Annotated in this window: 53 protein-coding genes, 2 tRNA genes and 8 pseudogenes (2 of these 63 running past the window's edge); 34 read left to right on the plus strand and 29 right to left on the minus strand. The window is 68.0% G+C overall.

The annotated features are described in order from the left end of the window. From QUE33_RS00625 to QUE33_RS00640, 4 genes and pseudogenes are all read right to left on the minus strand, one after another. Positions 1-384: the 5' portion of a phosphate ABC transporter substrate-binding protein PstS gene (locus QUE33_RS00625; RefSeq protein WP_286301311.1), read on the minus strand. 726 nt of this gene lie to the left of the window's left edge; only the first 384 of its 1,110 coding nucleotides appear in the window; its start codon is at positions 382-384; its stop codon lies beyond the left edge, outside the window. Between the two features lie 171 nt (positions 385-555). Further along, positions 556-1,494, minus strand: coding sequence for an NUDIX hydrolase (locus tag QUE33_RS00630; RefSeq protein ID WP_286301313.1), 939 nt, complete (start codon positions 1,492-1,494; stop codon positions 556-558). After that, a pseudogene (locus QUE33_RS00635) lies at positions 1,491-3,652 on the minus strand (RNA degradosome polyphosphate kinase). The gene QUE33_RS00630 and the pseudogene QUE33_RS00635 overlap by 4 nt, the downstream one beginning before the upstream one ends. A gap of 40 nt (positions 3,653-3,692) precedes the next feature. After that, positions 3,693-4,370 (minus strand): response regulator transcription factor, encoded by a 678-nt coding sequence (locus QUE33_RS00640; RefSeq protein WP_286301316.1) that lies wholly within the window; start codon positions 4,368-4,370, stop codon positions 3,693-3,695. 68 nt (positions 4,371-4,438) lie between these two features. Here QUE33_RS00640 and QUE33_RS00645 point away from each other — a divergent pair, with 68 nt between their 5' ends. From QUE33_RS00645 to QUE33_RS00660, 4 genes are all read left to right on the plus strand, one after another. Beyond that, positions 4,439-4,732 (plus strand): hypothetical protein, encoded by a 294-nt coding sequence (locus tag QUE33_RS00645; protein ID WP_286301318.1) that lies wholly within the window; start codon positions 4,439-4,441, stop codon positions 4,730-4,732. A gap of 152 nt (positions 4,733-4,884) precedes the next feature. Continuing rightward, positions 4,885-5,487 (plus strand): heme-binding beta-barrel domain-containing protein, encoded by a 603-nt coding sequence (locus QUE33_RS00650; RefSeq protein WP_286301319.1) that lies wholly within the window; start codon positions 4,885-4,887, stop codon positions 5,485-5,487. A 1-nt stretch (position 5,488) separates the two neighbouring features. Continuing rightward, positions 5,489-6,583, plus strand: a complete 1,095-nt coding sequence (gene ygfZ, locus QUE33_RS00655) for a CAF17-like 4Fe-4S cluster assembly/insertion protein YgfZ (protein WP_286301320.1) — start codon at positions 5,489-5,491, stop codon at positions 6,581-6,583. A gap of 76 nt (positions 6,584-6,659) precedes the next feature. Continuing rightward, positions 6,660-7,403: a phosphoglyceromutase gene (locus QUE33_RS00660; protein ID WP_286301322.1), complete on the plus strand. Its 744-nt coding sequence runs from the start codon at positions 6,660-6,662 to the stop codon at positions 7,401-7,403. Between the two features lie 71 nt (positions 7,404-7,474). Here QUE33_RS00660 and phoU read toward each other — a convergent pair whose 3' ends face one another. After that, on the minus strand, positions 7,475-8,227 hold the full coding sequence (gene phoU, locus QUE33_RS00665) for a phosphate signaling complex protein PhoU (RefSeq protein ID WP_286302966.1): 753 nt from the start codon (positions 8,225-8,227) through the stop codon (positions 7,475-7,477). A gap of 629 nt (positions 8,228-8,856) precedes the next feature. Here phoU and QUE33_RS00670 point away from each other — a divergent pair. Next, a pseudogene (locus QUE33_RS00670) lies at positions 8,857-9,647 on the plus strand (sensor histidine kinase). After that, the gene (locus tag QUE33_RS00675; protein ID WP_286301324.1) at positions 9,644-10,327 is read left to right on the plus strand and encodes a response regulator transcription factor; all 684 of its coding nucleotides are present in this window, start codon (positions 9,644-9,646) and stop codon (positions 10,325-10,327) included. The pseudogene QUE33_RS00670 and the gene QUE33_RS00675 overlap by 4 nt, the downstream one beginning before the upstream one ends. A 67-nt stretch (positions 10,328-10,394) precedes the next feature. Here QUE33_RS00675 and QUE33_RS00680 read toward each other — a convergent pair whose 3' ends face one another. Continuing rightward, positions 10,395-10,889, minus strand: a complete 495-nt coding sequence (locus QUE33_RS00680; protein ID WP_286301325.1) for a DNA modification methylase — start codon at positions 10,887-10,889, stop codon at positions 10,395-10,397. Positions 10,890-11,042: 153 nt separating this feature from the next. Between QUE33_RS00680 and QUE33_RS00685 the strand changes: the two are divergent. The 5 genes and pseudogenes from QUE33_RS00685 (at position 11,043) to QUE33_RS00705 (ending at position 16,261) form a co-directional block, all read left to right on the plus strand. Beyond that, positions 11,043-11,524 (plus strand): annotated as a pseudogene (locus tag QUE33_RS00685) (CarD family transcriptional regulator). 94 nt (positions 11,525-11,618) lie between these two features. After that, on the plus strand, positions 11,619-12,800 hold the full coding sequence (ispD, locus tag QUE33_RS00690) for a 2-C-methyl-D-erythritol 4-phosphate cytidylyltransferase (RefSeq protein WP_286301326.1): 1,182 nt from the start codon (positions 11,619-11,621) through the stop codon (positions 12,798-12,800). A 348-nt stretch (positions 12,801-13,148) separates the two neighbouring features. Further along, positions 13,149-14,627, plus strand: coding sequence for a cysteine--tRNA ligase (gene cysS / locus QUE33_RS00695; protein ID WP_286301327.1), 1,479 nt, complete (start codon positions 13,149-13,151; stop codon positions 14,625-14,627). Further along, entirely contained in the window at positions 14,620-15,618 is a 999-nt protein-coding gene (gene rlmB, locus QUE33_RS00700; RefSeq protein WP_286301328.1) for a 23S rRNA (guanosine(2251)-2'-O)-methyltransferase RlmB, read from the plus strand. Before cysS ends, rlmB begins: the two co-directional genes overlap by 8 nt. Positions 15,619-15,676: 58 nt before the next feature. Beyond that, positions 15,677-16,261, plus strand: a complete 585-nt coding sequence (locus QUE33_RS00705) for an NAD(P)-dependent oxidoreductase (RefSeq protein ID WP_350226482.1) — start codon at positions 15,677-15,679, stop codon at positions 16,259-16,261. Between the two features lie 96 nt (positions 16,262-16,357). Here the strand turns inward: QUE33_RS00705 and QUE33_RS00710 are convergent. The 3 genes and pseudogenes from QUE33_RS00710 to QUE33_RS15925 form a co-directional block, all read right to left on the minus strand. Beyond that, positions 16,358-19,370: pseudogene (locus QUE33_RS00710) on the minus strand (glycoside hydrolase family 32 protein). 222 nt (positions 19,371-19,592) lie between these two features. Beyond that, positions 19,593-20,084 carry a substrate-binding domain-containing protein gene (locus QUE33_RS15920; RefSeq protein WP_350226539.1) on the minus strand — a complete coding sequence of 164 codons (492 nt, stop codon included), beginning with the start codon at positions 20,082-20,084 and terminating at the stop codon, positions 19,593-19,595. Continuing rightward, positions 20,081-20,647 carry a LacI family DNA-binding transcriptional regulator gene (locus QUE33_RS15925; RefSeq protein WP_350226483.1) on the minus strand — a complete coding sequence of 189 codons (567 nt, stop codon included), beginning with the start codon at positions 20,645-20,647 and terminating at the stop codon, positions 20,081-20,083. Before QUE33_RS15925 ends, QUE33_RS15920 begins: the two co-directional genes overlap by 4 nt. Before the next feature lie 107 nt (positions 20,648-20,754). Here QUE33_RS15925 and QUE33_RS00720 point away from each other — a divergent pair, with 107 nt between their 5' ends. From QUE33_RS00720 to QUE33_RS00740, 5 genes and pseudogenes are all read left to right on the plus strand, one after another. Further along, entirely contained in the window at positions 20,755-21,867 is a 1,113-nt protein-coding gene (locus QUE33_RS00720; RefSeq protein ID WP_286301329.1) for a substrate-binding domain-containing protein, read from the plus strand. Between the two features lie 72 nt (positions 21,868-21,939). Further along, positions 21,940-22,973 (plus strand): annotated as a pseudogene (locus QUE33_RS00725) (ABC transporter permease). Next, positions 22,970-23,770, plus strand: a complete 801-nt coding sequence (locus tag QUE33_RS00730; RefSeq protein WP_286301330.1) for an ATP-binding cassette domain-containing protein — start codon at positions 22,970-22,972, stop codon at positions 23,768-23,770. The pseudogene QUE33_RS00725 and the gene QUE33_RS00730 overlap by 4 nt, the downstream one beginning before the upstream one ends. Beyond that, complete coding sequence (locus tag QUE33_RS00735) at positions 23,767-24,075, plus strand: putative quinol monooxygenase (protein ID WP_286301331.1); 309 nt, start codon at positions 23,767-23,769, stop codon at positions 24,073-24,075. The genes QUE33_RS00730 and QUE33_RS00735 overlap by 4 nt, the downstream gene beginning before the upstream one ends. Beyond that, positions 24,072-25,007, plus strand: coding sequence for a carbohydrate kinase family protein (locus QUE33_RS00740; protein WP_286301332.1), 936 nt, complete (start codon positions 24,072-24,074; stop codon positions 25,005-25,007). The genes QUE33_RS00735 and QUE33_RS00740 overlap by 4 nt, the downstream gene beginning before the upstream one ends. Here QUE33_RS00740 and QUE33_RS00745 read toward each other — a convergent pair. Both QUE33_RS00745 and QUE33_RS00750 read right to left on the minus strand, forming a co-directional pair. After that, a pseudogene (locus tag QUE33_RS00745) lies at positions 25,004-26,310 on the minus strand (DUF4032 domain-containing protein). The gene QUE33_RS00740 and the pseudogene QUE33_RS00745 overlap by 4 nt on opposite strands. 109 nt (positions 26,311-26,419) lie before the next feature. Beyond that, a complete protein-coding gene (locus tag QUE33_RS00750; protein WP_286301333.1) occupies positions 26,420-27,523 on the minus strand; it encodes an ABC transporter ATP-binding protein in 1,104 nt (367 codons plus the stop codon). Positions 27,524-27,755: 232 nt separating this feature from the next. Here QUE33_RS00750 and QUE33_RS00755 point away from each other — a divergent pair, with 232 nt between their 5' ends. After that, positions 27,756-28,739, plus strand: a complete 984-nt coding sequence (locus QUE33_RS00755; protein ID WP_286301334.1) for a DsbA family protein — start codon at positions 27,756-27,758, stop codon at positions 28,737-28,739. A 59-nt stretch (positions 28,740-28,798) separates the two neighbouring features. Beyond that, a tRNA-Thr gene (locus QUE33_RS00760) sits at positions 28,799-28,871 on the plus strand. A 25-nt stretch (positions 28,872-28,896) separates the two neighbouring features. On the opposite strand, the gene QUE33_RS00765 is transcribed toward QUE33_RS00760, so the two are convergent. Genes QUE33_RS00765 through msrB form a run of 3 tightly spaced genes read right to left on the minus strand, consistent with a single transcriptional unit; the run spans position 28,897 to position 30,558 of the window. Then, positions 28,897-29,550, minus strand: a complete 654-nt coding sequence (locus tag QUE33_RS00765) for an SOS response-associated peptidase family protein (RefSeq protein WP_286301335.1) — start codon at positions 29,548-29,550, stop codon at positions 28,897-28,899. A gap of 49 nt (positions 29,551-29,599) precedes the next feature. After that, the gene (locus QUE33_RS00770; protein WP_286301336.1) at positions 29,600-30,157 is read right to left on the minus strand and encodes a nitroreductase family protein; all 558 of its coding nucleotides are present in this window, start codon (positions 30,155-30,157) and stop codon (positions 29,600-29,602) included. Further along, positions 30,154-30,558: a peptide-methionine (R)-S-oxide reductase MsrB gene (gene msrB, locus QUE33_RS00775; RefSeq protein WP_286301337.1), complete on the minus strand. Its 405-nt coding sequence runs from the start codon at positions 30,556-30,558 to the stop codon at positions 30,154-30,156. The genes QUE33_RS00770 and msrB overlap by 4 nt, the downstream gene beginning before the upstream one ends. On the opposite strand from msrB, the gene QUE33_RS00780 reads away from it, so the two are divergent. From QUE33_RS00780 to groL, 4 genes and pseudogenes are all read left to right on the plus strand, one after another. Further along, positions 30,557-31,582 (plus strand): DUF2332 domain-containing protein, encoded by a 1,026-nt coding sequence (locus QUE33_RS00780; protein ID WP_286301338.1) that lies wholly within the window; start codon positions 30,557-30,559, stop codon positions 31,580-31,582. The two genes, msrB and QUE33_RS00780, sit on opposite strands and share 2 nt — an antisense overlap. A 9-nt stretch (positions 31,583-31,591) precedes the next feature. Beyond that, positions 31,592-31,848 (plus strand): annotated as a pseudogene (locus tag QUE33_RS00785) (DUF3263 domain-containing protein). After that, the gene (locus QUE33_RS00790; RefSeq protein WP_286301339.1) at positions 31,849-32,487 is read left to right on the plus strand and encodes a LytR C-terminal domain-containing protein; all 639 of its coding nucleotides are present in this window, start codon (positions 31,849-31,851) and stop codon (positions 32,485-32,487) included. A 128-nt stretch (positions 32,488-32,615) separates the two neighbouring features. Then, on the plus strand, positions 32,616-34,232 hold the full coding sequence (gene groL / locus QUE33_RS00795) for a chaperonin GroEL (RefSeq protein ID WP_286301340.1): 1,617 nt from the start codon (positions 32,616-32,618) through the stop codon (positions 34,230-34,232). 85 nt (positions 34,233-34,317) lie between these two features. On the opposite strand, the gene QUE33_RS00800 is transcribed toward groL, so the two are convergent. The 3 genes from QUE33_RS00800 to QUE33_RS00810 all read right to left on the minus strand — a co-directional run bounded on the left by QUE33_RS00800 (position 34,318) and on the right by QUE33_RS00810 (position 37,144). Further along, positions 34,318-34,605, minus strand: coding sequence for a WXG100 family type VII secretion target (locus QUE33_RS00800; RefSeq protein WP_286301341.1), 288 nt, complete (start codon positions 34,603-34,605; stop codon positions 34,318-34,320). A 116-nt stretch (positions 34,606-34,721) separates the two neighbouring features. Next, complete coding sequence (locus QUE33_RS00805; RefSeq protein WP_286301342.1) at positions 34,722-36,431, minus strand: sensor histidine kinase; 1,710 nt, start codon at positions 36,429-36,431, stop codon at positions 34,722-34,724. Positions 36,432-36,451: 20 nt separating this feature from the next. Then, positions 36,452-37,144, minus strand: coding sequence for a response regulator transcription factor (locus tag QUE33_RS00810; RefSeq protein WP_193596653.1), 693 nt, complete (start codon positions 37,142-37,144; stop codon positions 36,452-36,454). Positions 37,145-37,251: 107 nt separating this feature from the next. Between QUE33_RS00810 and QUE33_RS00815 the strand changes: the two genes are divergently transcribed. Beyond that, positions 37,252-37,440: a hypothetical protein gene (locus QUE33_RS00815; protein WP_286301345.1), complete on the plus strand. Its 189-nt coding sequence runs from the start codon at positions 37,252-37,254 to the stop codon at positions 37,438-37,440. Here QUE33_RS00815 and QUE33_RS00820 read toward each other — a convergent pair. The 3 genes from QUE33_RS00820 to QUE33_RS00830 are packed head-to-tail and all read right to left on the minus strand — an operon-like array spanning position 37,409 to position 41,048. Beyond that, positions 37,409-39,052 carry a DNA repair helicase XPB gene (locus QUE33_RS00820; protein ID WP_286301347.1) on the minus strand — a complete coding sequence of 548 codons (1,644 nt, stop codon included), beginning with the start codon at positions 39,050-39,052 and terminating at the stop codon, positions 37,409-37,411. The two genes, QUE33_RS00815 and QUE33_RS00820, sit on opposite strands and share 32 nt — an antisense overlap. A 30-nt stretch (positions 39,053-39,082) precedes the next feature. Then, the gene (locus QUE33_RS00825; protein ID WP_286301350.1) at positions 39,083-40,768 is read right to left on the minus strand and encodes a helicase-associated domain-containing protein; all 1,686 of its coding nucleotides are present in this window, start codon (positions 40,766-40,768) and stop codon (positions 39,083-39,085) included. Between the two features lie 4 nt (positions 40,769-40,772). After that, the gene (locus QUE33_RS00830) at positions 40,773-41,048 is read right to left on the minus strand and encodes a multidrug ABC transporter ATPase (protein WP_286301352.1); all 276 of its coding nucleotides are present in this window, start codon (positions 41,046-41,048) and stop codon (positions 40,773-40,775) included. 132 nt (positions 41,049-41,180) lie between these two features. On the opposite strand from QUE33_RS00830, the gene QUE33_RS00835 reads away from it, so the two are divergent. Beyond that, positions 41,181-41,561 carry a cold-shock protein gene (locus tag QUE33_RS00835; RefSeq protein ID WP_286301354.1) on the plus strand — a complete coding sequence of 127 codons (381 nt, stop codon included), beginning with the start codon at positions 41,181-41,183 and terminating at the stop codon, positions 41,559-41,561. Further along, on the plus strand, positions 41,545-42,060 hold the full coding sequence (locus QUE33_RS00840) for a DUF3027 domain-containing protein (protein WP_286301356.1): 516 nt from the start codon (positions 41,545-41,547) through the stop codon (positions 42,058-42,060). Before QUE33_RS00835 ends, QUE33_RS00840 begins: the two co-directional genes overlap by 17 nt. A 105-nt stretch (positions 42,061-42,165) precedes the next feature. Here the strand turns inward: QUE33_RS00840 and serC are convergent. Next, positions 42,166-43,271: pseudogene (gene serC, locus QUE33_RS00845) on the minus strand (phosphoserine transaminase). A gap of 98 nt (positions 43,272-43,369) precedes the next feature. Between serC and QUE33_RS00850 the strand changes: the two are divergent. From QUE33_RS00850 to QUE33_RS00865, 4 genes are all read left to right on the plus strand, one after another. Next, the gene (locus tag QUE33_RS00850) at positions 43,370-44,071 is read left to right on the plus strand and encodes an iron-dependent transcriptional repressor DtxR (protein ID WP_286301357.1); all 702 of its coding nucleotides are present in this window, start codon (positions 43,370-43,372) and stop codon (positions 44,069-44,071) included. A gap of 251 nt (positions 44,072-44,322) precedes the next feature. Further along, positions 44,323-44,973 (plus strand): M23 family metallopeptidase, encoded by a 651-nt coding sequence (locus QUE33_RS00855; protein ID WP_286301358.1) that lies wholly within the window; start codon positions 44,323-44,325, stop codon positions 44,971-44,973. Continuing rightward, the gene (locus tag QUE33_RS00860; RefSeq protein WP_286301359.1) at positions 44,970-45,140 is read left to right on the plus strand and encodes a M23 family metallopeptidase; all 171 of its coding nucleotides are present in this window, start codon (positions 44,970-44,972) and stop codon (positions 45,138-45,140) included. Before QUE33_RS00855 ends, QUE33_RS00860 begins: the two co-directional genes overlap by 4 nt. A 308-nt stretch (positions 45,141-45,448) precedes the next feature. Then, positions 45,449-45,946: an HNH endonuclease gene (locus QUE33_RS00865; protein ID WP_286301361.1), complete on the plus strand. Its 498-nt coding sequence runs from the start codon at positions 45,449-45,451 to the stop codon at positions 45,944-45,946. Positions 45,947-46,001: 55 nt separating this feature from the next. Here QUE33_RS00865 and QUE33_RS00870 read toward each other — a convergent pair. The 5 genes from QUE33_RS00870 to QUE33_RS00890 form a co-directional block, all read right to left on the minus strand. Continuing rightward, positions 46,002-46,075 (minus strand) — tRNA-Arg (locus QUE33_RS00870). 60 nt (positions 46,076-46,135) lie between these two features. Beyond that, the gene (locus QUE33_RS00875; protein ID WP_350226485.1) at positions 46,136-46,462 is read right to left on the minus strand and encodes a histone-like nucleoid-structuring protein Lsr2; all 327 of its coding nucleotides are present in this window, start codon (positions 46,460-46,462) and stop codon (positions 46,136-46,138) included. 4 nt (positions 46,463-46,466) lie between these two features. Beyond that, entirely contained in the window at positions 46,467-46,916 is a 450-nt protein-coding gene (locus QUE33_RS00880; protein WP_286301363.1) for a LuxR C-terminal-related transcriptional regulator, read from the minus strand. After that, a complete protein-coding gene (locus QUE33_RS00885; protein ID WP_286301364.1) occupies positions 46,847-47,416 on the minus strand; it encodes a GAF domain-containing protein in 570 nt (189 codons plus the stop codon). Before QUE33_RS00885 ends, QUE33_RS00880 begins: the two co-directional genes overlap by 70 nt. Positions 47,417-47,560: 144 nt before the next feature. Further along, entirely contained in the window at positions 47,561-48,088 is a 528-nt protein-coding gene (locus QUE33_RS00890; RefSeq protein ID WP_286301365.1) for a methylated-DNA--[protein]-cysteine S-methyltransferase, read from the minus strand. A 250-nt stretch (positions 48,089-48,338) separates the two neighbouring features. On the opposite strand from QUE33_RS00890, the gene QUE33_RS00895 reads away from it, so the two are divergent. Both QUE33_RS00895 and QUE33_RS00900 read left to right on the plus strand, forming a co-directional pair. Beyond that, positions 48,339-51,995 (plus strand): AAA family ATPase, encoded by a 3,657-nt coding sequence (locus QUE33_RS00895; RefSeq protein WP_286302967.1) that lies wholly within the window; start codon positions 48,339-48,341, stop codon positions 51,993-51,995. Then, entirely contained in the window at positions 51,988-52,176 is a 189-nt protein-coding gene (locus QUE33_RS00900) for a hypothetical protein (protein WP_286301366.1), read from the plus strand. Before QUE33_RS00895 ends, QUE33_RS00900 begins: the two co-directional genes overlap by 8 nt. An 82-nt stretch (positions 52,177-52,258) precedes the next feature. Here the strand turns inward: QUE33_RS00900 and mscL are convergent, their stop codons facing one another. From mscL to QUE33_RS00915, 3 genes are read right to left on the minus strand one after another with little or no spacing between them, the layout of a single operon-like run. Next, positions 52,259-52,651: a large conductance mechanosensitive channel protein MscL gene (gene mscL, locus QUE33_RS00905; protein WP_286302968.1), complete on the minus strand. Its 393-nt coding sequence runs from the start codon at positions 52,649-52,651 to the stop codon at positions 52,259-52,261. Between the two features lie 26 nt (positions 52,652-52,677). Continuing rightward, positions 52,678-52,950, minus strand: a complete 273-nt coding sequence (locus QUE33_RS00910; protein WP_286301367.1) for an FmdB family zinc ribbon protein — start codon at positions 52,948-52,950, stop codon at positions 52,678-52,680. A gap of 12 nt (positions 52,951-52,962) precedes the next feature. After that, entirely contained in the window at positions 52,963-53,556 is a 594-nt protein-coding gene (locus QUE33_RS00915; RefSeq protein ID WP_286301370.1) for a 5-formyltetrahydrofolate cyclo-ligase, read from the minus strand. A 65-nt stretch (positions 53,557-53,621) separates the two neighbouring features. Here QUE33_RS00915 and galU point away from each other — a divergent pair, with 65 nt between their 5' ends. From galU to QUE33_RS00930, 3 genes are all read left to right on the plus strand, one after another. Beyond that, the gene (gene galU / locus QUE33_RS00920; protein WP_286301372.1) at positions 53,622-54,503 is read left to right on the plus strand and encodes a UTP--glucose-1-phosphate uridylyltransferase GalU; all 882 of its coding nucleotides are present in this window, start codon (positions 53,622-53,624) and stop codon (positions 54,501-54,503) included. A 37-nt stretch (positions 54,504-54,540) separates the two neighbouring features. Further along, the gene (locus QUE33_RS00925; protein ID WP_286302969.1) at positions 54,541-55,140 is read left to right on the plus strand and encodes a GNAT family N-acetyltransferase; all 600 of its coding nucleotides are present in this window, start codon (positions 54,541-54,543) and stop codon (positions 55,138-55,140) included. Between the two features lie 96 nt (positions 55,141-55,236). Beyond that, a protein-coding gene (locus QUE33_RS00930) for a hypothetical protein (RefSeq protein WP_286301374.1) crosses the window boundary here: on the plus strand, positions 55,237-55,325 show its beginning. It continues 754 nt past the right edge of the window; the window shows 89 of its 843 coding nt (coding positions 1-89); its start codon is at positions 55,237-55,239; its stop codon lies beyond the right edge, outside the window.

Consider the following 55,325-nt stretch of genomic DNA (forward strand, 5'->3'; position numbering starts at 1 on the left):
GTAGGCGGGGATCTCGACGATTCCCGAGTCTGCGGCGCAGCCGGTGAACTCCATCGAGGACAGCTCGTCGGTCTTGAAAGCGCGGTCGGAGCCGGCGAAGGCGAACCCGCCGGCGGCGAACGACTCTCGGCCGGCGCCCGAGCCCTGCGGGTCGTAGTCGACGGTCACACCGGAGTTGGCGGTCTGGAAGGCCTTGGTCCAGGCGGAGATGGCGACCTCCTGCGAGGTGGCGCCGCCTCCGATGAGGTTGCCGCTCAGCTCGGCACCGGAGGAGGGCTGCTCCGGGTCGGTGGGGGTGCTGGGCTCGTTCGCGGCGCAGCCGGTGAGGGCGAGTGCGGCGATGGCGCCGATGGCGCTGATGCGAGCGGTGCGGGTGATCTTCACTGTGGATCCGTTCGATCGGGGAAATGTGTCATGCCCGGTGCAGGGCACACAGTGAGGCTAGGAGGGCCGGTTAACGAGACTTGCCCCCGCGGGTGAACGGAAGGTGAACGGATGGCGGCGCACCAGCGCCGGGACGAAGGAGCAGGGTGGATCGCAGTGGCCAGCGCGGAGTCAGACCTTGGGTTCGTGGGTCTCGATCGAGATGATCCCGGACCCGGGGTTCGTGGCCGACAGATGCACCACCGAGAAGCCCGCCGTCTCCAGACTGCTGGCGCTGTCGATGTAGGACCCGTGCATCGTCCCGGTCGCCAGGGCGAGTTCGGAGAGGATGCCGGGCAGCACCGGTCCGTGGCTGCACAGCACAGCGGGCTTGCGGGAGCGCACGCGCCGTCCCACGACCGATCGGATGTCTGCGGAGCCGTCCTCCCAGGCATCCTGACTGATCTTCGACGTGACCCGTGCCGTGCGCCCGAGCTTGTGCTCCAACGGCGCGACGGTCTGCAGGCAGCGCACCGCGTCGCTGGAGACGATGCGGCGCACACCGAAGGCCCGCAAGGGGGCGACGATCGCCTTCGCCTGGCGCTGACCGCGCTCGGTGAGCGGGCGCTCGGCATCCGCGCCCTCCCAGCCGGAGCGCGCGACGGCCTTGGCGTGACGCAGGGCGATCAGCGGAAAGGTGTGCAGCACGCCGTCGTCGACGAGCTGCGCGAAGCTGTCGAGGATCTCGACATCCACCGGATAGCTCAGGCGTGCGCGCGCCTTCTTCAGGCTCACCCACTCCAGGCCCGAGATCTCGCCGTTGGGCACGAACGTGGAGGCCCGGATCGCGGCATCCGTCGCCTCGGCGGCCCAGTAGTGCACGACCTTCTGCCGCTTCGGGCGCATCCAGTACCTGCTCACGCCCACCGGCACACCCAGGGCGACCTTGATGCCGGTCTCCTCCCGCACCTCGCGCACGGCGGTCTGCGCCAGCATCTCGCCGGGGTCGACCTTGCCCTTGGGCAGGGTGACGTCGCGATACTTCGTGCGGTGGATCAGCAGGATGCGCAGCTTGTCCTCGACCAGACGCCACACCACGGCGCCGGCGGCGAAGACCGCAGTGTCGGTCATCGGACCGTTCTCTTGCGTCGGCGGCCCTGCACGGCGGTCATCGTGTGATCCTGCAGGTCCAGCAGCGGATGGTCGTCAGAGCCGGCCGCGCGGGTCCAGACCCCGCCCGCACCGAGATGCCACGAGTTGGTGCCCTCGTCCATCGCCAGGTCGAACAGGTCGTTCAGCTCCTGGATGTGCTCGGGGGCGGAGAGCCGCACCAGCGCCTCCACGCGCCGGTCGAGGTTGCGGTGCATCATGTCGGCGCTGCCGATGTAGACGATCGGGTTGCCGTTGTTCTCGAACGCGAAGATGCGGGAGTGCTCGAGGTAGCGGCCCAGGATGCTGCGCACCGTGATGTTGTCGCTGACACCGGGCAGGTCCACGCGCAGGCTGCAGATGCCGCGCACCCAGACTTCCACGATCACCCCCGCGATGCTCGCCCGGTACAGCGAGTCGATGATCTGCTCGTCGACCATCGAGTTCACCTTGATGCGGATGCGGGCGGGCTTGCCCGCCAGAGCGTTCTTGCGCTCGTGCTCGATGTGCCGCAGCAGACCCTTGCGCAGGTGCAGCGGAGCGACCAGCAGGCGCTTGAACTTCTTCTCGATCGCGTAGCCGCTGAGCTCGTTGAACAGCCGGGTGAGGTCCTTGCCGATCTGCGGGTCGGTGGTGAACAGTCCGAAGTCCTCGTAGATGCGGCTCGTCTTCGGGTTGTAGTTGCCGGTGCCCACGTGCGAGTAGTGCCGCAGCCCGCCGTCCTCCTCGCGGATCACCAGCGCCAGCTTGCAGTGCGTCTTCAGGCCCACCAGACCGTACACCACGTGCACGCCGGCCTTCTCGAGCTTGCGCGCCCAGACGATGTTGTTCGCCTCGTCGAAGCGCGCCTTCACCTCGACCAGGGCCAGCACCGACTTGCCCGCCTCAGCCGCGTCGATCAGCGCCTGCACGATGGGGCTGTCGCCCGAGGTGCGGTACAGGGTCTGCTTGATGGCCAGCACGTGCGGGTCGCGGGCGGCCTGCTCCAGGAAAGCCTGCACGCTGGTCGCGAACGACTCGTACGGGTGGTGCACGAGCACGTTGCCCTTGCCGATCGCCTTGAACACGTCGGGACGCTCATTGCTGTCGCCGGGCTGGAAAGCCACCGCCGTGGTGGGCAGATGCGGGGGTAGCGCAGATCGGGGCGGTCGATGCGGGAGAGGTCGAACAGGCCGCGCAGATCCAGCGGGCCGGGCAGCCGGTACACCTCCTGGTCGGTGATGTCGAGCTCCTTGATGAGCAGCTCGAGCGTCACGTCGTCCATGTCGTCGGTGATCTCCAGGCGGATGGGCGGTCCGAACCGGCGTCGGAGCAGCTCGGCCTCCAGCGCCTGGATGAGGTTCTCGCTCTCGTCCTCCTCGATCTCCACGTCTTCGTTGCGGGTCAGCCGGAAGGCGTGGTGGTCGAGCACCTCCATGCCGGGGAAGAGATCGCCGAGATGGTTCGCGATCAGCTCCTCGAGCCGGATGAAGCGCATGATCTCTCCGCCGCCGGGCACCTCGACGAAGCGGGGCAGCATCGGCGGCACCTTCAGCCGGGCGAAGTCCTGCCGTCCGGTGCGCGCATTGCGGATGCGGATCGCCAGGTTCAGCGAGAGCCCGGAGATGTAGGGGAACGGATGCGCGGGGTCGACGGCGAGCGGCATCAGCACGGGGAACACCTGCGACTGGAAGTACTCGCTCAGCGCGGCCCGCTGCTCGTCGGTGATCTCGTCCCATTCGGTGATCTCGATGCCGGCATCCGCCAGCGCCGGCCGGATGGAGTTGGTCCACACGGCGGCGTGGCGCAGCTGCAGGGCGTGCGCCTCGGCGGAGATGTCGCCGAGCACGTCGCTCGCGGCCCGTCCGACGTTGGTCGGCAGGGCAAGACCGGTGAGGATGCGGCGTTTCAGCCCCGCCACCCGCACCATGAAGAACTCGTCGAGGTTGCTCGCGAAGATCGCCAGGAAGTTCGCCCGCTCCAGCTCCGGCAGCGAGGTGTCCTCGGCCAGTTCCAGCACCCGCCGATTGAACGCCAGCCAGCTCAGCTCGCGGTCGTGATAGCGGTGATCGGGCAGCTCGGCATCCGGCACCTCGTGCGCATCGAAGTCGTCGTCCTCGGCATCCCCGAGCCCGGCGTCGGAAAGTACGGGTTCCATCATGGGGTACATCTTCGCACCCGGAGGTGTCCGGTGCGTGAACTCACTCGTGGTCGGGATCATCCTCGTCATGAAGATTGAAACGGTAGCCCACGTTGCGCACCGTGCCGATGATCTGCTCGGCGTCGCCGAGCTTGGCGCGCAGCCGGCGTACATGCACATCGACTGTGCGCGTGCCACCGAAGTAGTCGTAGCCCCAGACGTCGCTGAGCAGCTGCTCGCGAGTGAACACGCGGGCGGGGTGCGTAGCGAGGAAGTGCAGCAGCTGGAACTCCTTGTAGGTCAGATCCAGCGGGCGGCCGTGCAATCTGGCCGAGTACGACTGCTCGTCGATCGTGATGCCGGATGCCTGCACTCTGGCGGGCTCGTCGTCTGCGGCGCGAGTGAGTGCCAGGCGTATACGCGCGTCCGCCTCTGCGGGGCCAGCGTCGTTCAGGATGACGTCATCGAAGCCCCAGTCGGCGGTGACCGCGCTGAGCCCGCCTTCCGTGACGACCAGCAGCACCGGTGCGTCGACGGCCGCCGTGCGCAGCAGGCGGCAGGCGGTCCGTGCGGCGACGAGGTCGGTGGTGGCGTCGACCAGGAGGGCGTCCGCCTCAGGCAGGGACATCAGATGGGAGGGGTCGAGCGGATGCCGGCGGATGCTGTGCGAGAGCAGTGCGAGCGCGGGGAGCAGCCTCTCCTCGTCGGGAGCGGGGCTGAGCGCAAGCAACAGGGCCACGGGAAGATCCTAGTTCGCGATGGGCCGTCTGCCGACGGCATGTCGCCGTCGGCAAGTACCATGGCCTCATGTCCGAACCCGCACTCGCGCCCCGCAACGCGTTCCACGGCGTCATCGCCGTGTGGATCGTCTCGCTCGTCGCCGGGCTGACGCTGGGCATCGTGCTCCCCGAGCAGGACCGTGTCACCTGGCTGATGATCGCCTTCGGAGGCATCGTGCTGTTGTCCTTCGCCGTGCAGCTCGCCTACGGCCGCGCCCGCGGGTTCATCGTGCGGGTCGCCGCGAGCACGGTGGGTGCGCTGGTGGTGATGGGGCTGATCTCGGCGGTGTTCGGGCTGTCGGCGCTGGCCGCCGCGCTGTGACCCGCGCGAGCGACTAGACTGGGCGCATGGATCCCGTCGCGCTCGAATTCTTCTTCCTCGGTCTGCTGGGACTGGCGAGCCTCGCGATCGCCTTCGTTGCCGGCGTCGTGCTCGTCAACCTGTTCCGCGGCCAGCGCTGATCCGACTCCGTCGTGATCGAGCTGCCCACCGATCTTCCCGCCGACCTCGCGCCGCTGTCGTGGCTGCTGGGCGTCTGGGAGGGCACCGGCGTCATCGAGTACACCGCGGGCGCGCAGCGCTTCCAGGGTGAGTTCTCGCACCGCGTGAGCTTCAGCCATGACGGCGGACCGTTCCTGAACTACGCGGCGACGGCATCCTTCCTCGGCGCCGAGGGCGAGGATGAACCGGTGCCGCTGCTGGCCGAGACCGGCTTCTGGCGCCTCGCGCGACCGCGCACCGAGTCCGACCCGGGCCCGGCGCTGCTGCCGCCGACCGCGTCGGCACCGGCGCGCACCGTGCACGACGTCGAGAGGCTGCGCACGGACGACGGCTTCCCGATCGAGGTGTCGGTCACGCACTCCGACGGCACCCTCGAGCTGTACCTGGGTCGTATCGCCGGCCCGCGGATCGACATCGCCACGGATGCCGTGGTGCGCCCGGCCGGAGCGAAGGACTACACCGCGGCCACCCGCATGTACGGCCTCGTCGACGCCCACCTGCTGTGGGCCTGGGACATCACCGCGCTGGGCGAGCCGCTGAAGTCGCACGCCTCCGCCCGACTGGCCAAGGTCTGAGATGGTCGCCTTCGATGCTCTTCCCGGGGCCGTCCGCGACGGCGGGGTCATCACGCACTTCGGCAACCCCCTCATCGAGCAGCGCTCGCTCGCGACCGGCCTCGCACTGGCGCCGCTGACCGACCGAACACTCATCGAGGTGGCGGGGGAGGATCGGCTGAGCTGGCTGGACTCGATCACCTCGCAGTCCCTCGTGCGGCTGCAGCCCGGCGACAGCACGGAGCTGCTGGTGCTCGACCCCCAGGGACGGGTGGAGCACGCCGCCGGCGTCTTCGACGACGGCGCCTCGACCTGGCTGATCGCCGATGACGGCGACGCCGACACACTCGCGACCTGGCTGCAGCGGATGGTGTTCCGCGCGCGTGTCGTCGTGACGGTGCGAGAGGATGCCGCCCTGGTCGGGTTCTTCGCCGGAGGCGAGGCCGAGGCGCGCCTCACAGCATCCGCTCCGAACGGCGTCCCGGTGATCTGGCGCGATCCCTGGCACGAGGTGCAGCCGGGCGGGCACCAGTACGCGCTCGTCGAGGGCCATCCGGCCGCTGGCTACGCGTGGAGCGTGGCCGTGGCGGCGGAGGCCGCCGACCTGACCGGCCCGTTCGCCGGTGCGCTCGCCGCCGAGGCGCTGCGCATCGCGGCCTGGCGTCCACGCTGGTCGCACGAGGTCGACGAACGCAGCATCCCGCACGAATCTGACTGGATCCGCAGCGCCGTGCACCTGAACAAGGGCTGCTACCGCGGGCAGGAGACGGTCGCGAAGGTGCACAACCTCGGGCATCCGCCGCGCCGTCTGACCGCGCTGCATCTGGACGGCAGTGACGTCGTGCTGCCGGTCGCCGGCGACCCGGTGCTGGCCGGCACCGACGAGGTGGGGCACATCACCTCGGCCGCACTGCATTACGAGGACGGCCCGATCGCCCTCGCGCTCCTGTCTCGCAGGGCTCCGATCGGTGAGCTGGTGGTGCACTCCGACGGCGTCGACATCGCCGCCGCGCAGCAGGTGATCGTACCCGCGGATGCCGGGGCCACGGCCGGCGTGCCGCGCCTGACGCGCCTGTCTCGCCGCCCCGTGGGCGAGGACCCCCGCGCCGCCCGCTGAGGTCGGACGATCGGAGCGACGGTGCGCCGAGGTCACGAAGCCCGGAACCCGGCGTCGGAAAAGATAAGCTGAATCCATGACGCGCACCCTGATTCTCCTCCGCCACGGCCAGAGCGAATGGAACCAGCTGAACCTCTTCACGGGCTGGGTCGATGTCCGTCTGACAGAGCAGGGCAAGGAAGAGGCCCGCCGCGGCGGCGAACTGCTCGCCGAGTCGGGGCTTCTGCCCGACGCGCTGCACACCTCGCTGCTGAGCCGCGCTATCCAGACGGCGAACATCGCACTGGATGCCGCCGATCGACTGTGGATCCCGGTGACCCGCTCCTGGCGGCTCAATGAGCGCCACTACGGCGCGCTGCAGGGCAAGGACAAGGCCCAGACGCTCGAGGAGTTCGGTCAGGAGCAGTTCATGCTGTGGCGTCGCTCCTTCGACGTGCCGCCGCCGCTGCTGGACGACGACAGTGAGTTCAGCCAGGTGAACGACCCGCGTTACGCCGGCATCGACGGCGAGGTGCCGCGTACCGAGTCGCTCAAGCTGGTCATCGACCGTCTGCTCCCTTACTGGGAGGGCGCGATCGTTCCCGACCTGGAGGCCGGGAAGACGGTGCTGGTCACCGCGCACGGCAACTCGCTGCGCGGCCTGGTCAAGCACCTCGAGGGCATCAGCGACGACGACATCGCCGAGCTGAACATCCCCACCGGCATTCCGCTGGTGTACGAGCTCGACGAGAACAACGTCCCCACCGCTCCCGGTCGCTACCTCGACCCCGAGGCCGCCGCCGCGGGCGCTGCCGCCGTCGCCTCCCAGGGCAAGAAGTAACCTCTCGCCGAGACCCCTCACCAGCGCCCAGACCCCCTCTGAATCACGCGATTCAGAGGGGGTCTCGACGTTCAGGAGGGGTCTCGGCGAGGTGGGGCTGCGGGGTGGGGCTCCGGGGCGGCGGACTCCTGCGGGGCGGCGGACTCCTGCGCCTCGGCGGCGAGGGGGATGTCCTCCTCGTCCACGGCCCAGTCGCCGGTGGCGAGGTAGACCATCTTCTTCGCGACAGCCACGGCATGGTCCGCGAAGCGCTCGTGATAGCGGCTGGCGAGTGTCGCATCGACCGTGGCCGTCGCCTCGCCCTTCCAGTTGTCGCTGAGCACCTTCTCGAACACGCTGGCGTGCAGCTCGTCGACGTCGTCGTCGGCATTGCGGATGTCGTCGGCGAAGCGCAGATCCTGGGTGCGCAGCAGCTGGGCCAGGGTGCGCGAGATCTCGGCATCCAGCTCGCCCATGCGGCGGAACGTGCTCTTCAGTCCCTTCGGGATCGCCCGCTCCGGGAAGCGCAGCCGTGCCAGCTGGGCGATGTGCTCGGCCATGTCGCCCATCCGCTCCAGCGAGGCGCTCACGCGCAGCGCCGTGATGACGATGCGCAGGTCGCGTGCGACCGGCTGCTGGCGCGCGAGGATCTCGATGGCCTGCTCGTCGAGGGCGACGGCCAGCTCGTCGATCTGCGCGTCGTTCGCGATGACCTCCTCGGCCAGGGCGACGTCGCTGGTGGCGAAGGCCGTAGTGGCCTTCTCGATTGCGACGGTCACGAGATCGGCGATCTCCGCCAGGCGCGACTGGAGCTCTTCGAGGGACTGGTGGAAGACTTCGCGCATGTCGGTGCACCCTTTCGTCGTGGGGTCGGCACGGATGCCGAACGGGCCCGCGCGGACGCGGCCGAGGTCGATTGTCCCCATCGAAGGTTAACGAATGGTGCCGGGCTCGTGAACACTCGACCCTCATGCACGTGACGACGGGCTGAACGACGGATCGGCGCCGGACCTGCCCCTACTCTGGATGCATGCCCTCGCCTCAGCTCGCGCTGTTCGCACTCGCCATCGGCATTGCCATCGGCGCCGGAGTGGTGCTGTTGGTGACCTGGGCGTACCGCATGCGGATGCAGACGATCCAGGACAACTCCTCGTCCATCCCGGCGGGCATCACCGGCATGCTCGCGGGCATGGACGATGCGGCGTGCGTGCTGGATGCATCCGGACTGGCCGTTGCGACCACCAGGTCGGCCGCGCTGTTCGGCATCCGTGTCGGTGCCGTGCTCGAGAACGACGAGTTGCGCCGACTCGTGCGCGGGGTGCGCAGCAGCGGCATCAGCCGCTCTGAGACACTGCGCCTGACCACGGCTCGATCGCTGGATCCTCGCGTGGTGTCGGCGCGCGCCAGCGTCGTGGAACCTCGACTGACGCTGCTCATCATCCGCGACGTCACCGAGCGCGAGCGACTGGATCAGATGCGCACCGACTTCGTATCCAACACCAGCCATGAGCTGAAGACGCCGGTCGCCTCGGTGAGCCTGCTGGCAGAGGCGATCGGCTCCGCAGCCGACGACCCCGAGCAGGTGCGTCGCTTCGCCGAGCGGATCACGGCCGAGGCCAGGCGGCTCGATCAGCTCACAGGACGCATCATGAGCCTGTCGCGCCTGCAGTCCGCCGAGAGCCTGTCGCAGGTCGAGCCGGTCTCGATCGACGAGGTCGTGCACGCCGCCATCGAGGCGCACGCCGTGCAGGCCGCATCCGCAGGTGTTGAGCTCATCCGCGGCGGCGATCGCGGTGCGTGGGTGCGCGGGGACGCCCAGGTGCTCGTCGAGGCGGTCGGGAATCTGCTGGCCAACGCCATCGTGTACTCGCCACACGGAACCGATGTGGGCGTCGGGGTCAAGATCGATGGCGACGTCGTCGAGATCGCCGTCGCGGACCGCGGAATCGGCATCTCCGACTCCGAGCGTGAGCGGATCTTCGAGCGTTTCTACCGGGCCGACGACGCGCGATCCCGTCGCACAGGGGAACCGGCCTCGGCCTGTCGATCGTGAAGCATGCGACCCAGCGTCACGGCGGTGAGGTGCGGCTGTGGTCGCGCCCGGGCCGGGGCTCGACGTTCACTCTGCGGCTGCCACGCATCGATGCGCCGGATGCCGATGACGCGAAGAAGTCCAAGAAGAAGCGCAAGAAGAAGACCGGCGGAAAGCGCGCACGCACGGGCGAAGCGCTGTCCCGCACCGCACCGAACGGAGAGAACGCATGACCCGCATCCTGCTGGTCGAGGACGAGCCAGACCTCGCCGACCCGCTCGCCTACCTGCTGCGGCGCGAGGGCTACGAGGTCGAGATCAGTGAGGACGGGCCGGGCGCGCTGATCGCATTCCGCGAACGGGGCGCCGATATCATCCTGCTCGACCTGATGCTGCCGGGCATCTCCGGCACCGAGGTCTGCCGGCGCGTGCGACAGACGTCCACTGTGCCGATCATCATGCTCACCGCGAAGGACTCCGAGGTGGACATCGTCGTCGGGCTCGAACTCGGCGCCGATGACTACATCACCAAGCCGTACTCGTCGCGCGAGCTGCTGGCGCGCATGCGCGCCGTGCTGCGCCGCATCGCCCAGGCTGAGACCGAGCTCGACGAGCGCGTGCTCGAGGGTGGCCGTGTCACGCTGGACATCGACCGGCACACGGTCGCCGTGGACGGCGGCGAGATCAGCATGCCGCTGAAGGAGTTCGAGCTGCTGGAGGTGCTGATGCGCAATGCGGGGCGCGTGCTCACGCGGGGCCAGCTGATCGATCGGGTGTGGGGGAGCGACTACTTCGGCGACACCAAGACACTGGACGTGCACATCAAGCGCATCCGCTCGCGCATCGAGCAGAACCCGAGCGAACCAGTCATGCTCGTCACTGTCCGGGGGCTCGGGTACCGTTTCGAGGGCTGATCGCGTGCAGAACGAGAAGGAGGCCGGCCCTGTGCGGGCCGGCCTCCTTCATCAGGTCACTGCGGGATCATCCCTGGTCGGGGACGAGGTCGCGGTAGTAGGGAAGCGTTCCGTCGAGCACGGGCACCTGCAGCGGGTCGGCCTCGTCGGCTCCGGAACGGAACAGCACCTCGACCGTCGCGCCGGGCTTGACGTCGAGGTTCTCGATCAGCAGTGGCTCCTCATTGGCGCCCAGGCTGACGGTCTCACCGGCGGGCACACGCACCTGCAGCTGCTTGCCCTCGACGGTCACGCTCAGCGATGTGGTCTTGTCGCTCTCGTTGATCAGCGCGGCCACGAGGTTGCCGGCCGAGCCGTCGTCGGTGGCGATGATCAGTGCGTTGCGCACGACCACGGGGCCGCCGGTGGACTCGACATTGACCCCGTCGGATGCCGGGTACACGTTCGTCGTCGCCTGATGGGTGATGAAGGTGCAGCCGGTGGTGCCGAGTGCGATCGCGGCGCCGAGAGCGACAGCGGCGACGAGGCGCGGAGCGATGGGCGCAGCGGAGCGCAGGTTCACGGATCCTCCTGAGATGCGACGGATGTCGTGCCTCAGTCTAGTGGATTCGACGTCGTCGTCCTGGACTCGTCGAGGCGTTCCGAGAGGCACCGGCGCGAACCTTAGCGCATAACGGCTGTGGTATGCTGGAGATTGCCGAAAGGACACGTCTTTATGCTTTTTGAGGTTGGCGAAACCGTCGTCTATCCGCACCACGGAGCCGCAACGATCATCGAGGTCAAGGATCGCGTGATCAAGGGGAGACGAAGAAGTATCTCAAGCTGAACGTCACCCAGGGCGACCTGATCATCGAGGTGCCCGCCGAGAACGTCGACCTGGTCGGCGTCCGCGACGTCATCGGCCAGGAGGGCCTCGACCACGTCTTCGAGGTGCTGCGCGCGCCCTTCACCGAGGAGCCGACCAACTGGTCGCGTCGTTACAAGGCGAACCTCGAGAAGCTCGCTTCGGGCGATGTCATCAAGGTGAGCGAGGTCGTGCGCGACCTGTGGCGCCGTGACCAGGACCGCGGCCTGTCGGCGGGTGAGAAGCGGATGCTGGCCAAGGCCCGGCAGATCCTCATCTCCGAGCTCGCTCTCGCCGAGAAGATCGACGAGGACAAGGCCGGAGAGCTGCTCGACGAGGTGCTCGCCTCCTGAGCGCCATCGACCGGAATGCGAAAAGGAGCGGATGCCACGGCATCCGCTCCTTTCGCGTCTGCGCCGCAGCGGCTCCGCACGGTAGCGTGTCAGCGTGACCGAGTACCACGTCCCGACCACCGCGATCATCGTCGTCGCCGCCGGCTCGGGAACTCGCCTCGGCGCCGGGGCGCCGAAGGCGCTCGTCGACCTCGACGGACGTACGGTGCTGCGCCACGCACTGGACGGCGTGTTCGCCGCTGCGCCGATGCAGGTGATCGTCGTCGCGCCCGCCGGACATGAGCAGACAGTTGCGGACGAGCTGACAGAAGCCAACCGCGACCGGGGATGGCGGTCGGCCGTCGTCACCGGCGGCGAGACACGGCAGCAGTCGGTGGCTGCGGGTCTCGAAGCGCTCGGAGAGGGCATCGAGACCGTGCTCGTGCACGACGCCGCACGGGCGCTGACGCCCGCCACGCAGATCGACGCGGTCGCTGCAGCGGTGACCCCGGATGCCGGTGCGATCCCGGCGCTCGCGGTGGTCGACACCCTCAAGCGAGTCGACGGCGACGCGGTGGTCGAGGCGGTGGATCGTGCAGTGCTCGCCGCGGCGCAGACGCCGCAGGGCTTTCCTCGGGCCGTGCTGGAGGCGGCGTACGCGCGGGCGACGGCGGCCGGCGAGGAGCACACCGACGATGCGGCACTGTTCGCCGCAGCCGGAGGGTTCGTTCGCCGAATCCCGGGTTCTGAACGGGCGTTCAAGATCACCACTCCGGCCGACCTGGAGCGGGCGCGGATGCTGCTGCATCCGCCTACCGCACGGATGCCGCGGATCGGCGTCGGCACCGACGTGCACGCCTTCGGAGGCGAGGGCAGTCTCTGGCTCGCGGGCCTGGAATGGCCGGGGGAGCAGCCGTTGTCGGGGCACTCCGATGGCGATGCCGTCGCGCACGCCATCGTCGACGCCCTGCTGGGTGCGGCGGGGCTGGGCGATATCGGCCAGCATTTCGGCACCGCGCACCCCGAGTACGCTGGTGCGCACGCCGATGTGTTCCTCGCGCGCACGGCACGGATGCTGACGGATGCCGGCTTCGCAATCGGCAACGTCTCCGTGCAGTTCCAGGGGAATCGGCCGCGGTTCAGTGCCCGTCGTGCCGAGGCGGAGGCGGTGCTCTCGGCCGCCCTGGGCGGAGCATCCGTGTCGGTGTCGGCGACCACGACCGACGGACTCGGCTTCCCCGGCCGCGGCGAGGGCATCGCCGTCACAGCCGTGGCCCTCGTCATCCCCCGCCGCTGACGCCCACCCGCTCGACTTCCCTCCCAGCGCGAGACTTCTTTCCCAGCCTGAGACTTCCCTTCCAGCCTGAGACTTCTCTCCCAGACTGAGACTTCTCTCCCAGACTGAGACTTCCCTTCCCGCCTGAGGCTTCTTTCCCAGCGCGAGACTTCTCTTCCAGCACGAAACAGCACCCAACACGCCCTGTTTCGTGCTGGAGAGGAAGTCTCGGGGGCTGGAGAGGAAGTCTCGGGGCCTGGAGAGGAAGTCTCGGGGCCCGGAGAGGAAGTCTCGGGGGCTGGAGAGGAAGTCTGAGGCCTGGCGGGGAAGTCTCGGGAAAGGGGACAGGCGTCCCGGTAGTCTTGTGCAGTGACGATCCGGCTCTATGACACCCGCGCGCAGGAGCTGCGCGACTTCGTTCCGCTCGACCCCTCGAACGTGACGATGTACGTGTGTGGAGCGACCGTGCAGTCCGGGCCGCACATCGGGCACGTGCGCGCGGCGCTGAGCTTCGACATCCTGCGGCGCTGGCTGGAGCGTAGCTTCGGCCGGGTCACCTTCGTGCGCAACATCACCGACATCGATGACAAGACGCTCGACAACGCCACCGAGGCCGAGCCGTGGTGGGCACTCGCGTACCGCATCGAGAAGGAGTTCACGGCCGCCTACGACACCGTCGGGATCCTTCCGCCGACCTACGAGCCGCGAGCGACCGGGTTCATCCCGCAGATGCAGGAGCTGATCGCGACGCTGATCCGACGCGGCCACGCCTACCCGGCACCGGACGGCTCCGGCGACGTGTACTTCGACGTGCGCTCCTGGCCGGCGTACGGCGAACTCACGCACCAGTCGCTCGATGCGATGGAGGCCGCGGCCGACGCCGACCCGCGCGGCAAGCGCAACCCGCAGGACTTCGCGCTGTGGAAGGGCGCGAAGGCGGACGAGCCGGCGGATGCCGTGTGGGCGTCGCCCTGGGGTCCGGGGCGCCCCGGCTGGCACATCGAGTGCTCGGCGATGTCCAAGCGCTACCTGGGCGCCGAGTTCGACATCCACGGGGGCGGTCTTGACCTGCGCTTCCCGCATCACGAGAACGAGCTCGCTCAGTCCACTGCCGCGGGCGACGGCTTCGCGCGCTACTGGGTGCACAACGGCCTGGTGACGGTGGGCGGCCAGAAGATGTCGAAGTCGCTCGGCAACTTCACCCTTGCCGCGGACTTCCTCGATGGGGTCGACCCGATGGTGGCGCGCTATGCGCTCCTCGCCGCGCACTACCGGTCGAGCCTCGACCTCACCGCGTCGACCCTGGCGGAGGCGGATGCCGCACTGGGGCGCATCCGCGGGTTCCTGGAGCGTGCGGAGCGCATCGTGGACGAACGGGATGCTGATCCGCGACGGCGCTCGCGCGACCTGTTCGGCCTGCAACCGAGCCTGGACGAAGTGACGCTGGGCGAGGGCGACGTCCCGGATGCCTTCGCCCAGGCGATGGACGACGACCTCGGCGTCCCCCAGGCGCTTGCGGTGTTGCATGAGACCGTCAGGGCGGGGAACAGTGCGATCGACGCGTTCCAGGTGGACGGCGCCGGTCCGCTCAACGCGGCGTACGCGGCTGTGATCGCGATGTTGAGGGTGCTCGGCCTGGACGGCGCCCCTTCGGCATCCGCATCAGGAGGGACGGATGCCGCGGCATCCGCGCTCGACGCGCTCATGCAGACGATGATCGCCCAGCGCGCGCAGGCGCGCGCTGACAAGGACTGGGCCGCAGCCGACCGCATCCGTGATGCGATCGGTGCGGCAGGGATCACTCTGGAGGACACTCCGGACGGAACGCATTGGAGTATCGATGGCTAAGCCTGGCCGCCCCGGAGCGGGCAACAGCAAGAAGAAGGGCGCCACCAAGGGCACCGGCGGTCACAGCCGCAAGGCACTGGAAGGCCGCGGTCCCACGCCGAAGGCGGAGGACCGGAGCTGGCACGTGGCGGGCAAGCGCAAGGCCGCTCAGGAGCGCTATGCAGCCGCTGGCGGCAAGGGCAAGACGGGGGCTCAGCGGCCGCAGTCGAACATGAACCGCACCAGTCGCGCGAAGTCGGCGGACGACACCGAGACCGTCACCGGTCGCAACTCGGTGCTCGAGGCTCTGCGCACGAAGATCCCGGCGACCGCGTTCTACCTCGCGCAGCGCGTCGAGATGGATGACCGCGTGCGCGAGATGCTCTCGATCGCCCGACACCGCGAGATCCCGGTGCTCGAGGTCACCCGCCAGGAGCTCGACCGGATGGCCGGGTTCGACGGAGTGCATCAGGGCGTGGGGCTGAAGGTGCCGCCGTACGAGTACGCGCACCCGCAGGACCTGCTCGAACAGGTCATCGACCGCGGTGAGACTCCGCTGTTCGTGGCGCTCGACGGCATCACCGACCCGCGCAACCTGGGAGCGATCATCCGCTCGACGGCCGCTTTCGGCGGGCACGGCATCATCCTCCCGCAGCGCCGCTCGGCGAGCGTCAACTCGGCCGCCTGGAAGACCAGCGCCGGCGCCGCCGCGCGCCTGCCCGTCGCGCTCGCCTCGAACCTCACCGCGCTGCTGAAGGAGTTCAAGAAGCAGGGCGTGTTCGTGCTGGGCATGGACGGCGGCGGCGATGTGATGCTGCCGAAGCTCGAGCTGGCGGATCGGCCGATCGTGATCGTCATCGGCTCGGAGGGCAAGGGTCTCTCGCGTCTGGTCGCCGAGAACTGCGATCAGATCGTGTCCATCCCGATCTCGGCGGCGACCGAGTCCTTGAACGCGGGCATCGCGGCATCCGTCGCGCTGTACCAGGTCGCGACCATGCGCGCGGCGGAATAAGTCCGGCTCGCTTTCGACTTGTACCGGATGTAAGCGTCCGCGGATCGGAAGGAAGCGCATGTCCCGCATCGTCGTCATCGGAGGAACCGGCTACGCCGGAGCACACATCGTCCGCGAGGCGGTGAGTCGCGGTCATGAGGTCGTCTCGATCTCGCGCTCCGCGCCGCAGACGCCGATCGAGGGCGCCCGGTACGTGCAGGGCAGCGTGCTGGATCTCGCGTCTCTGGGCGATGTCTTCGACGAAGCGGATGCCGTGATCTCGGCGCTGTCGCCACGTGGTGACATGCAGGATGCTGTGCTGGGCGCACTGAAGTCGCTCATCGAGAAGCTGTCGGGCACGGCGACGCGACTCGGCGTGGTCGGCGGCGCTGGCGGAAGCCTGGTCGCACCGGGCGGGCCGCGACTGTTCGACACGGGCTTCCCCGACGAGTACAAGCACGAGGCCCAGGTCGGCATCGATTCGCTCGAGCTGCTGCAGAGCACCGACGAGGGACTGGACTGGTTCTTCGTGCACCCTGCTGAGGTGTTCGGGCCATGGGCCGAGGAGAGCGCACCGGCAGCTATCGCGATGGCGGCGACGTGCTCGTGCGGGCCGAAGACGGCAGCTCGACGATCTCGGGCGCCGATTTCGCCATCGCCATGATCGACGAGGTCGAGGCGCCGAAGCACCGCCGCGGACGCTTCGCCGTCGGCTACTGAGCTCGGTGGGGTCGGGTCCGCGCCCGACCCCACCGAGTACTCAGCGAGCTCTCCGCCGTCGCTGCATGAACACGGTTCCGAGCACGGTGAGGAGGGTCCCGATCGCGAGGATCCTCCACGGCGGTACATCGCCCGTTCGGGCCAGGTCGTCCGCTGATGTCTCGCGCAGGTTCTCTTCTTCAGCGAGATCTGTCGGCTGTTCACCATCGGCTTCATCGGATTCACCCTCGGCCGTCGTCACGATCAGCGGCAGCGTGAGCTCACTGCCATCCGATCGCGTGACGACGATCGCATGCGGGCCGATGGGCGTGTCCACGGGGATCTTCACGGCACGGCTGAACGCGCCGTGCTCGTCCGTCGTCGTGGTCCCGATCTCCACCGGGGCGGAACGCAGCTCGATCGACAGCGACTCGCCCGCGTGGAACCGGGTGCCGGATACCGTCACAGCGTCTCCTGCCTCGACGGCCTCGGCGCTCAGCGTGATGCTCGGCTCCCCGTCCTCCGGCGGGGTGACGGTCGTCCACATCGTCGGCATCAGCGGAGTGACCGTGATGTGCTCGATCGTCGCCGTGCCGCCGTCGGACCACGCTGAGATGGAGGTGGCTCCGGCCTCGGGGAAGACTTGATCCGTGAGGGTGACGAGGCCTTCCGCCGCGAACAGCTCTACGGACGCGCGGTCGAGATAGACCTCGAGCGTGACCGTCCCATCCTCGAGCGCGAGCGGTGCATCGTCCACGGAGGCGAATGCCGGACTGAAGCCGAGGTTTCCGGAGGCGGTGCGGTCGATGAAGATGCGTTCGCGACGCACGTCGTACCCGATCCGCGTGCCGGCATCACCGTTTGAGAACACGGTGATTCCCGCCTGGTCCGCGTCCCCTGGACGCAGGGTGATATCGAGTTTCGCGACGTCCCCCGAGAGCTCAAGCGCTGTCGCGCCGTCGACCCGCACATCGGTGCGGGACTGGGCCGCGCCCACGTCGAGCTGGCCGCTGATCTGCGAGACCACCCGCTGCTGCAGGCGCGGCCCAGCCGGCGTGGTCACCAGCACCACTTCACGGGGAAGTGTCATCGAGCTCCGCCACGGCGATGTCGGGATGTCTCCGGCATACTCCCAGTTGTTCATCCAAGCCTGCATAAGGCGAGAACCGGAGGGTGTGCCGGAATAAGACACTGCCGCATAATAGTCGCGGCCCCAGTCCAGCCAGTCGTATCCTTGCCCAGCGACGGGAACCGGAGCATCAGCGAACGTCACCTGGTCGGCGAGGATGTGTCCCCAGGCGCCGCGGTTGTTGTCCACGATGCGGATCGTCGCCTCCTGACCCACCAGCTCCGCGACATTCCATGACTTCCAATCGAGGTGCTCGCTGTCGGCGCCGGTCGCCGTGCGTACGACTCGGCCGTCGACCATGAGGTTGATGCTTGTCTCGGAGGAGCGGGGCTGGGAAGCCTCGTCGCCGACCACCAGATGGTCGAAGGTCAGGTGTCCCCATCCTCCGGTCGCTTCATCGCGGATGCGCAGCTGTGCCTGCTGCCCGCGGAACTCGGCGACATCCCAGGATGACCACTGCAGCGCTCCATCGTTCTGGCCGGTCTGCGTGCGCACGACCTGGCCGTCGATGAGCAGCTCCGCCTGGAGAGAGCCATCGCCGCGTTGCCCGCCGCCGATGAGGAACGACAACTGGTCGCCGTCGATATCGAAGCGCGGCGAGGTCATGGTGCCGGTGTTGTCGTCGCCGTTCGGCCCACCTTCGAAGGTGTTGATGCGTCCGTCGCCCAGGTAGTATTCACCGCCCTGGGTAGACGGGTTGCGTGTCGGATCGAGCGCGAAGTCGCCGGTGAGCTCCCACCCGGAATCGCTCAGCGTCGTCTCCCCTCGAAGTCGAACACGGTCGTGCCCGCAGGAGGATCGTTCTCAAGCTGGCCGCCGGGAACGTGCGGGTGCTTGCCTCCGCCGACCAGGAAGTTGATGTAGTCGCGGTCGACCGTGAACGTCGGCGATTCAAGACTGCCGACCGGCCAGTCATGGTCGAGGAATCCGTTCACGAGTCCTGTGCCTACGAAGCCGGTGACCTCGCTCTGGCCATCGAGCGTCCCCGTCGCAGGGGCACTGCCCCAGGGGCCACCTGCCCAGTTTCCAGGTTCATTGGAAACCGTCCAGCCTTCGTAGTCGCCTTCGTCGAAGCTCGCGAAGACCTCTCCTCCGGAACCTCGACCGGCGGGTCGGTCGACTCGGAGGTGAAGGTCACGCCATCGAAGTCGCCGACGAAATACTGTCCGCCGCTGCCGCCGTTGATGTGGCCGGGGTTGAGGTTCACGACCATCACCCACTTGGTGTTGTCGGGGTCGCCGTCGACGGGGAGCTCGAACAGATCCGGGCATTCCCAGATGCCATCGGTGGCGTTGGCAGGGCCGAAGTCGGACAGGTGCTCCCACGATCTCAGGTCGGTGCTCTTGTACAGCACCACCTGATGATCGGTCGCCTCGACGGCGACCATCACCCAGTAGGTGCCGGCGGGCCCGTCGTACCAGAAAACCTTGGGATCTCGGAAGTTCGCCGAGTTGCGGTTCAGCACGGGGTTGCTGTCGTACTTCTTCCAGGTTTGCCCGTCGTCGAGGCTGTAGGCGAGCGACTGCGCTTGAAGTCCCGCATACTCGGGGTGCTCCGGGGTGTAGGCCGAAGTGTAGATCGCGACCAGAGGGCTCGATCCCGTCGGGCCGAACCCCGCGGAGTTGTTCTCATCGATGACGATGGAGCCAGAGAAGATGTCCTCGATAGATCGCCCGGCGTCGTCGAAAGCCTGCGGGATCGCGAGCGGCTGCTCTTCCCAGTGCAGCAGATCGGGCGAGATCGCGTGCCCCCAGCTCATGTTTCCCCAGACGTTCGCCTGCGGATTGTGCTGGTAGAAGAGATGGTACGCCCCGTCGACGTAGACCATCCCGTTCGGGTCATTCATCCAGTTCTCGGTCGGTGAGTAGTGCACGAGCGGTCGGAATTGCTCGCCACCTGCTCGGCTCTCCTGCCCCAGCGCGGGTAGGCCGCCGGCGAGGAGCATCGTCACGGCAACCGTGGTTGCGGCGGCACCGTGCATTCGGTGGCGCGCCACGGACCTGCGACGAGGACGTGATCGGGTTGTCATCTGCTCTCCCTTGTGCAGTCTGTCAATTGACATCGATGTCAATTCTGTTCGTTGCAGACGATAGTGGCTGCGGGTTCGACAGCGCAAGCAGCCGGTCGGATGCACGCTGGAGCAGCGTGCCGAGCGAGTCGGTCCGGGTTAGCGCGGGGCGGTCAGCTCGCCGGTGCCGCGGGCGATGAGCGTCGTCGGCACGATGATGCGTCTGGCGGAGTCGGTGCTCCCGTCGAGAAGGGCGAAGAGACGTTCTGCGGCGAGCCGCCCGATCTCCTGCGGGTTCTGCGCGACGACCGTGACGCCGGGGTCGATCAGGTCGGCGAGAGGGAGGTCATCGAATCCGACGAGAGCGACCGTGCGCTCCAGCCCGAGTTCTCGCAGCGCGTGCAGCGCGCCCAGTGTGATCAGGTTCTGAGCGCTGAACACGGCAGTGGGCACGTCGTCGGATGCCATCAGATCGAGCACCGCTCTGCGGGCGGCGTGCTCATCGTGCAGTTCGGATACGACGGCAGCGAGATCCGTGCGGATGCCGGCGGCGCCGAATGCATCGAAGAACCCCTGGCGGCGCTGAACTGCTGTGATCAGGTCCATCCGGTCCAGAAGCAGAGCGATGCGATGATGTCCGTGATCGATCAGGTGCTCGGTCGCGCGACGCGCTCCTCGCGGTTGTCGCTCGCGACGACGTCGAGTCCCTTCATCATGGGTTCGCGGTCGATGAAGACTACGGGAACGCCGCGGTCCCTGACCTGGTTCAGGTAGTCGGGTGTCGTGCGGGCGGTCGTGAGGATGAGTCCATCCACGCGACGCTGCAGGAAGTTGCGCACGGCTGACTCCTCGCGGGCTGGATCGTCATCGAGACTGGAGGCGAAAACCGATACGCCTCTGGTTGCCGCTACATCTTCGACCGCTCGCTGGATCACTCCGGCGAAGGGGTTGTCCACGCTGCCGACGAGCAGGCCGAGAGTGCGGGTGCGGCCATCGGCCCTGCGCAGGCTCCCGGCCTGCAGATCGGGCTGGTAGTCCAGAGCGCGGACGGCGTCCCAGACCTTCGCGGACGTTGCTTCGGTGACGTTCGGCTCCCCATTGATCACACGGGAGACCGTCTTCGTCCCCACTCCGGCGAGGGTCGCCACCTGCTTCATGGTCGCCCGCGGTCGAGCGATGGGCGCATGGAAAGCAGCGGTGGTCTTCGAAGTCACGGGGAGATCTCATTTCGTCGTTCGTGTCTTGACTGTACTTCATTCATGAGCTAGAACTGTCGATTGACATCGTTGTCAATCGGGCGACGAACGCCGAAGGGAATTCAATGAGGAAGCACAACACTCGACCTGGCCGCCTGTTGCTGGGTGCGATCTCCGTATCCGCCGGCCTGGCGCTTACGCTGACCGGATGCTCCGGCAACGCCGACACCGGCACTGCCGGAACTCCTGATGGCGCCATCGGCGTCTCGCTGATCGTGAAGACGAACTCGAATCCGTTCTTCATCGCCATGCAGGACGGCGCGAAGGCCGCAGCCGAGAAGGATGGGGTCTCCCTGACGCTGGCCGCTGGCAAGGAGGACGGCGACGAAGACACCCAGATCCAGGCCATCGAAGCCGCGATCTCCAAGGGCGACCAGGGCATCCTGATCACCCCCAACGGCCCGGCCGTGCTCGATGCGATCGACAAGGCACGCCAGGCGGGCATCTACGTCATCGCACTGGACACCGCACCCGACCCCGCCGACGCGGTGGACATCACCTTCGCCACCGACAATTTCCTTGCCGGGCAGTACATCGGCCAGTGGACGGCGGCGAAGCTCGATGGCGCAGAGGCCGTCATCGGTCTGGTGGATCTGTTCGATGACAAATCCGTCAGCGTCGACTACAACCGCGACCAGGGTTTCCTCGACGGACTCGGCATCCCACTCGGAAATGACCAAGTGAACGGAGACGAGCCGTCAAGCGGGTCGTATTCCGGTGGCAAGGGCGGCTCATACACGATCGTAGGAAACGAGGCATCGCAGGGCGCCGAGGACGGCGGTCGCCGCGCGATGGAGAACCTGCTCGCGAAGAACCCCGACATCAACGTCGTCTACACGATCAATGAACCGGCGGCTTACGGCGCGTACCAGGCGCTGGAAGCTGCAGGCAAGAGCGCGGATGGCGTACTGATCGTCTCGGTAGATGGTGGCTGCGCCGGCGTCGGCCAGGTCGCGGACGGCGTCATCGATGCGACCAGCCAGCAGTACCCGGTGAAGATGGCTGAGCTCGGCGTGCGGGCGATCGTCGATCTCGTCAAGGACGGCACCAAGCCCGAGAACTCCGAGGGCCTGGACTTCTTCAACACTGGCGTGGCACTGGTCACAGACCAGGCCGTCGGAGGGGTCGACTCGATCGACTCTGCCGAAGCATCCGGCATCTGCTGGGGCAATAAGTAATCAGCGATTCTCGGATGCCGCAGCCGGCGCGCTCATCGGCTGCGGCATCCAGGACAGACGAATGGAAATGAAATCGTGACGCAGACTGCCCCCACATCGGCCTTGGATCTCGCGGCAGAGTTCCTCGACCGACGCACCCCCGTCGACCGAATCCGCGGCGTACTCCATCGCTACCCGGCGATCAGCCCCGCTGTGGTGCTCGTCGTCGCCGTCATCGTGTTCGGAGTGATCAACCCGCGCTTCTTCGCGGCGGCGAACCTGTCACTTGTTCTCGATCAGGTCTCCGTCGTCGGCACGGTCGCCATCGCTCAGACCTTGATCATCCTCACCGCCGGAATCGACCTCTCGGTTGGCGCCCTGATGATCGGTTCGTCCATGGTTATGGCGCAGACCGCAGCGAACAACGGACTGCCGGCGCCGATCGCACTGCTCATGGGACTGATCGCAGCACTCGCCGCCGGTGCACTGAACGGCGTACTGGTCACGCAGGCGAAACTGCCGCCCTTCATCGCGACCCTCGGCACGTTCAACGTCTTCATCGCCCTCACGCTCCTCTACAGCGGCGGCCAGACCGTGCGCAAAGCCGACATGCCCGAGCTGCTCACCTGGACGGCGACCGCCCTCCCGATCGGGGAGTCCGCCTCACCGTCGGAGTGGTCATCATGCTGGCGCTGTATGGGCTCGTCGCATACGTTCTCGGCCGCACCGCATGGGGCCGACACGTCTACGCCGTCGGCGATGATGAAGACGCGGCTCGTCTGGCCGGCATCTCATCGAAGCAGGTGCTGCTGAGCGTGTACATCGCGGCTGGAGCGATCCTCGCCGTCGCAGCGTGGATTCAGATCGGGCGCTCTGGAGCAGCCAGCCCGAACGCTGGCGCAGATCTCAACCTGGACTCCATCACCGCCGTCGTGATCGGCGGAACCTCGCTCTTCGGTGGCCGCGGAATCATCTGGGGCACGCTGCTGGGTGCGGTCATCGTCGGCGTGTTCCGCAATGGACTGTTCCTTGCCGGAGTCGATGGCCTCTATCAGACGCTCGCGATCGGCGTCCTCGTCATCGTCGCAGTCGCCATCGACCAGTGGATCAGAAAGGTACGCAAGTGACCGAGACAACTCAGAACCGTCGTCAGGCCACCGCTCCCACGGGCACTCCCGTGCTCGAGGCGAAGCGTCTCGTGAAGACCTTCGGCCGGGTGGTGGGACTCGATGGCGTCAGCCTCCAGCTCTACCCGGGTGAGGTCCTGGCGGTGATCGGCGACAACGGCGCCGGAAAATCGACGCTCATCAAGTGCCTGACCGGCGCATACATCCCCGACGACGGGCAGCTGCTCCTGGATGGACAGGAAGTGCACTTTCGGAGTCCGCAGGATGCCCGTCTGGCCGGAATCGAGACCGTCTACCAGAACCTCGCGGTCTCACCCGCGCTGGACGTGGCCTCGAATCTCTATCTCGGTCGCGAACGCCGCAAGCCTGGCCTCATGGGATCCGTCTTCCGGGCGCTCGACACCGCTGGCATGCGTGAGTCGGCACGCGAGCAGGTGCACAAGCTCGGCATCTCCACGCTGCAGGACGTGACTGTCTCGGTCGAGAACCTGTCCGGTGGACAGCGCCAGGCAGTCGCGGTCGCACGTGCAGCGGCGTTCGGGTCGAAGGTCGTCGTGCTCGACGAGCCCACTGCTGCGCTCGGCGTACGGGAGTCGAACCAGGTGCTCGAGCTGATCGAGAACCTGCGTGGCAATGGCGTGCCCGTCATCCTGATCTCCCACAACATGCCGCACGTGTTCCAGGTCGCCGACCGGATTCACGTGCAGCGACTGGGGAAGCGCGCTGCGACCATCACTCCGCAGTCGCATACGATGACAGAGGCCGTGGCGATCATGACTGGCGCTGCAAAGGCATGAGCGCGGAAAGGATCACCATCTGCGCCGAGTTCACTGCGCGAGACGGCAGCGCCGATGAGGTCGAGGCGCTCATCCGGGAATACGCCCGGGCCGTGCGCGCGGAGCCGGGGAACCTCGTCTTCGATGTCTATCGCCGTGCCGAGGTGCCGGATCGATTCCTGGTCTTCGAGGAATACGCCGATCGCGACGCCTTCGATGGGCACCTCGCTGCCGAGTCCGGCCGAGCGTTCAATGCGGCACTCGAACCGCGGATCGTCGAGCCGACAAGCGTGCTCTCCCACCTGACGAGGGTGGCGGGTGCGTGATCGAACCCGCCATCCTCGTCATCGGCGAAGCGCTCGTCGACATCGTCCATCGCGCAGACGGATGCACAGATGAGACACCCGGCGGGAGCCCCGCGAACGTCGCCTTGGCGCTCGCTCGACTGGGGCGCGCGTCTCGGCTGCTGACTCAGCTCGGGGACGACGTGCACGGGCAGTGGATCCGGCACTGGCTGGAAGGCTCGGGCGTTGAGCTGACAGTGGCAGACTCCACGCGAACCGCCACAGCGACGGCCCGCCTCGATCAGAGTGGCTCCGCACAGTACTCCTTCGATATGGAGTGGCGGCTCGGCGTCGACGTCGCGCGGCCCGTCACCCTGTCGCGTGGCCTGCACCCAGCGGTTGTGCACACAGGGTCGATCGCTACGTTCCTCGCCCCCGGTGCCGATGTCGTCTGCCGGCTGCTCGACGGGTTCCGCCGGACATCACTCATCACCTACGATCCCAATGTGCGGCCGGCTCTGCTGGAAGACCGCGCTGATGCCCGGAGTCGGGCGGAGGCCTTCGTCACCGTGGCGGATCTCGTCAAAGCGAGTGACGAGGACCTCGCGTGGCTGTACCCGGGAGCTGATCCTCTTGATTCAGCACGTCGCTGGCTCTCGCAAGGACCGTCCGTCGTCGTCGTGACTCGCGGTGCTGAGGGAGCTGTCGCAGTCGCGGCCGCCGGTGCGGTGCAGGTGCAGGGAAGACCTGTTCGAGTCGTGGACACCGTGGGCGCGGGAGACACGTTCATGAGCGCTCTGATCCATGGGCTGATCGAGCAGGGGCTCGCCGGAGCGGGGTCACGGGAGCGACTGCGGGACATCGCGGCGGAGTCTCTTCGCCGTCTGCTGATACTCGGTGCTCACGCGGCCGCCATCACGGTCTCGCGGCCGGGAGCGGATCCACCGCATCGATCTGAGCTCACCGAGCTCTAGACGAGGTCGCGCCAGTCGATGGCGGCGGTCTCGGGGAGACCTCGACACTGCCCGTCACGACCGGCAGACCCATCGTCTCGGTCGGTGGGCCCATGATCGTCGCCTCGTCGCGGCGGTGGCGCAGCACATCGTTGATGTAGCTGGTGAGCACCTCGGCCAGCGGCACGGAGCGGCCCTGTGCCTGTGACAGGTACCAGCGGTGCTCGAGCACCTGGTGGTACACCTCGGCGGGTTCCAGCTTGGCGCGCAGCTCGTACGGGATGGCCCGCACCACGGGCTCGAATGCACGGGTCAGCCATTCGTGGGCGTAGATCTCCTCGTCGCCGAGCGGCTTCCTGGATCGCACCCGGAACTCATCGAGATCGTTCAGCAGCCGCCGGGCCTGGTTCTCCTCGACGTCGAGGCCTGTCAGCCGGATGAGACGGCGCTGGTGATGCCCGGCATCCACCACCTTCGGCTGGATGCGCACGGACGTGCCATCCGGCGTGGTCTCCATCGACATCTCATCGATGTCGAAGCCCAGCGTGTTGAGCTTCTGCACGCGCTCGGTGATCCGCCAGGTCTCGTCCACGCCGAAGGACTCCTCGTCGGTGAGCGCCGTCCACAGCGATCGGTACGACGAGACGATGCCATCCGCGATCGTCAGCGCATCCACACCGCGTTCCAGTCTGCCGCCCGCGGCGAGATCCATGATCTCGCCGGCGATGTTCGTGCGGGCCAGATCCAGATCGTACGAGCGCTGACCGTCGGTAAGGCCCTCCTCGTGCAGCTCACCGGTCTCGGCGTCCACCAGGTACGCCGCGAACGCACCGGCATCCCGGCGGAACAGGGTGTTCGACAGCGAGACGTCACCCCAGTAGAAGCCAACGTTGTGCAGCCGCACCAGCAGAAGCGCCAGAGCATCGACGAGACGGTCAGCCGTGTCGGGGCGGAGCACCTGCGTGAACAGTGCGCGATACGGCATAGAGAAGCGCAGGTGCGAGGTGACCAGCGCGGCCGGCAGCGCCTTGCCTGCGGCATCCGTCCGTCCGGCGATCACGGCCACCCGACTGACGCAGGGCACGTCGTGCCCTGCGAGCCTGCCGAGCATCTCGTACTCGCGCTGCGCCATCTCCTCAGTGGTCTCCTTGACGGCGACCACGCGGCCGGAAAGATCGGCGAAGCGCACCAGGTGGCGGGACAGGCCCTTCGGCAGCGAGACGATGTGCTCCGATGGCCACGAGCCCAGGGGAGTCGACCACGGCAGCGACAGCAGCCCGGGGTCGATGGTGCTCGCGCTGATCCGCAGCGACTGCTTCTTCATGCTTCCTCCGCTGTGCCGGCCGAGACGGATGCCGTGTGAGCGGCAGCCAGAGAACACTGCGGCGCGGGCGACCAGAACAGGTCGACCCGCGCCGCAGCGATCGGATTTATCAGGCCGAGACGACCGGCTTCTCGTTCAGGCGCTCGCCCGACTCCAGGTCGAACAGGTGCACGTGACCGGGGATCGGAGCCAGCGTGACGGTCTCACCGGCGTTCGGGTGGCTGCGGCCGTCGACGCGGGCGACGATGTCGGTGCGCTTGCCGTTGATGTCGGCGTGACCGTACAGGTAGCCGTCGGCGCCAAGTTCCTCGACGAGGTCGACGACGACCGAGAGGCCATGGCCGTCCTCGGGTGCGACGACGATGTCCTCGGGGCGGACACCGACTGTTGCGGAGTTGCCCTTCGCCTTGGCGACGGCGGCGGTCTCGGTCGGGACGACCTTCGTGCCGAACTGCACGCCGCCCTCGGCGAGATCCAGCTCGAAGAGGTTCATCGCGGGGGAGCCGATGAAGCCGGCCACGAAGACGTTGCTCGGGGTCTCGTACAGCTCGCGCGGCGAGCCAACCTGCTGCAGGATGCCGTCCTTGAGCACCGCGATGCGGTCGCCCATGGTCAGAGCCTCAGTCTGGTCGTGCGTGACGTAGACGGTGGTGACGCCCAGGCGGCGCTGCAGCGATGCGATCTGCGTGCGGGTCTGCACACGCAGCTTCGCGTCGAGGTTGGACAGCGGCTCGTCCATGAGGAACACCTGCGGCTGACGGACGATGGCGCGACCCATGGCGACACGCTGACGCTGACCACCCGAGAGGGCCTTCGGCTTGCGGTTGAGGTACTCCTCGAGGTCGAGCAGCTTCGCGGCCTCGAGCACGCGAGCTGCGCGCTCCTCCTTGCCGACGCCGGCGATCTTCAGCGCGAAGCCCATGTTCTCGGCAACCGTCATGTGCGGGTAGAGCGCGTAGTTCTGGAAGACCATCGCGATGTCGCGGTCTTTCGGGGGCACGTCGGTGACGTCGCGGTCGCCGATCAGGATGCGGCCGTCGTTGACCTCTTCGAGGCCGGCGAGCATGCGCAGGGACGTGGACTTTCCGCAGCCGGAGGGGCCGACCAGAACAAGGAACTCGCCGTCGGCGATCTCGATGTTCAGCTTGTCGACCGCGGGGCGGGTGCCGCCCGGGTAGATGCGGGTGGCCTCGTCGAACGTAACGGTTGCCATGGTTTCTCCTTCACCGGCAGGTACGTGCCGGACGATCCGTTGTGATGGAAGCGGCAGACGGACGCCTGCCGTGACCCGCCATCGGGTCCAGACAAGTATTGCACGCCCGCCTGTGTCTGGTCACGCCCGCTCGCGTCTGGGTATTTCCCAGGCGGGCTCGTTAACATCGAACCCGGTGCCGCACCCGTAGCGGCCGCGGGATCACCCGCCCACCCGATCTTCAAGAGGAACGATGTCGAGCGACGAAACGCCGAACGTCCCTGCTGCTCGCGCTTCGCGTGAAGCGGTGCGGGAGAAGGCCCAGCGAGTGCAGGCGCAGCAGGCGCGCACGCGCATCATGCGACGCGTGATCGTCGGGCTCGTCGCCGCTGTCGCGGTCGGCTCCATCGGCGCGGCCGTCGCCTTCGCGGTCGGATCATCGATGTCCAAGCCGCAGCTCAGCCCGAGCGGCATGACCGGCGACGGGGTCACCGTGAACGAGGTCACGCTGGCATCCGGGGCGCAGGGTGCCTCTCCTGACGCGACGCCGGCGCCGACCGAAGCCGCGACCACGCCGACTCCGAAGACCACCGAGAAGGCGGCGGAGCCGACGGACATCCACATCTACGTGGACTATCTCTCGGCAGGAGCCTCGGAGTTCGAGAAGGCCAACGCGCGTCAGCTGGCCGGCTGGATCAAGGACGGCGCCGTGACCGTCACCTACCACCCGGTCGCGCTGCTGACGGCGAGCTCGAACGGAACGAAGTACTCCCTGCGCGCGGCGTCGGCCGCGGCCTGCGTGGTGACCTATTCGCCCGACCAGTTCTTCGACTACAACCACGAGCTGCTCACCGATCAGCCGGCGATCGACAGCGATGGGCGCACCGACGTGCAGCTGGCGGATCTGGCCGTCGCCGTCGGGGTTCAGGATGCCAAGAAGGTGCGCTCCTGCATCGAGGGTCAGGACTTCACCGGATGGGCGAAGGATGCCACGGCACGCGCGCTCGAGGGCCCGCTGCCCGGTTCCAAGGACCTCAAGCTCAATAACGAGGCGCTCATCGTGGTCAGCGGCCAGGCGTATGTCGGCGCGCTGAACGACCCGGCGGAGTTCTCGCAGTTCGTGCTGACCACGGCCAGCGACGAGTACTACGGATCGGCCGACCCGACTCCGACGCCCACACCGCCGGTCTCCCCGGCGCCCTCAGAGACGCCGACCTCCGAGGCACCCGCTTCCTGACCCGCCTGCCGGTTCCGGTACGGATGCAGGCAAGACCGTCGCTATGCTTGTGACGGTTCGCCGACTTAGCTCAGCTGGTAGAGCACCTGTCTTGTAAACAGGATGTCGCGGGTTCGAGTCCCGCAGTCGGCTCAATGTTCGGTTCATCGCAGCGAGGTCAGAACAGCATCCCGTCGCCCTTGTCGTCGGGCTTCGGCTCGGCGCGGAGCTGCTCGTCGAGGGATGCCGCGGCGAGCAGAGCCTCGTCGATGAGCTCCCGCGTTCCGTCGCCGGTCAGCCAGTCGATGGCGAAGCCTGAGGGGATCAGCAGAGGAACGCGATCGTGCAGCTCCGCCAGGTGCGTGGGAGCGGGGCGCATCACGATCGAGTAGCAGGTGGTCCACTCCCCGTCGGGTGTGCGGCCGCGCTGCGTGACCGCGGCCATGCCGAACAGCACGCCGGCGCCCAGCCCGAATTCGTGCCACACCCGGCTCGGCTTCTGCATCTCGAACCATCCGGTGGCGGGCACGAGCGCACGGGTGCGCAGCCCACGGGGCCTGTCCTGCAGGCGCTCGGAGCGCGTGTTGATCGACGGGAACCTCGCCGGCTGCCCATCGACCAGATATCCCCACCATGCCGCCTCCAGCAGCGGTGTGCCGTCGGCGGCCGTGACCAGCGGGTTCAGGTTGCGCAGGTTCTTCCCTGTTGGGCGCAGCGTCTCGCCGGCGTTGTTCTGGGCCCAGGATCGCAGACCGTCCAGCACCGCTTCGTCTGCTTCGGCCAGCAGCTCGGCGTCGGTGAAGCGGGGGTCGAGTCCGTAGCTCGCGCACATGCTCACAGAGTAGCCATGCGCTCCGACATCGGCAGGCCCGCCTCGGGGCTCAGCCCTTCTTCGTGCCCTTGCGCTTCGGCATCCGGGTGAGCAGGGCATCGGCATCCACCCTCTTGCGGCGTCCGGCCTCCTTGCCCTCCGGCCTGCCGCCGACGTACAGCCAGCCGAGCAGCCGCTCGTTCTTCTTCAGCCCGTGTGCCTTGGCCACGGCTTTCGAACGCGTGTACCCGCCGGTGCGCCAGATCACGCCCCAGCCGGCCTCGTCCAGCAGCAGGCTCAGCGTGTGCGCGACACCGGCCGCCACGGCCTGCTGCTCCCAGTGCGGCACCTTTTCGCTCCTGCGGTACGAGGCGACCACGGCGATCAGCAGCGGCGCACGCAGCGGCTTGGTGGAGGGTTCGTCGGCGCCGTTCGCCTTCGCTATTGCCGCCCCCAGCGCCACTCGATCGTTCCCGCGCAGCTCGATCAGCCGCCAGGGACGCAGTGACGAGTGGTCGGCCACCCGGCCGGCGGCCTCGATCAGCGGCAGCAGCTGCTCGCGCGTCGGGGCGTCCTCGGTGACCTTCGACCAGGAGGTGCGCCGCAGAACCGCCTCGAGTGCGCTCACGAGGAGTGCGGTTCGAACTTCAGCGCGAGCGAGTTCATGCAGTAGCGGTCACCGGTGGGTGTGCCGAACCCGTCCGGAAAGACGTGGCCCAGGTGCGAGCCGCAGGCGGCGCAGCGCACCTCGGTGCGGGTCATCCCCAGAGTGTTGTCCTCGATCAGCTCGACCGCCTCGGGGCGCACCGATTCGTAGAAGCTCGGCCATCCGCAGCCGGATTCGAACTTGGTGCCGCTGCGGAACAGCTCCGCTCCGCAGGCGCCGCATCGATAGAGGCCGTCGCGCTTCTCGTCGAGCAGCTCGCCGGTCCAGGCGCGCTCGGTGGCGGCGGTGCGCAGCACCGCGTACTGGTCTTCGCCGAGCTCTTCGCGCCACTCGGCCTCGGTCTTGTTCACGCTGTACGACATGCCTCCATTCTCTCTCGTCGCGGGGTCGTCGGGGTCGGCGAGAATGGTGCACATGACGGATGCCGTGCGCGAGCGCTTCGAGCGGTTCGCCCGCGACGAAGCCCCCGGCCGCAGTGCCGTGTACGCGCAGTGGGCGGAGGGGATCGTCGCGGATGCCGAGCTGCAGACGGTTCTCGCGCGCATCTCGCCGCAGCACCGGCAGCCTCCGTTGGTGTTCGCGGTCTCGCGGCTGCGCGGTGCGCCGGTCGGTGAGTACGCGGCATGGCGTGCCTTCGTGCTGGCCGACGCGGAGGGGCTCGTCGCCGAGTGCGAGCGGCGCACGGTGCAGACCAACGAGCCGCTGCGCATGGCGGCGCTGCTGCCCGCGCTGAGCCTGATCGACGGGCCGATCACCCTGCTGGAGCTGGGAGCTGCGGCCGGCTTCTGCCTGTACCCGGATCGATGTTCGTATCGCATCCTCGACTCCCGCGGTGCCGAGCGCGCCCACCTCGACCCCGCCGCGGGGCCATCGCGGCTCGAACTGACCAGCGTCGTCGACGGCGTGCTCCCGCGACTGAGGGTGCCTCAGGTCGTCTGGCGCACCGGCGTCGATCTCGCGCCGATCGACGTGCGGAACGCCGGCGACCGGGCCTGGGTGGACACGCTGACCTGGCCCGGGGAGCATCAGCGCGCCGAGCGCATCGCCGCCGCGGTCGACATCGTCTCCGCCGATCCGCCACGCCTACTGGCGGGGGATGCGGCGGCACGGCTCGCCGAGCTCACGGCATCCGCTCCCCGTGGCGCGACCCTCGTGATCAGCACTCCGGGGATGCTCGTCTATCTGCCGCGCGACGCACGCGAGGAGCTGATCCATCGCATCCGCGCGACCGGCGCGCGCTGGGTCACGATCGACCCGGCGCGGGTGCACGAGGGGTGGGGTGAGGACGGGTTCGCGGTCGGGCTGGACGGGCACGCGATCGCGGATGCCGATCCACTCGGCCGCTGGTGGGAGTGGCGCACCGATACGGAGCCGGATGCCGCGTAGCCTGGCCGCATGCTGGGTGAACTCTCCGATCGCGATCGTGCGATCCTGACGCTGGAGGCGGCCTGGCCGCGGCACGGCGGCATGAAGGAGGAGACGATCCGCGCGCAGCTGGGAATGAGCCCGGCGCGCTACTACCGCTGCTCGGCCGCCTGATCGACACCGAGGAGGCGCTGGACTTCGACCCGCTGCTGGTGCGCCGACTGCGGCGTCTGCGGGACTCCCGCGGACGGGCACGTGCGGCACGGATGCGCGGATTCGTCGGCTGAGTGCATCCGCTCCAGCAGATTCCCGGGACGCGGCCGCTAGCATCGAGGGGTGTCAAAGTCCCCCACGACCGATTCGACGGCGTTCCCCGCACCTCCGGCCGTGTCGGCGCTCACCGCGCGGAGCAGCCCGGCATCAACGGTCCCGTCACCCTGCTGTGGGCGACGGCTGCGGCGCTGGTGCTCATCGTCATCGGCATCTTCGTCTCGCTGGTGATGATGGGGCGCATCGACCTGTTCGGCGCGAGCGAGCCGGCAGCACCCCAGGACCCGGGCGTCCTCGCCGAGATCGACACCTCGTACCGCGTGCTCATCATCAACGCCACCACGCAGAGCGGGATGGTGGAGCCGGTGCGGCAGAAGCTGATCGACGAGGGCTGGGCGGCGGATGCCGTGCTCGGCAGCGATGCCGCCACCGCACCGTTCGACGAGACCACCGTGTTCTACGTCGAGAAGGGCGATGAGGCCGCAGCCCTCGGCGTCGCGGAGCAGGTACTCGGCGGCGCGAAGGTCACGCAGAGCGACCATTACGAGGGGAGCGATGCGAGTGGACAGCCGCAGCTGACCGTCGTGATCGGCATGGATCGGGTCGGCACGGACAGCCCCGCGCCGCCCGACAGCGAGCAGACGCCGGAAGGCTGAGACGCACCGCAGGGAACAAGGTGTTCGTACGGCTTGCACTCTCATGGGTCGAGTGCCAGACTGGTGTTAGCACTCGATCACTCTGAGTGCTAAATTCATCGCCTACGTCCGGGAGGGACGAAAGACTCATGGCAAAGATCATCGCTTTCGATGAGGAGGCCCGTCGCGGCCTCGAGCGCGGCCTGAACATCCTGGCCGACGCAGTCAAGGTGACCCTCGGCCCGCGCGGTCGCAACGTCGTGCTCGAGAAGAAGTGGGGCGCCCCCACGATCACGAACGACGGTGTGTCGATCGCCAAGGAGATCGAGCTCGACGACCCGTACGAGAAGATCGGTGCGGAGCTCGTCAAGGAGGTCGCCAAGAAGACTGACGACGTCGCCGGTGACGGAACCACCACCGCGACCGTCCTGGCTCAGGCACTGGTCCGCGAGGGCCTGCGCAACGTCGCAGCCGGCGCCGACCCGATCTCGCTCAAGCGCGGCATCGAGAAGGCCGTCGCGGCCATCACCGAGGACCTGCTCGCCAGCGCCAAGGAGATCGACTCCAAGGAGCAGATCGCGGCCACCGCATCCATCTCCGCCGCCGACACTGCCATCGGCGAGCTGATCGCCGAGGCCATCGACAAGGTGGGCAAGGAGGGCGTGGTCACCGTCGAGGAGTCGCAGACCTTCGGCACCGAGCTCGAGCTCACCGAGGGCATGCGCTTCGACAAGGGCTACCTCAACCCGTACTTCGTCACGGACCCGGAGCGCCAGGAGGCTGTCTTCGAGGACCCGTACGTCCTGATCGCCAACCAGAAGATCGGCAACATCAAGGACCTGCTGCCGATCGTCGACAAGGTCATCCAGGACGGCAAGGAGCTCGTCATCATCGCCGAGGACGTCGAGGGCGAAGCCCTGGCGACCCTGGTGCTGAACAAGATCCGCGGCATCTTCAAGTCCGTCGCCGTCAAGGCACCGGGCTTCGGCGACCGTCGCAAGGCTCAGCTGCAGGACATCGCGATCCTCACCGGCGGCCAGGTCATCACCGAGGAGGTCGGTCTCAAGCTCGAGAACACCACCCTCGACCTGCTCGGCCGTGCACGCAAGGTCATCGTCACCAAGGACGAGACCACCATCGTCGAGGGTGCCGGCGAGGCATCCGCGATCGAGGGCCGCGTCACCCAGATCCGTCGCGAGATCGAGAACACCGACAGCGACTACGACCGCGAGAAGCTGCAGGAGCGCCTCGCCAAGCTCGCCGGCGGCGTGGCCGTCATCAAGGCGGGCGCGGCCACCGAGGTCGAGCTCAAGGAGCGCAAGCACCGCATCGAGGACGCCGTCCGCAACGCGAAGGCAGCCGTCGAGGAGGGCATCGTCCCCGGTGGTGGCGTCGCGCTCATCCAGTCCGCCAAGGCGCTCGACGGTCTCACCCTCGAGGGTGACGAGGCGACCGGCGCGAACATCGTCCGCGTCGCACTCGAGGCGCCGCTGAAGCAGATCGCCCTCAACGCGGGCCTGGAGCCCGGTGTCGTGGCGCACAAGGTCGCCGAGCTGGCCACCGGACACGGCCTGAACGCCGCCACCGGTGAGTACGGCGACATGTTCGCACAGGGCATCATCGACCCGGCCAAGGTCACCCGCTCGGCGCTGCAGAACGCAGCCTCGATCGCGGCTCTGTTCCTCACCACCGAGGCCGTCGTGGCCGACAAGCCCGAGAAGACGCCGGCAGCTCCTGCCGACCCGTCGGGTGGCATGGACTTCTGACGCGAAGCCCAGCCTCATCTCACAGAACGCCCCCTGCTCAGGCAGGGGGCGTTCTGCGTTCCTGGGCCGCTGAGCGGGCGATTCCTCAGCGGAACAGGCTCGCCGAGTACTGATCGGCATCCGCGTACTGACTGGCAGCCGAGCCGAGCGCCGTACTGATGGATGCGAGCACCTGCTCCAGGTGCAGCTGCGCGCCGCGCCACTGCTCGCTGCACTGCTGGAATGCGGCGGATGCTGAGCCGGTCCAGGTTGACTGCAGCTGTGTCAGCTGCGCCATCAGCGCGGTCGACTCGCTCTGCAGCCGCTCCATGGTGCCGCGGGCGGCGCCATGAGCGGCGTGGACTGCGTCGGTGTCTACGGTGAAGACGGACATGGGTTCTCCTCTCGATGGGCTTCCGACTCTAGAAGCGTGGAGAGGGGACGGATGCCGTGATTCCCGGCATCCGTGCACAAGTCGCAGAAGCAACGGAATGTGCAGGGGGAGTGGGCTCAGAGGTCGAGCCGATCCAGCGGCTGCGTCTCCTCGAGCAGGTGCTCCGGGATCGACCGCGCCGGAGCAAGCGGAAGCGAGACGGTGAACGTGGCCCCGCCGCCGGGGGTCTCATCGACCCGCACTGAGCCGTGCAGGGTCTCCACGATCGAGGCGACGATGGCCAGGCCGAGGCCCGCGCCACCGGTCTCGCGGGCACGAGACGTGTCCGCGCGCCAGAAGCGCTCGAAGATGTGCTCGCGGATCTGCGGCGGGATACCCTCGCCATGGTCGACGACCGCGATCGTGCCGACGCCGCGACGGCGGTCGGCCCCGACGACGAGCTCGATCGACCCCTCTTCGGGAGAGAAGCGCCTGGCGTTCCCGAGCAGGTTCGTCACCACCTGACGCACCTTGTTCTCCTCGCCGAGCACGATCGGGGGCGTGCGCACCGGAGCATCCGTCGCCTCGGTGAAGTCGATCGACGGCAGCGCAGGAGCCGGCTTGGGCCGGCGTCGCAGTCGTCCGAGCGGCCCGGTGGCACGGGTCGTCGGTGCAGGTGCAGGTGCAGGCGTCGGCGGCACGTCCGGTGGTGCCGGCTGCGCAGGTGCGGGCTCCTCTGCCGTCGTGTCGATCACAGTGATCGTGCGTCCAGGGGATGCGACACGCAGATCCAGCGCCGCATCACGCGCCACCGGCCGCAGGTCGATCGGGACGATCTCGAGCTCGCGCTCGCGCTCCTCGTCCAGGCGGGCGAGCGCGAGAAGGTCCTCGACGAGCACGCCCATCCGGATCGCCTCCTTCTCGATGCGCTCCATCGCACGCGCGGTGTCCTCATCGCCGCTGATCGCCCCCATCCGATACAGCTCCGCATAGCCGCGCACGCTCACCAGCGGTGTGCGCAGTTCGTGACTGGCGTCCCCGATGAAGCGGCGCATGTTCTGCACGGTGCGGTCGCGCTGCGCGAGTGAGCGGTCGACGCGATCCAGCATGGTGTTGATGGCGGAATTCAATCTGCCGACCTCTGTGGTCGGCTCCAGGTCAGTCAGACGCTGACTGAAGTCTCCGGCGGCGATCGACATCGCGGTGGACTCCACCTGACCGAGACGCCGGAAGGTGAGGGTCACCAGGCCCCGGATCAGCAGCGCCGCGAGCAGGATCGTCACCAGCGCGACGGCCGTGTACACCGCGAAATAGGTGCCGACGATGCGATCGGCCTCATCCAGCGGCAGTGCCACGACCTGCACGTAGGTCACGCCGGCGATGCTCTGCAGAGGCTGGGGAGATGCCGCTGCGCTGTAGCTCTGCCCCTCCGGCGCCTCGAGGGAGAGCACCTGATCCGCCATCGCGAGAGCGGACTGCAGGCTCAGCTTCGCGGGGAACTCCGGTCTCTGCTCGGGAGTCACACCGGCCTGAGCGATCGGATCGCCGTCGGTCGTGTAGAAGGCGACCGCGAAGTCCGTCGCGCGCGGGGCGCCCGCCTTCGGCTCGAAATGCAGGTCTCCGTCCGAGACGGTGACGTCGAAGAACCGCTCCGCCTGCCCTGTGGTCGCCAGCGCGGGCAGCTGCGAGTTGATGTTGTTGATCATCGCGCCGCGCAGGATCGGGATGGTGCCGATCCCGGCCACGACCAGACCGAGCGCGAGCACCGCGACCGTGACGCCGGTCACCTTCGCGCGCAGGCTGATCCGACGCCACCACCGGGTGACGGAATCGGATCCGCTGGCCATGCTCCGCTCCGCAGCCGCGCTCAGGCGGACTTGCCGACCTTGAGCATGTAGCCGAATCCGCGCTTGGTCTGGATGACCGACTCCTCGGTGTGCGGGTCGATCTTGCGGCGCAGATAGGAGATGTAGCTCTCTACGATGCCGGCGTCGCCGTTGAAGTCGTACTCCCACACGTGATCGAGGATCTGCGCCTTGGACAGCACCCGGTTCGGGTTGAGCATCAGGTACTTCAGCAGCTTGAACTCGGTCGGGCTCAGCTCGATCGGTACCTTGCCCACGAACACGTCGTGGGTGTCCTGATCCATCGACAGCTCGCCTGCGCGGATCAGTGACTCCTCGTCGGTCTGCATGGTGCGACGCAGGATCGCCTGGGCCCGCGCCACGATCTCGTCGAGGGCGAACGGCTTGGTGACGTAGTCGTCACCGCCGGCGTTGAGCCCCTCGATCTTGTCCTGAGTGTCGTCCTTGGCGGTGAGGAAGAGGATCGGTGCGGTGAATCCGGCCCCGCGCAGCCGCTTGGTCACACTGAAGCCGTTCATGTCGGGCAGCATGACATCGAGGATGATGAGATCCGGCTCCTCCTCGAGGACCGCGGAGATGGTGGCCGCCCCGTTGGCGACGGTCTTCACCTTGAACCCGGCGAAGCTGAGACCCCGGGAGAGCAGGTCGCGGATGTTCGGTTCGTCGTCGACGACCAGGATGCGCGCATCAGTCATGTCCCCATTATGGTGACTTCGCTGTTGCGTGCGCTGATTGTCTTCGGAGATGCGCACCTCGGCGGACGCCGGCGTCCGTCGTCGGTCACAGGAGTAGCATCCGTTCTATGGACGAGTTCGAGGGCGGCGACAGCGCGTGCTGGCTCTCGAAGGTGTGCCCGGAGTGCGGTGCGCTACTGGACGATCTGGCCGCGCCGTGCTGGCGTTGCGGGCTGCGGCCCGGTGAGGACGCCCCGGCGTCAGCGGAGTCGTCGATGACGCCCGTCACGCCGCCGCGAGATCGTCGGCATCCATGATCGTGTAGCTGTAGCCCTGCTCGGCGAGGAACCGCTGCCGGTTCTGCGCGTAGTCCTGATCGACCGTGTCGCGGGCGATGAGCGTGTAGAAGCTCGCGGTGTGATTGGACTGCTTCGGGCGCAGGAGTCTTCCCAGCCGCTGCGCCTCCTCCTGACGGGAGCCGAACGACCCGGAGACTTGGATGGCGACGGATGCCTCCGGCAGATCCACCGAGAAGTTCGCCACCTTCGACACCACCAGCAGCGAGATCTCACCCTCGCGGAACTGCCGGTACAGCTCCTCACGCTCGTCCACCGGCGTCGCGCCGGTGATCTGCGGCGCGTTCAGCGCCTGCGACAGCTCCTCGAGCTGGTCGAGGTACTGTCCGATCACGAGGATCCGCTCGTCGGGATGCTGGGCGATCAGCTCGCGCACGGCGGTGATCTTGGCGGGAGCGGATGCCGCGAGCCGGTAGCGCTCGTCATCCGTGGCCGCCGCGTACTCCAGCCGGTCCTCCGGCGGCAGATCCACCCGCACCTCATAGCAGGCGGCGGGCGAGATGAACCCCTGCGCCTCGATCTGCTTCCAGGGTGCGTCGAACCGCTTGGGACCGATCAGGCTGAACACGTCGCCCTCGCGGCCGTCCTCGCGCACCAGCGTCGCGGTCAGGCCGATCCGCCGGCGAGCCTGCAGATCGGCGGTGAGCTTGAACACCGGCGCCGGCAGCAGGTGCACCTCGTCATAGACGATCAGCCCCCAATCCAGCGCGTTCAGCAGCGCGAGATGGGCGTACTCGCCCTTTCGCTTGGCGGTCAGGATCTGATAGGTCGCGATCGTGACGGGCCTGACCTCCTTGGCCTGGCCGGAGTACTCGCCGATCTCCTCGGCCGTCAGCGAGGTGCGCCGCAGCAGCTCGTCGCGCCACTGGCGGGCCGAGACGGTGTTCGTCACCAGGATCAGCGTGGTGGTGCCGGTCGCCGCCATCGCGGCTGCTCCGACGATGGTCTTGCCTGCACCGCACGGGAGCACCACGACCCCTGAGCCGTCCTTGGCGAAAGCATCCACCGCAGCGCGCTGGTACGGGCGCATCGCCCAGCCGTCCTCATCGAGCTCGATCTCGTGCGGTGTGCCGGGGGTGTAGCCGGCGAGATCCTCGGCGGGCCAGCCGATCTTCAGCAGCTCCTGCTTGATCTGCCCGCGCGCCCAGGCGTCGATGACATAGCTCTCCGGAGACGGGTGCCCGATCAGCAGCGGTTGGATGCGCTTGTTGCCGGCCACCTGGGTGAGCACGGCCGGGTCACTGGAGCGCAGCACCAGCGTGCCCTCGTCATCGCGCTCGATCACCAGTCGCCCGTAGCGGTTCACGGTCTCGCGCAGGTCGACGGCCACCGACGGCGGCACAGGGAAGCGCGACCAGCGCTCCAGGGTCTCGAGCATGTCTTCGGCGGTGTGGCCTGCCGCGCGGGCGTTCCACAGTCCCAGCCGGGTGATGCGATAGGTGTGGATGTGCTCCGGCGCCCGCTCGAGCTCGGCGAAGATCGCCAGCTCGTGGCGCGCGGTCTCGGCGTCGGCGTGGGCGACCTCCAGCAGCACGGTGCGGTCGCTCTGGACGATCAGGGGGCCATCGGACATAGCTGTCCAGTCTACCGTCGGATGCCGGGGTCAGTCCTCCAGCACCCGCACCGAGCGGATGCTGCGCACCGGCAGTGTGCGCTCGACATCGGCGGTGCGATCCCGCCCGCGCAGCCTCCCGCCACCGATCCCGGATGCCTCCAGCGTCAACTCGCGGCGGGATCCGTCCGGCATCGCCACCTCGACCACGACGTGCGCACGGGCGCGTACGGCCGCCTCCAGCTCGCGGTCCAGCCACGCGGCATCAGCATCCGGGCCCTGCCGGGAGCGCAGTCGCGCGAGCAGAGCGGAGTACGTCTCCGGTTCGGCGGGGAGCGGCGGAGCCAGCCGTCGCCGGCTGGCGGCCACGCTCGCACCGTAGCGATCCACGAGCGTGGCCGGGTAGCGAGCATCCGACAGCGCCCATGCGACGGTCTCCGCGCTGACCCGCGAGGTCAGATGATCGCCCTCGCGCACGAGACCCATCGGGCGCAGATTCCGGTCCACCTCGATCGCCCTGAGCAGATGCTCGTCCGTGCTCGACACGCTGGTGCCGCCGACGGCATCCGGTCCGACGCGCACCAGTCCGTGCCGCGCTGCGGTCTGTGCGACCAGGTATTCGAGCGGCTGGGGAAGCCCGGTCAGCGAGATCTCGCGCAGGAACGAGAGGATGCTCTGCTCGGTCTCGCCCTCCACCAGCGCGCGCGCCATCGAGTCCGCGCTGAACCGGTACGACGACACCTGCGCGGCGGATTCGTGCTCGGTCATCCCGCGCAGCCGGTTCTCGAGCTCGGGCAGCAGCGGGCCCGGGGCGATCGCGGTCAGGTCGTTCTGCAGGAAGATCCGGTCGACCTCGGTGGGCAGCAGCGCCTCGAGATCGTCCGTTCGCACCTGCTCGCCCAGCCGCAGTCGCCGGGCCCACGACGGCTCGGTGTCGTCCTGGGTGCGCAGTCCGAGCAGCACGGCAAGGGACCGCAGCCGCGCCGCTCTGGCGGGCCAGTTCCGATCCCAGGGATGCGCCTGCTCCCATTCGCCGACGGGGATCCAGCCGTCACCCGAACGGATGCCTGCAGGGAGCGCGGCGCGGAACGCGCTCACCACGTGCGCCCATCGTGCGGTGAACGACGAAGCCAGCCACTCCTCGGCGGGTGCCGTCACGCGCAGCTCGCGATCCACGGCGCGCGCAAGGCCGGTGAGCTCGGCGATCTCACGGAGCTCATCGGGCTCGTCGCGCGCGGACAGCCGACGCTTCTCCGACGCGCTCAGCGCGCCGGATGCGATGAGTGAGAGCGGAGCGGTCCGGGCCGCCAGCAGAAGGTCGGCGAGGGATCCCATGGTCGTGAATGCCCGCTCGGCCGCGCGCGCCGAGGCCTGAGCGGATGCCGCTGACTCGTCGACCCGGTCTGCCTCCGGCACGGCGGGGTGCGCGGCGACGGTGGCCACGACGGCGGCGGGCACCCGTCCGTCATCGTCGAGGAACGCATGCTGCCCGAGCAGCTCCCGCGCGTCGGCATCAGCCTCGCCTCTGATCGCCGCGATCAGCGTCTGCGCCTCGGAACGGGTCATTGCGGCAAGGCCACGCTCGATCGACGCCGGCTCCAGCAGCGCCTCCGCGGCGTCGAAGAAGTCATCCCAATCGGCATCCGGTCGCACCCCGCGGATCCGCAGCAGCTCGGCCAGCTGCGCATCGCTCGCCGCCGAGAGCCGATCCGCCAGCGGGCGCGCTTGGGTGCTCATGGCGTCAGGACCGCTTGCCCGCGCGTCCCCTGCGCACGAAGGTGATGATCAGCAGGGCGATGATCATCACGAAGGCCAGTGGGAGCCCGAACAGCGGCAGCGCCGCGATGAACGGCCAGGCGCCGGAGCCGAACGAGGCCTGATCCATGCCGGTCGCCGTGCCGATGATGATCGCGAAGAAGCAGATGATCGACGCCGCCGCCAGCGCCAGTGCCGTGTACGCGAGAAAGCGATCGATCCGCCCGGTCGGCGTCTCGGGTGTCTCCTGTGGGGTTCTCATCGCTCTCAGCGTATCGCTTGGGTGCCCGTGCAGCTCGCCGAGCTGATGCCGGGGGTCCTGCGAGGGCGGGTAGGCTGGAGAGGCCGCGCCACCGCGCGGTGTTTCGGCATTCACACTCAGCGAGGTTCTCCCATGCCCACCGGCAAGGTCAGGTTCTACGACGACGAGAAGGGGTTCGGCTTCATCGCATCCGATGACGGCCAGGACGTCTTCCTGCACGCCTCTGCCCTTCCCGCGGGCGTCTCCGTGAAGAAGAACACCCGTGTGGAGTTCGGTCTCGCCGACGGGCGCCGTGGTCCGCAGGCGCTCTCGGTGCGGGTGTTGGACGCGCCGCCGAGCCTCGCGAAGGCGACCCGCAAGCCCGCGGACGACATGGCGATCATCGTCGAGGACCTCGTCAAGCTGCTCGACGACATGGGGAGCGAGCTGCGGCGAGGCCGCTATCCCTCCGCAGGCCGGAGTCGCCAGGTTGCCGCCGTGCTGCGCAAGGTCGCTGATGACCTCGACGCCTGACGAACTCGCCGCGGCGACACGCGATCTCGCCCTCGCCGCGCTGCACGAGATCACCCCTGCCGCCACCGTCGGTCCTGCCGCCGGATACACCGTCGAGGAGAGCGGCGCCGTTTCGCTGCGCTTCGAGAACCGGCTGCCGGGATACCCCGGCTGGTACTGGACCGTGTCGGTCGCACAGGTCGACGATACTGAGCCGACGGTGCTCGAGGTCGAGCTGATGCCCGGCGATAGCGCTCTGCTCGCCCCGGATTGGGTGCCGTGGGCCGAGCGTCTCGCGGAGTACCGTGCACACCAGGCCGAGCTGGCAGCACAGGCCGCCGAGGGCGGCTCCGCCGGTGACGCAGATGATGCTGCTGATGCCGACTCTGACGACGAATCGGATGACGATGACGACGACGACGATGACGATGAGGACGTGAGCGACCTGCTGCACGCCGGTGACCTCGACGGCGTCGACATCGACGAACTCGACGAGGACGCCGGCGACGAGGAGGAGTGACCCCACTCCTTCCATCCTCCCGGCGAAACCCCTCGTGAACGTCGAAACCCCTCCTGAATTACGCTGATCAGGAGGGGTTTCGGCGCTGGTGAGGGGTTTCGGTGCTCAGCCCAGGTGTTCGAGGACGAAGTCGATCGAGCGGATCAGCTGGCGCACGTCGTCGGGGTCGATGGAGACGAACGTCGCGATGCGCAGCTGGTTGCGGCCGAGCTTGCGATAGGGCTCGGTATCGACGATGCCGTTGGCGCGCAGCGTCTTCGCGATGGCCGCCGCATCGACGCCGTCGAAGTCGATCGTCGCGACGACGGGGAGCGGTGCGCCGGGTCGGCGACGAACGGCGCTGTGATCGAGGTCGCCTCCGCCCAGTCGTACAGCAGCCCGGACGACTCCACCGTGCGCGCCGCAGCCCATTCCAGCCCGCCGTGGCCGAGGATCCAGTCCAGCTGGGTGTCCAGCAGGTGCAGGGTCGTCAGCGCCGGGGTGTTCAGCGTCTGGCTGAGACGGGAGTTGGTCAGCGCGTTGCCGAGGCTCAGGAACTCGGGGATGTAGCGATCGGATGCCGCGATGCGCTCAATGCGCTCGATGGCCGCAGGCGAGACGGCGGCGAACCACAGCCCGCCGTCCGAGCCGAGGTTCTTCTGCGGGGCGAAGTAGTAGACGTCGGCCTGGGTCACATCGAAATCGATCCCGCCCGCGGCACTGGTGGCATCGATCACGGTGAGTGCGCCGTCTGCGGCGACCCGCTGCACGGGAGCTGCGACACCTGTGGAGGTCTCGTTGTGCGGCCATGCGTACACGTCGACACCGTCGATGACCTCGGCGGCCGCGAGCGAGCCGGGATCGGCCTTGCGCACGTCCGGAGCGTCCAACCACGGCGCGGCGGCGGCCTTGGCGAACTTGCCGCCGAACTCTCCGAAGACCAGGTTCTGGCTGCGGCGCTCGATCAGGCCGAAGGCGGCGGCGTCCCAGAAAGCGGTCGAGCCGCCGTTGCCGAGGATGATCTCGTAGCCGTCGGGAAGGCGGAACAGCGTCGCGAGCCGCTCGCGCACGCTCGCCACCAAGTTCTTCACCGGCAGCTGCCGATGCGAGGTGCCGAGCAAGCTCGATCCGACCGCGGCAAGCGCCTCGATCTGCGCGGGGCGCACTTTGGACGGACCGCAGCCGAAGCGTCCGTCGACGGGCAGGAGTTCGCGGGGGATCTCGATCGCCATGGCTTGATTGTAGGCGGAGCGCGGCGATCCCCTCGACCGCATGACGCACGGCGTCAGGGCGGAAGGTAGGCTTGCCTTATAACCTCCGGAGGGCTTGCATGACCGATCTGATCGACACGACAGAGATGTATCTGCGCACCATCCTCGAGCTCGAGGAGGAGAACATCGTGCCGCTGCGTGCGCGCATCTCCGAGCGGCTAGGCCACTCGGGGCCGACGGTGTCGCAGACCGTGGGGCGCATGGAACGCGACGGCCTGGTGGTCGTGTCGGATGACCGGCGGCTGGAGTTCACCGAGGCTGGACGACGCAAAGCGGTCGACGTGATGCGCAAGCACCGCCTCGCCGAGCGGCTGCTGTCGGATGTGATCGGGCTGGACTGGGCCTATGTGCATGAAGAGGCCTGCCGCTGGGAGCACGTGATGAGCGAACAGGTCGAGCGCCGGCTCGTGGAGCTGCTCGGGCATCCGACCGAGTCGCCCTACGGGAACCCGATTCCGGGCTTGGACCAGCTCGGTGACGTGGCGTCGCGCTCCTTCGACGACGGCGTGATCGGGCTGGTGAAGAAGCTGGATGCTGCAGGCGGGCCGATCACGGGAACCGTGCGCCGCCTGGCCGAGCCCGCCCAGGTCGATCCCGATCTGCTCGAGCAGCTGCGTGATGCGGGAGTGGTGCCGGGGGCGCACGGGGAGTACCGCTACAACGAGGGCTACGTGCTGATCCAGATGGACGGTCGTGACGAGGGTCTGGAGCTTCCCGTCGAGCTGGCGTCGCACATCTTCCTGGTCGGCGGAAGCGACTGATCGACCGCAGCCGCAGCCTAACCTGGTGAATTGCCAGGTTCGCGGGGTGACAGAATCGTTATCTTCCGGTAACGTCGGTGAGGTCGTCGGCGAGAAGCCCGTCGGCGACAATCGCGGAGATCGCCTCCCTGGCTCGTCGTCTCCGCGAGAAGTTCGCACAACGTGCCGTGTGACATACGTGCCCGAGAAACGACTGATGCTGACGAGCCTGCGTTCACCCGAATGAGCGCGGAGGCGCAGGAGGATTCCCTTTGGCCGAAGACATCGCCACGACCGAGACACCCGAAGACCCGAAGAAGCGGATGCCGATTCGCGCTCGGGCCAGTGCAAGCACCCGGTCGAGTGTCAAGCCGATGCGCTCGGTGGCCATCTTCGCGGCCGTCGGTGCTCTGGTGGCGGCGATCGCCCTTCCCGCCTATGCGGCGACCGGCGCCAGCAAGACCGAGGCCACGACATTGCAGCAGATGGCCTTCGATGACGCGCAGTCGCTCGTGGTGGCATCCGAGGCCACCGCCGCCCCCATCGAGCGCAGCACCTACTCGGCCACCACTCCCGATGAGATCGCGAAGAAGAAGGCCGAGGAGGCCGCCAAGAAGCGCGCTGCCGTCGCGGCCCGCCTCGCTTCAAGCGGCAGCCGTCTGAGCGATGCGGATCTGCGTCTGGTCGCGGCGGGATCCGGCGAAGTGCGCTACCCGCTCGCTCAGGGCTCGTACTACGTCAGCCGCACGCTCGGCAGCGGACACAGCGGCGCCGACATGGTCGCACCGGCCGGCAGCCCGATCTTCGCCGCCGCTGGCGGTGTCGTGCGCACCTCGTCCGAGAGCTACTTCGGCTACGGGGTCGCCATCGTGATCGACTCCGTCGTGGGGGTCAGCGGATCTCCACGCTGTATGGCCACATGACCCACGGCACTCGCGCAGTGCAGGCCGGCCAGGTCGTGCAGCCCGGACAGTTCATTGGAAAGGTCGGCAACACGGGGCATTCGTTCGGCGCGCACCTGCACTTCGAGGTCAGGATGAACGGCTCGCTGGTCGAGCCGGTCTCGTGGCTGCGCGCCAACGCCGGCTGAGTCACCCGCTGCGACACGTCGCGCGCCCGGAATCCCGTCCGGTTCAGACGGATGGGCTAGCCTGTACCCGTCGTCGTACGGGCGGGAGAAGCCGATGGAGCAGATACCGGGCATCCGAACCATGGATGTGCTCGGTCATCTGGTTCACCGGCTCGGTCCGCAGGGACGGCTCGGCATCGTCGAGCATGAAAGGCGCTGTCTTTGAGATGGCGCCTTTTCTCATTCCTGTGGCCGCTGCTGCCCGAACGGCGTCGTGTGAGTCGACAGAGCCGGGAAGCCATCCCGGCCGGATCGAGAGGATGACGACGATGCGCACACTGGTTCTGAATGCCGGATACGAGCCGCTCACGGTGGTCTCGTTCAAAAGAGCGATGGTGCTCGTGATGAATGAGAAGGCCAGCGTGATCGAACACGTGGAGGGCGACCCCGTCTGGGCGGGACGCAACGCCTATGAGCGCCCGGTCGTGATCCTGCTCACACGCTACGTGCGCGTGCCGTCCGCGCGACGCATACCCGTCACCAGGCGTGGAGTGCTGCGTCGCGATGACCACCGCTGCGGGTACTGCGGCCGGAATGCCGCCACGATCGATCACATCCTGCCGCGCTCGCGTGGAGGAGCGGACAGCTGGGAAAACCTCATCGCCTGCTGCCTGAAGTGCAACAACCTCAAGAGCGACCGCACGCCGCAGGAAATGGGCTGGCAGCTGCGGATGGCGCCGCGTCAGCCGCGTGGCACCGCGTGGACCGTCCGCGGCACCGAGCGGAGCGACCCGCGGTGGGAGCCGTACCTGGCACTGGCCGCGTAGGGGTGTAGATCACGCGAAAAGGGCCACCCTCCGGGCGGCCCTTTTCGCGTGATCGTGCCCTCGACAGGATTCGAACCTGCGACCTGCCCTTTAGGAGAGGGCCGCTCTATCCGACTGAGCTACGAAGGCGCCCGACAAGTCTAATGGTCGGCGGCCACGATCACTTCGTCCGCATCGGGAACGAAGATGTCAGTGTGCGGCGCGGTATGCGTCCATGACCTCGGCAGAGATGCGGCCGCGCTCAGAGACCTTGAGGCCCTGGGCCTTCGCCCATTCACGGATCTCGCCGACCTCGGAGTTGCGTGCGGCACGGCGGCGCGGTGCCGCAGCGCGGACGTTCCCCGCGGAAGCACGACGGCCCGCCTCGATAAAGGGCGCGAGAGCCGCTTTCAGCTCCTCTGCGTGGGAATTCGTCAGATCGATTTCATATGCTGCGCCGTTTAGGGAGAAGTGAACGGTCTCGCCTTCCCCGACTTCCAGCAGCGTGCCATCGATATCGTCAACGAGCTGATGCACAATTCTACGAGCCATGCGTCAACGATATGCGCGGCATTCGATGAATGCAAGAATCGGCGCATTCAATTGTCGATTCTGAATGATGCGAATTGCCGGTTTCAGGAAGCAGGCCGGCGCGGCGCGCTCGTACGACCGCCGAATGACGGGAAGACGCATCCAGTTTCGACATCGCCGAGCGCAGATAGGCCTTGACAGTTCCTTCCCGCAGGCCCAATTGCGTCGCGATCTGCGCATTGGTGGAGCCCACCGCTGCGCAGGCGAGCACATCCAGCTCGCGGGGAGACAGGTGCGCCGCAGGCTCCGCGTCGAGCGCCTGAGCGGGCTCCGCGACTCCCATCAGGCGGCGCTCGACAGCGGCGATGCGCTCGCGCAGCGATTCATCGGTCAGCTCCGCCGCGATGCTGCGCAGCTCTGCGAAGCTCTCGCGAAGATCTTCCCGCTGCGGTGACGCCACGACCGGAGGGGAGCGGCCTCGTGCAGTCGCCGCTCGACCTCGTCCCGGATGCGCAGCTCGGTGGCGATGCGCTGCACCACCGACATCGCCGGGGCCGTCGTCACGTCGCCGATCGGCGACTGCTCCCAGGCACCTGCGTAGAGCACGCCGCGGGGCCTGCCCTCGACGACGATGGGCAGCGCCAGCAGCGTGCGAAGGCCCTCGCCCAGCACGAATACGTCGTAGTCGTGGGTGATCTGCTGGGAGGAGCGATAGTCGTTCGTCATGCGTGGGCGGAGTTCGATCATCGCGCGCCCGCCCAGTCCGCGTTCCGGGCGCACCTGAAGGCCGTCGAGATGACGGGTCCGGTTGCCGACGATCGTCGTGATGTCGACCTCACCGTCGTGGATGAGCCCGCCGAAAGCGACCGGGAATCGCGTGCGGCGAGCGAGTTCGCGCACACCACCGGCGATGAGATCCTCTCTGGAACCGGCCTCCGTCGAGCCGCTCTGCATTCTCATCCTCGGTGATTTCCCGCTTTCAGGGGTGGTGATGCATCGCCCCGTTTCGTAGCGTCGACAATACCATCGACATGAATATGCGGAAATGCGGGCGCTCATGACGGAATCGGGGCCCGACGGCCTACACGCCGGGCCCCGTGTCTGTCACGATGTCGAGGCGGAGTCGCTTTCGAGGTCGAGAAGATAGCGCTTTCGCTCCGGGTGCGCCCCGTAATGACCGGGCGTTCCATCCGATCGGATGACTCGATGCGCGGGAACGATCACCGAGAACGGGGTCAGGCGGCATGCTGTGCCCACGGCCCGGGCGGCGCCGGGACTGCCGGCGACGACCGCCACTTCGCCGTAGCTCATGGTCTCGCCCCAGGGGATCTCGCACACCGCCTGCAGCGCCGCGCGCGGGAACCCCTCGACGAGCCGCCAGTCGAAGCTCAGCTGCTCGTCGAAGCGAATGGGTGCTCCTTCGAAGTACTCGGCCAGCAGGTGAGCGAGCTGGTCACCCGCTCCCGGTGCCGGCTCGGGCGTCGCACCGAGCCGGCGGCTCACGCCTTCCAGCAGCCATGGCACGGTCGGATCCTGCGGTTCGGAGAGGTCGAAGCTGACGATCCCGGCATCCGAGAAGACCGCCAGTGCGTCGCCGAAGGGCGTCGGAATGAAGTCGTGTCGAAAGCTCATGTCCCCATCATCCTGTGCACGCACCCTCGTGACTGCGCCGATCACGGGATCGGTGGACAACTCGGAAGAGGCCGGGGAATGTGCAGAGCGGGTGATTCGATCGCGCTGAGCGGGTGCTTGACGTGGAAAAGCCGCCACGATCTGCGGGAATCGGCCCGGGATACCGGTGCTCGCAGCTGTCGCGCTTAGGCTTTGAGATGTGTGGCGGCGCGAGGCGAAGGACACCGAGGACGCGGAGGAGGACACCGCGATGAATCTCGGGGAGCTCAGTGACTCGTCGACAGGGATCGACATCGCCCACGCGGCGGAGGCGCAGCGCACCAGGCTGCGTGCCGAAGCCGCTGATCTGGGCGGAGCTTCGCCGCTGACGTCGTTCACGGACACGCCCGAGTCGGGCATCGACATCTCCAAGGCGCATCCGGGCAGCCTGCCGCAGTTCATCACCGGCCGCTCCACGCTGCTGTCCAACCTGTTCCGTGACGAGGTCGGTCTGCGCACCGCGCGGATGGCTGCTGAGCGGATCACCGCACGCAACACCGAGCTGCGCACCGTGCGCGGAATCGACGCCGTCCGACTGGCCGTGGGGATCGCTCGCTGGCGGGTGGGCGGCGTGGATTTCGCAGCGCCGGTGCTGCTGCGACCGCTGGCGATCCGTCGTCACCATGCCGACTTCGAGCTGAAGCTGCAGGGTGCGTTCGATGTGAACCCCGAGCTGATCCGGATCGCTCGAGATCACTTCGGGCTCACTCTCGATGCAGCCGAGCTCGCAGCTCTCGCCTACGACGGCGGCATCTTCAAACCGCAGCCGGTCATCGATCGGCTGCGCGAGCTGACCCGCTCCATCGACACCTTCGCGGTGCATCCACGGCTCGTGGTCTCCACCTTCGCCGATGTCACCGGGGCGATGGTGCGCGACATGGTGAACCTCGATCATCCCGTGCTCAATGCGCTCGGCGGGCACGCGGCCGATCGCGAGCAGCTCTCGGAGCGCCGGGAGGCACCGGAGGTGCTCGCGCCCGACGAGCGCGTGCCGGCTTCCGAGACGCTGCTGCTGGATGCAGATGCCGAGCAGGAGGAGGTGCTCGCGCGCATTGCCGCCGGGCACTCTCTGGTCGTCTCGACGCTGCCGGGCACCGGCGGCACGCAGACCGTGATCAACGCGCTCGGTGCGTTCGTCCGTGCGGGCAAGCGCGTACTGGTCGTCTCGGCCAGACGCTCAACGCTGGATGGCGTGCGTCATCGGCTTGCGGGCATCGGGCTCGACGGCCTTGCAGTCTCTCCGGCGGACATGCGGCGCGACCTGATCAGGTCGATCGCGCGCAGTGAGAAGGCGACCCAGCCCAAGGCCACCGACATCGATCAGGCACTCGTCCGGCTGCGCACCGTGCTGCGTGACTACCGAGGTGCGCTGACCGAGCCGGTCGGCCGCACCGGGGCATCCGTCCTCGACGCGACCCGTCAGCTGACCCGGCTCGCATCGCTGCCTGTGCCGCCCTCGACGGGCGCGCGTCTCTCGCTGCAGACGCTGGAGCGTCTCGCCGGCGACCGCACTCGTGCGGCCGAGGCGCTCACGCGAGCCGCCAGGCTCGGCGAGTTCCGCTTCGGGCCCGACGACTCACCCTGGTACGGCGTCAGCTTCGAGAGCACCGAGGCCGCTCAGGCTGCGCACGCACTCGCAGGCGAGTTGCACGGCACGGCGGTGCCCGCCCTGCTGGAGCGCGGCTACGAGCTGATCTCCCAGACCAGCATGCGGCCGTTCGGCACGATCGACGAGCTCGGTGAGTACCTGCAGCTGCTGAAGGGCATCCGTGATTCTCTGGACCGCTTCAGCCCGACCGTGTTCGAGCGTCCGCTGGGCGAGCTGATCCAGGCACACGGCTCCCGCCGCGACGCACCGGGGATGTCCTCGGCCACCCGCCGCCGCCTCAAACGGCTGGCGCGCGAGTACGTGCGTCCGGGTGCACAGGTCAACGAGATGCACGAAGCGCTGCTGCGCATCCAGCACCAGCGCTCGCAGTGGCAGCGCTATGTCGAGGCCGGCGTCGCGCCGCAGGTGCCGCTGGGTCTGTCGGATGTGCACGTCGCCTGGCAGCGGGTGACCGCAGAGCTCGCCGAACTCGACACCGCGCTGGGTCGCAAGGAACCACTCGCCGCGCTCCCCGTCGCGCGGCTGGTGCGCACCCTGTCCGGGCTCGCCGCGCGCAGCGCGGTGTTCGACAATCTCGTCGAGCGCACCGAGATCCGCGACGAGCTGAGCGGCATGGGGCTGCGGCCGCTGCTGTCGGACATGTCTGTGCGGCATGTGGCGGAGGAGCGGGTCGCCGATGAGCTGGAGTTCGCCTGGTGGCAGTCGCTGCTCGAGCGCGCTCTGCAGGACGACCGCTCGCTGCTGGGTGCGAACACCTCGGTGGTCGACCGGTTGGAGCGGGACTTCCGCCTCGTGGACGAGGCGCACACCGCGATGGCCGGTCCGCTGCTGGCCTGGAACCTGGCCAGTCAGTGGCGTATCGCGATCGTCGATGAGCCCGAGCAGGCCGCCAACCTGCGCCGTGCGCTGAAGGATGGCGACGCCAGCGCGGCCGAGATCGTCTCGGTGGCACCCGACCTCGTCCGCGTGCTCGCACCGGTGTGGATCGCCTCGCCCTATCAGGTGCCCGACATCCCCGACTCGATCCACTTCGACGCCGTGCTGCTGGTGGATGCCGCCGCGGTGAATCTCGCCGAGGCCGCCCCCGCGATCCGTCGCGCCCGTCAGATCGTCGCCTTCGGCGACCCGGTCACTCAGCGACCGACGCCGTTCACGGTCGCGACGCAGCCCGATGCCGAGTGGGAGCCCGAGGTGCCCTTCGACGACGTCTCGGTCTTCGAGCGTCTCGCCGAGCTGTTCCCCGTGATGACCCTGACGCACAGCTACCGCGCCGGGGGAGAGGATCTCGCCGAGCTGATCAACGACGCCTTCTACGGCGGCGAGATCGTCTCGCTGCCGTGGGCGGGATCCTACCTGGGGCGGGGAAGCCTGACCGTCGACTACGTGGAGCGCGGGGTCGGCAATCCCGATCCGGAGTCCGGTGCTGTGGAGAGCCCGGATGCCGAGGTCGCGCGCGTTGTGACGCTCGTGGTCGAGCATGCCATCCATCGTCCCGCCGAGTCGCTCATGGTCATCACCGCCAGCCGACGGCACGCCGAACGGGTGCGCGCGGCCGTGGCGTCCGCCTTCTCCGGACGATCGGACGTGGCGGACTTCGTCGGTCGGGACACCGCCGAGCCGTTCGCCGTGCTCACCCTGGAGGAGTCCGTGGCCGAGAGCCGCGACCGGGTGATCTTCTCGCTCGGGTTCGGGCTGACCAGGCACGGCCGGGTGCTCAGCGACTTCGGCGATCTGTCTCAGGAAGACGGGGAGCGACTGCTCACGGTCGGGATGACGCGCGCTCGGCGCTCGATGGTGATCGTGTCCTGCATCCGTCCGTCCGGTTTCGACGAGGGGCGCCTGGAGCATGGTGCATCCACGCTGATGTCGATCCTCGGGAATCTCGCCGCCCGCGGCAGGGAAGCCCGCCTGGAGGATCTCGCCGATCCGCTCACCCTGGCGCTGGCGCGAGAGCTGCGTCGTCTCGGAGCGTCGGTCGACGTGGACTACCGCGGCCGGCTTCCGTTGGTCGCTCAGCATTCCGGACGTGCCGTCGTGATCGAGTCCGATCCGGAGTCCCGCGATGAATCCCTGCGTGAGAGCCTGCGCCTGCGGCCGCAGGTGCTGCGCAGGCTGGGCTGGCATTATGTGCGCGTGCACGCCTTCGACCTGTACAGCGACCCGACGACGGTCGCGCGACGCATCGCGACCGTCCTCGGCATCGAGGAGGACGCTGTCCGCGCCGACAACGACACCCAGCCGCTCGACGTCGATGAGTGACGAGCCCCGCGAGAAGCGCCAACGGGTGGTGCGGGTTCCCGGAGCCCGGCGTGCGCAGCTGACCCGAGTGGAGGGCACGACGTCCGAGCCGCATGTGCGTCCCGAACGGAAGGCGGGGACGGAGGGCGACCACGGGCCCAACGACGATCGGATGCTGAGGGAAGTCCCTCCGCACTACTGAGCGATCACCGCGAGTCGAGATCTCGCAACAAGAACGCCCCACCCCGGAGGGGCAGGGCGTTCTTCGACGTCGGTGATTCCGGTCAGCTCGCGTTCTTGCGCAGTGCGTCGCGGATCTCGATGAGCAGCTCCTGCTCGGTGGGGAGGGTGTCCTCCTCGACAGCGGGGTTCCTCGCCGCCTGGAGCTCCTTCATCTTGTTCATCGGAACGACGAAGACGAAGTAGACGACCAGCGCCACCGCGAGGAAGCTGATGATCGCGGCGATGACGGCGCCGAAGCCGAACTTCGCGCTTCCCACCTCGACGATGAACGCCTGGTCGAGGTTCTCCGCGTTGAAGAGAAGACCGATCAGCGGGTTGATCAGCTGCTCGACGATGGTGTTGACGATCGCGGTGAACGCGGCGCCGATGACGACCGCGACGGCGAGGTCGATCACGTTGCCCTGCGCGATGAACTCCTTGAATCCCTTGAGCATGGTTCCCCTTGTAGTGGTCTTGGACCTCACGCGGAGGTCGTGGTCTTCGCGGGTGCCGGAGTGGATCCCGTCGAAGTCTCCGACTTAGATGATGCCGAACTCTCGGCCTTCGCACCAGCTTTCGCGCGCGAGTCGGTGCGATAGAAGCCCGACCCGTTGAAGGTCACGCCCACGGTGCCGTACTGCTTGCGCAGTGCGCCGCCGCATTCCGGGCAGATCGTGAGGGAATCCTCCGCGAAGCTCTGGACGGCGTCGAAGCGGTGGTCGCAGGCCGTGCAGGCATAGGCATAAGTGGGCATGAGCGCTCCTGTTCAGTCGCGTGCAGGCGAGATGGTGATGGTCCGCGTCGGGGTGACGAAGCCGTTCACCGGCTGGTCGTGGACCTCGCGCGGCAGCGAATCGAGTACTTCGGAATCATAGATCACGGCGTACACCGGGGGACGCCTCTGCATCGAGCCGATCGTCTTGTCGAAGTATCCACGTCCCCATCCCAGGCGGGTTCCGATGCGGTCGATCGCCGCAGCCGGGATGATCATCAGCTCGACGTCATCGACGGCATTCGGCCCGAGCGCCTGGCCGCCGGGCTCGGGCAACCCGAACAACCCCTCCGTGATCTCGTCGTCATCTGCCACGGCCCAGTCGAGCAGACCGTCAGCGCGCGTGATCGGCAGCAGCACCCGGATGCCGCGAGACACCGCAGCACGCACGAATCCGCGTGTGTCCGGCTCCGTGGCGGTGGACAGGAAGCAGGAGACCGAGCGGACGTCGTGCGCGCGCACCAGGGCAGTCAGCTGCCGGGCGATGCCCACGGCGGCCGATTCGCGCTCCGCGTCCGAGAGCAGCTGCCGCCGCTCCCGCAGCCGCGCGCGCAGCGCACGTTTCTGCTGTTCTTCGTCGCCGGGCACTCTTTGATCATAAGGCGGCCGCCCCGGTCCGCCGGAGGAACGGATGCCGCCGGTATGCTGACCGGATGAGCACCATCAAGGCGGTGATCCCCGCCGCGGGCCTGGGAACCCGTTTCCTGCCGGCGACCAAGGCGATGCCGAAGGAGATGCTTCCCGTCGTCGACAAACCGGCGATCCAGTATGTGGTGGAAGAGGCGGTGGGCGCTGGGATCGACGACATCCTCGTCATCATCGGCCGCAACAAGAACGCCATCTCCGACCATTTCGATTCGGTTCCCGAACTCGAGGTCAGACTGCAGCAGAAGGGCGACCAGGGCCGCCTGGCTCGAGTGATGAAGTCCAGCGATCTCGCTGACATCCACTTCGTCCGCCAGGGCGAGCCGAAGGGGCTCGGTCACGCGGTGTTGCGCGCCAGGACGCATGTCGGCGACAGTTCATTCGCCGTGCTGCTCGGCGACGACCTGATCGACGAGCGCGACCCGCTCCTGGTCGACATGATCGCCGCGCATGAGCGCACCGGCGCCGCGGTGATCGCCCTCATGGAGGTGGATCCGGCCAGCATCCACCTCTACGGGGCTGCGGCGATCGACAGCACCGACGCGAACGGTGTTGTGAGGGTGACTGGCCTCGTCGAGAAGCCTGCTGCCGAGGACGCGCCGTCGAACCTCGCCGTGATCGGCAGGTACGTGCTCCCGGCATCCATGTTCGAGATCCTGGAGCGCACCCCGCCCGGCAAGGGCGGGGAGATCCAGCTCACCGATGCGCTGCAGGAGATGGCGGCCGATTCCGATGGGCCGGGCGTCGTCGGCGTGGTCTTCCGCGGTCGACGCTACGACACCGGCGATCGGGTCGACTACATCAAGGCGATCGTCCAGCTGGCGGTGGATCGCGACGATCTCGGCTCGGACCTGCGTCCGTGGCTGAAGGAATTCACCAGCGGCCTGTAGCCGACGGACCGCCATGCCGTTCGATTCGCTCGACCAGATGCAGCACGGCCCGATCGGGCTGAGGTTGATCCGCACCCGTGATGCGCGCACGCTGCAGCGCGAGCTGCTGAGCAACCGGGCTTGGCTGCAGCCGTGGGAGGCGACGATTCCCGGCAGCTCCAGCACGATCGACATGCGCGTCAGCATCCGCCGGCTGCTGCAGCAGCACCGTGACGGCGCCGGCTACCCCTTCGTGATGGAGTACGACGGCGAGATCGCCGGGCAGCTGAACATCTGGGGAGTGGCCCGCGGGTCGCTGTGCTCCGCCACGATCGGATACTGGGTCAGCGAGCGCTTCGCGGGGCGCGGAATCACGCCCACGGCGGTGGCGATGGCGACGGATGCCGCCTTCGACACCTTCGGCCTGCATCGGATGGAGATCTGCATCCGTCCCGAGAACCAGGCAAGCCTGCGAGTCGTGCGCAAGCTCGGCTTCCGCTACGAGGGGCTGCGGCGCCGCTACATCCACATCGACGGCGACTGGCGCGACCATCATGCGTTCGCGCTGGTCAAGGAGGACGTGCCGGACGGGGTGCTCGCCCGGTGGGTGGACGGGCGCGTGCCTCCGGGTGCCGGGGCGATTCCGCCGGCGCTCTGAACCGCTTTCGCCGCGACACGCGACGGCCGTGCCAGGGCGCCGCCGATCGGTGCGCTTACCGTGGTGTCTATGGGTGGACCGGTACTGAGTGGGGGCGTGATCGTCCTCGTCGCCGTGCTGCTGTGGGCACTGTACTTTCTGCCCAGCTGGCGCGGCCGCCATCAGTACTATTCCGCCGAGCGCAA

It is taken from the genome of Microbacterium suwonense, assembly GCF_030296555.1.
Classification (GTDB): Bacteria; Actinomycetota; Actinomycetes; order Actinomycetales; family Microbacteriaceae; genus Microbacterium; species Microbacterium suwonense.

Excerpts from the sequence above, each read along its gene's own strand:
- QUE33_RS00910 (WP_286301367.1), bottom strand. The coding sequence starts at position 52,950 with ATGCCCACTTATGCCTATGCCTGCACGGCCTGCGACCACCGCTTCGAC.
- ygfZ (WP_286301320.1), top strand. The coding sequence starts at position 5,489 with ATGGTCGCCTTCGATGCTCTTCCCGGGGCCGTCCGCGACGGCGGGGTC.
- phoU (WP_286302966.1), bottom strand. The coding sequence starts at position 8,227 with ATGCGCGAAGTCTTCCACCAGTCCCTCGAAGAGCTCCAGTCGCGCCTG.
- msrB (WP_286301337.1), bottom strand. The coding sequence starts at position 30,558 with ATGTCGTACAGCGTGAACAAGACCGAGGCCGAGTGGCGCGAAGAGCTC.
- QUE33_RS00840 (WP_286301356.1), top strand. The coding sequence starts at position 41,545 with ATGACCTCGACGCCTGACGAACTCGCCGCGGCGACACGCGATCTCGCC.
- QUE33_RS00765 (WP_286301335.1), bottom strand. The coding sequence starts at position 29,550 with ATGTGCGCGAGCTACGGACTCGACCCCCGCTTCACCGACGCCGAGCTG.
- QUE33_RS00825 (WP_286301350.1), bottom strand. The coding sequence starts at position 40,768 with ATGAGCACCCAAGCGCGCCCGCTGGCGGATCGGCTCTCGGCGGCGAGC.
- QUE33_RS00750 (WP_286301333.1), bottom strand. The coding sequence starts at position 27,523 with ATGGCAACCGTTACGTTCGACGAGGCCACCCGCATCTACCCGGGCGGC.
- groL (WP_286301340.1), top strand. The coding sequence starts at position 32,616 with ATGGCAAAGATCATCGCTTTCGATGAGGAGGCCCGTCGCGGCCTCGAG.
- galU (WP_286301372.1), top strand. The coding sequence starts at position 53,622 with ATGAGCACCATCAAGGCGGTGATCCCCGCCGCGGGCCTGGGAACCCGT.
- QUE33_RS00850 (WP_286301357.1), top strand. The coding sequence starts at position 43,370 with ATGACCGATCTGATCGACACGACAGAGATGTATCTGCGCACCATCCTC.
- QUE33_RS00780 (WP_286301338.1), top strand. The coding sequence starts at position 30,557 with ATGCCTCCATTCTCTCTCGTCGCGGGGTCGTCGGGGTCGGCGAGAATG.
- QUE33_RS00735 (WP_286301331.1), top strand. The coding sequence starts at position 23,767 with ATGAGCGCGGAAAGGATCACCATCTGCGCCGAGTTCACTGCGCGAGAC.
- QUE33_RS00720 (WP_286301329.1), top strand. The coding sequence starts at position 20,755 with ATGAGGAAGCACAACACTCGACCTGGCCGCCTGTTGCTGGGTGCGATC.
- QUE33_RS00820 (WP_286301347.1), bottom strand. The coding sequence starts at position 39,052 with ATGTCCGATGGCCCCCTGATCGTCCAGAGCGACCGCACCGTGCTGCTG.
- QUE33_RS00705 (WP_350226482.1), top strand. The coding sequence starts at position 15,677 with ATGTCCCGCATCGTCGTCATCGGAGGAACCGGCTACGCCGGAGCACAC.
- QUE33_RS00675 (WP_286301324.1), top strand. The coding sequence starts at position 9,644 with ATGACCCGCATCCTGCTGGTCGAGGACGAGCCAGACCTCGCCGACCCG.
- QUE33_RS00660 (WP_286301322.1), top strand. The coding sequence starts at position 6,660 with ATGACGCGCACCCTGATTCTCCTCCGCCACGGCCAGAGCGAATGGAAC.
- QUE33_RS00835 (WP_286301354.1), top strand. The coding sequence starts at position 41,181 with ATGCCCACCGGCAAGGTCAGGTTCTACGACGACGAGAAGGGGTTCGGC.
- QUE33_RS00755 (WP_286301334.1), top strand. The coding sequence starts at position 27,756 with ATGTCGAGCGACGAAACGCCGAACGTCCCTGCTGCTCGCGCTTCGCGT.
- QUE33_RS00885 (WP_286301364.1), bottom strand. The coding sequence starts at position 47,416 with ATGAGAATGCAGAGCGGCTCGACGGAGGCCGGTTCCAGAGAGGATCTC.
- QUE33_RS00815 (WP_286301345.1), top strand. The coding sequence starts at position 37,252 with ATGGACGAGTTCGAGGGCGGCGACAGCGCGTGCTGGCTCTCGAAGGTG.
- QUE33_RS00805 (WP_286301342.1), bottom strand. The coding sequence starts at position 36,431 with ATGGCCAGCGGATCCGATTCCGTCACCCGGTGGTGGCGTCGGATCAGC.
- QUE33_RS00810 (WP_193596653.1), bottom strand. The coding sequence starts at position 37,144 with ATGACTGATGCGCGCATCCTGGTCGTCGACGACGAACCGAACATCCGC.
- rlmB (WP_286301328.1), top strand. The coding sequence starts at position 14,620 with ATGGCTAAGCCTGGCCGCCCCGGAGCGGGCAACAGCAAGAAGAAGGGC.
- QUE33_RS00645 (WP_286301318.1), top strand. The coding sequence starts at position 4,439 with ATGTCCGAACCCGCACTCGCGCCCCGCAACGCGTTCCACGGCGTCATC.
- QUE33_RS00860 (WP_286301359.1), top strand. The coding sequence starts at position 44,970 with ATGACCCACGGCACTCGCGCAGTGCAGGCCGGCCAGGTCGTGCAGCCC.
- QUE33_RS00895 (WP_286302967.1), top strand. The coding sequence starts at position 48,339 with ATGAATCTCGGGGAGCTCAGTGACTCGTCGACAGGGATCGACATCGCC.
- QUE33_RS00890 (WP_286301365.1), bottom strand. The coding sequence starts at position 48,088 with ATGAGCTTTCGACACGACTTCATTCCGACGCCCTTCGGCGACGCACTG.
- mscL (WP_286302968.1), bottom strand. The coding sequence starts at position 52,651 with ATGCTCAAGGGATTCAAGGAGTTCATCGCGCAGGGCAACGTGATCGAC.
- QUE33_RS00900 (WP_286301366.1), top strand. The coding sequence starts at position 51,988 with ATGAGTGACGAGCCCCGCGAGAAGCGCCAACGGGTGGTGCGGGTTCCC.
- QUE33_RS00630 (WP_286301313.1), bottom strand. The coding sequence starts at position 1,494 with ATGACCGACACTGCGGTCTTCGCCGCCGGCGCCGTGGTGTGGCGTCTG.
- QUE33_RS00865 (WP_286301361.1), top strand. The coding sequence starts at position 45,449 with ATGCGCACACTGGTTCTGAATGCCGGATACGAGCCGCTCACGGTGGTC.
- QUE33_RS00925 (WP_286302969.1), top strand. The coding sequence starts at position 54,541 with ATGCAGCACGGCCCGATCGGGCTGAGGTTGATCCGCACCCGTGATGCG.
- QUE33_RS00830 (WP_286301352.1), bottom strand. The coding sequence starts at position 41,048 with ATGAGAACCCCACAGGAGACACCCGAGACGCCGACCGGGCGGATCGAT.
- QUE33_RS00800 (WP_286301341.1), bottom strand. The coding sequence starts at position 34,605 with ATGTCCGTCTTCACCGTAGACACCGACGCAGTCCACGCCGCTCATGGC.